Origin of the sequence: Sphingosinicella flava (assembly GCF_016025255.1) — a bacterium.
Lineage (GTDB): Bacteria > Pseudomonadota > Alphaproteobacteria > Sphingomonadales > Sphingomonadaceae > Allosphingosinicella > Allosphingosinicella flava.
The window spans coordinates 900700-956011 of the sequence record NZ_CP065592.1 but is presented as its reverse complement, the minus strand read 5'-3'; the positions used below and the strand labels follow the sequence as shown (position 1 = coordinate 956011).

Genomic DNA, 55312 nt, shown 5'->3' with positions numbered 1-55312 from the left:
GGAGGAGGAGTCCGCGTTCCTTGTCCTGCTTTCGGCCGCTGGCGGCTGGCCCGATATTGCGTTCGAAACTGTCAAGAAAGTCCTGCCCTGTCGGTGTCTTGGCGACGAAGACGTTTCGCCGGTCCGCTTCGTCGCGGACGCGCCGCAGATAGCCGAGAGCGCCCAGGGTATTCAAGGCGCGCGTGATGACGGGCTTCGATACGCCCAGCATATGTGCCAATCCGCGCACAGTGTGGGGGCCGGGCGTCAGGTAGACCAGCATCATCAAGGCCATCTGACGGTTGGTGAGATCCGGCTGTCCGGACCGGACGTAGCGGATAAGGGCTTCCATCCAGCTGATAAGACTGTTGCGCTCCGACACGGAAGTCTCCGTAATTGCAATATTTTCACGTTTCGGAAGTAAAACCAGTCAGATCGCGTTTCGTTTCGAACAGAGGACTTATTTCACCGCAAAAGGGGATTCGGCCCGTCTCAACGGGAATATCGCCCTTTCAGCAACTCCCAGGCCGCGCGCAGTCCCATGGCATCGCCGCCCTTGGGCCGCCCAGGCTTGGCCGAGGGCCGCCAGGCGAACGTGTCGAAATGCGCCCAGGGCGTATTTTCCGGCACGAACTTCTGCAGGAACAGGGCCGCGGTGACACACCCCGCCATCGGGCTGTCGGCCGCATTGTTCAAATCGGCGATGTCCGATTTCAGCATTTCGGCATAATGTTTCCAGAGCGGCATGCGCCAAGCCGGATCGGACACTTTTTCGCCCCCGTTGAGCAGATCCTCCGCCAGATCGTCGCGATTGGCGAAGAGGGCGGGGAGGTCCGGCCCCAAGGCCACGCGCGCCGCGCCGGTCAGCGTCGCGAAATCGAGGATGAGTTCGGGCTCGCCCTCCGCCGCCTTGGTGAGGGCGTCGCCGAGGATCAGCCGCCCTTCGGCGTCGGTATTGCCGATCTCTACCGTCAGCCCTTTGCGGCTTTTCAGCACGTCGCCGGGACGGAAGGCATTGCCGGACACTGCATTTTCCACTGCCGGGATCAGAAGGTGGAGCCGCACGGGCAGGCGGCTCTTCATCACGATCCGCGCCAAGGCGAGAGCATGTGCGGCGCCGCCCATATCCTTCTTCATCAGGCGCATGCCCGCCGCCGGCTTGATGTCGAGCCCGCCGCTGTCGAAGCAGACGCCCTTCCCGACGATGGCGATGCGCGGATTGGCGGGATCGCCCCACTCCAGCTCAATGAGGCGCGGCGCGCGGTCACCGCTTGCCGCCTGACCGACCGCCTGGATCATCGGATATCCCGCAACCAGGTCGTCGCCCTTGGTAATGGTGACGGGCGCGCCGCAGTCGGCCGCGATCTCCTCCACCACCTTCTGCAATTCGGCCGGGCCGAGATCCGCGGCGGGAGTATTGACCAGATCGCGCACAAGATGCGTGGCCTCCGCAACCGTCACGGTCTCCGCGATCCGCGCCGGATCGTCGGTCAGCAGCACGCGCGGTCCCTTAGCGTCGGCTTCCTTGCGATAGCGGTCGAAGCGATATTGGCCGAGCAACCAGCCGAGCACGGCCCGCCCCGGCCCGCGCCCGGCGACGCGATAAACACCTTCGGGCAAAGCGTCGGCGGCTTTGGACAGGCACCAGACGCTCGGATCGTTCGCATTGGTGACGCCGAGCGCCGCCGACCAATCCTCCGCTTTCTCGCCGGGCAGAAGGATGAATTGATAACCGTCCGCCTTGAACCCGCTCGCCGCGACGGCCTGCCGCACACGTTCCGGCTGGCCGGACAGCCATGGCTCAAACCCTTTCTTGTCGACGAGATGAAGGGAGCGGGCGGCCTGACCCTTGTCGGGCTGGATGAGGGCGGAGAGATCGGTCATGCGCTTACCTTAACCGAACTGCGGCCCGGCGAAAGAGGCCGCGCGGACGCTCAAATCTCGCGGAAATTGTCGACGATCTTGACATCGAGACCGTAATGCAGGCCGCACAGCCGCGCCGCGACCCGCGCCCGCTTGGCGACCTGATCGGCGGACAGGTTGCTGTCATAATACCAGCCGTCGACCAGCGTGCAGGCAAAGGTGCGGGCGAGGTGCGGCGAATTGCCGTAAAGATGCTCGGCCACCTGCGCCACGTAGCGGCGGCTGTGGCTTTGCTCTGCGCCGAAACGGGGAAGGAAATCCGGGTCATGCTCGGCCAGCCGCCGCAGGAAGACATAATAAGCATTTTTGAGGTTCGTCGCCGGAATGCGTTCGTTTCCGAACACCACGGCCCAATTGCCGCGCACCCGCCCCCCGATCCGCGCGGGTGAGCGCCGCCGCTTGCCCGCCGCTGTGTCGCCATCGCCTCCGCTGGCGGGCGCCGCGATGAGCAACCGGCGCAGAATGTCGTTTTCGCTCTCGCTGAAGGACAGCCTGTTCTGCTCGATCAGCCGATGCACGTCGACGTCGATTCCAATCTGCTTCGATCCGCTCATTGCCCCTCCAATCACCGCCTAAGTGAACCGGCATGCCGGCCAGCATCCAAGCTGACCCATCCAGTCCGCAACCGCCTCGCACCACCCATCATGCTAGAGAGGGAATAAGCGCCCTTATAAGGGCGCTTATTAGCGCATCCTTATAAGGATTCAAAGAAACGCTTCGGGTGGGACAGTGAGGGCGGCAGCTACAGCTACATTTTACAGTTACAGCTAAGTGGGCAGGCCCATACAGAGGAGGGCAGCGTTCTGATCGATTGTTGGCAATAACCTGGTCGGATTGCCGCGCTAAACGGCCGCGATCAGAAGACGGCGATCTCCGGATGGCCCGCGAGAGCTTCGATCAGCCCGCCTGTGTCCACCTCTGGCGGAAGCGCGGCCGCCGTCATCTCGGCGAGAGCAAGGCCGCTCTGGCACGCGGTCACGGCGACTCCTAGCGCCTGGGCCTCTTCCAGAAGCGCCGCCAGCACCGGCATTCCCGCCTTGGCATAAGCCGCATCGCCTGGAGCCGCGATGGGCGCGCGAAGGAGGGCGACGGCTTCGGCCTGGAGGAACAGACGGACCGGGCGGTCGAGCGCCGCAGCCGCAGCCGCGAGTGACAGGGCCGCGTGGAAACGCGCCGGGTCCGGCCCCGCGACGATGACGGTCAGCGGCCGCATGCCGGGCATGCCGGATCCTTCGCAATGCGCGCGCTGCGAAAGCGCATGTCGAGAGCGTCGATGCGCAGCAGCTGGCCGGACCGGCTCGCGCCGAATCCGGCGACGGCGCGGATCACCTCCAGCGCCGCCAGGCTGCCGACGACGCCGGCCATCGCGCCCAGCACGCCTTGTTCGGCGCAGCTTTGCTCGGGCAGGCCCGGCTCGCTCCCGACGAAGCAGCGGTAGCAGGCCTCACCGCTTTCCCACCCGCGATAGACGGCGATTTGCCCTTCGAATTGCGCCACGGCGGCGGACACGAGCGGGATGCGCAGCCGCGTCGCGGCATCGGCGACGATCAGCCGCGTCTCGAAAGTGTCGCAGCCGTCGAGGATTACGTCGGCATTGCCAAGCAGCCGCTCGGCATTGCGTGCGTCGATCCGCTCGATGACCGGCATGATCGCGACTTCGGGATTGAGCGCTTCGGCGAAGAGGCTTGCGGCTTCGGCCTTGGGCATGCCGATCTCCGACGTGCGATACAGGGTTTGCCGTTGCAGGTTGGACAAAGCGACCGCGTCGTCGTCGATCACGGTCAGCGTGCCGACGCCCGCCGCCGCCAGATATTGGAGGGCTGGCGAGCCGATGCCCCCGGCGCCGATCAATGCGACATGCGCATCGAGCAATTTCTTTTGGCCCGCGCCGCCAATCTCGCGCAGCACGATGTGCCGGGCGTAGCGATCGAGCTGGGCGTCGGTGAGGTTCATGGGCGTCTAGCGGCCGGTCGAGCCGAAGCCTCCGCTGCCGCGCGGCGTGTCGTCCAATTCTTCGACTTCCGCGAAATGCGCGCGTTGGACGGGGGCGGGGACGAGCTGGGCAATGCGCTCGCCGCGGATGATGTCGAACGGCTCGGCGCCAAGATTGGCGAGGATGACCTTCACTTCGCCGCGATAATCGGCGTCGATCGTGCCCGGCGTGTTGAGACAGGTGATGCCATGCTTCAGCGCCAGGCCGGAACGTGGCCGGACTTGCACTTCATAGCCTTCCGGGATGGCGATGGCGAAGCCGGTCGCGACGGCGTGGCGCGCGCCGGGCGCGAGCGTCAGGCTTTCGGCCGCGACCACGTCCATTCCCGCCGCATGCTCGGTCGCATAAGTGGGGATCGGCAGCCCCTGCCCGTGCGGCAGACGCTTCAGCGCGATGCGGATTTCAGGCGAGGGCATCGGCGATCCTTCCAGCGAGACGGCGGGCGACGTCCGCCTTGGACGCCGCGTCCCAATGTTCGACGCCGTCCTGGGTGACGAGGTGAATTTCGTTGGTGTCCCCGCCCATCACGTCGCCCGACACATCGTTGGCGACGATCCAGTCGCAGCCCTTGCGGACGCGCTTGGCCTGGGCTTCGGCGACGACATTGTCGGTCTCGGCCGCGAAGCCGACCAGGAGGCGGGGGCGGTCCGCCCGCGCTCCGAGAAGGGCGAGGATGTCCGGATTCGGCATCCAGTTGAGGTCCGGCGGTCCCGCGGATTTTTTGAGCTTGGACGGCGCCGTTTCGACTCGCCAGTCGGCCACCGCCGCCACCAGGATCGCTGCATCGGCGGGAAGGGCTTGGTCGACAGCGTGTTCCATCTGCGCCGCGGTCTGAACATCGATCCGCTGCGCGCCTGAGGGCGTTGCAAGGCTGGTCGGTCCAGAGATGAGCGTCACGCGGGCGCCCAGCGCGGTCAGCGCCTCGGCAATCGCATATCCTTGTTTGCCCGAGGACCGATTGGCGATCACCCGGACGGGATCGATCGCTTCGTGGGTTGGGCCTGCGGTGACGATGATGTGCTTTCCGGTCAGCCTGGCGTTCGTCCCGAGCGAAGGCGAGGGCCATTCGCGCCTGCGCCCCTCACCTTCACTCGGGGCGAGCGCGGATTGGATCGCTTCAAGAATGGCTGCAGGCTCAGGCAGCCGTCCCCGCCCATATTCCCCGCAGGCCATTTCGCCTTCATCGGGTTCCAGCACCGTCACTCCGTCCGCCCGGAGCCGCGCCACGTTGCGTTGGGTGGCGGGATGCAGCCACATGCGCACGTTCATCGCGGGCGCGGCCAGCACCGGTTTGTCGGTGGCGAGGAGGAGCGTCGTGGCGAGATCGTCCGCGATCCCCGCCGCCATCTTGGCCATGAGATCGGCAGTCGCGGGGCAGACGACGACAAGGTCCGCCTGCCGCGACAGCTGGATATGCCCCATTTCGACCTCGTCCTTGAGGCTCCAGAGCGAGGTGTGAACCTCCTGCTCGGACAACGCCGCCAATGTCATCGGCGTCACGAATTGCTCGCCCGCTTTGGTCAGCACGCACCGCACGCTGCCACCTTCCTTACGGATCAACCGGATGAGCTCGCATGCTTTATAGGCCGCGATCCCGCCGCCGACGATCAGGAGGATGCGCTTGCCCTGCATGGCTTCAATTTAGGAGGAACATCGCCGCCGCGCCAGCCGCCGCCGAAACGATCGCCGTCAGCAAATAGCCTCCGAACCGCGGTGGTTGCACCACGGCGATCTCGCGCAAGGGCGGCGGGGGCGGCGCCGCGCCTGGCGCCGGGTAGTAATAATCGATCCGGCGGATAAGCTCCGGCAGTCTGCGGAGCGTGCGGACGTTGCGCACCAGCTCGTCGGCGATCTTCGCTTCCGGCCCCAGCTCGCTGCGCAGCCATTCCCGCACGAACGGCTCGGCGGTTTCCCACATATTGATGTCGGGATCGAGCGCCGTCGCCACGCCCTCCACCATGACCATCGTCTTCTGGAGGAGCAGGAGGTGGGGCTGGGTCGGCATGTCGAAATCGCGGGTGATTGCGAACAGGCCGTCCAGCATCTGGCCGACGGAAATGTCCTTGACCGGCAGGCCGCGGATCGGCTCGCCGACCGCGCGGAGCGCCGTCGTGAATTCGGCCATATTGTGATGGGCGGGAACATAGCCCGCCTCGAAATGGATTTCCGCGACACGGGCATAATTGCCGGTGATGAGGCCATAGAGGATTTCGGCGAGCCACAGCCGCGCCTGCCGGTCGACGCGGCCCATGATTCCGAAATCGATCGCGCCGATATGGCCGTTCGGCTTGGCGAAGAGATTGCCCTGATGGAGATCGGCGTGGAAGAACCCTTCAGCGATCGCCTGGCGCAGGAAGGCGCGGACCAGGCGCTGCGACAGCGCCCGCGTGTCGAGGCCCGCCGCGATCAGCGCCTCGCGGTCCGACAGCTTGATGCCGTCGATCCAGTCCATCGTCATCACCCGCCGCGCGGTGCGGGTCCAATCGATGGCGGGCACGTCGAAGCCGGGCTCCGCCGCCATCCCCTCGGCCAGTTCGGATGCCGATGCCGCCTCGCGCCGCAAGTCGAGTTCGCGCGCCGTCCACTGCCGGAAATGGGCGATGACGAGACGGGGACGGAGCCGCGCGGCTTCCCCGCCCATCGCCTCGACCTGCGCTGCCGCCCATTCATAGGTGTCGAGCGCCTTGGCGAATTCCTCCTCGATGCCGGGGCGCAGCACCTTTACCGCCACTTCCCGGCCCTCCATCGTCACCGCGCGATGGACCTGCGCGATGGAGGCGGCGCCGACCGGTTCGGGATCGAATTGCGCGTAAATCTCCTCGAGCGGCCGCTCCAGCGCTTGCTCGATCGCCGCCTTGATCTGCGTGAAGGGGGCAGGGGGCAGGGCGTCCTGCAAGCGCAGCAGGTCGCGGGCAGCCGCCTCGCCGACGAGATCCGGCCGCGTCGCGAGAGCTTGACCCAGCTTGATCGCGGCCGGACCGATATTTTGGAAGGCGACGGCATATTCCGGCACCTTGGGCACCTGCGCGCCAAACCGCGCCAGGCGGGCGAGACGGCGCACCGGCGCGGGCGTGTTGGGATCGCGCTCTATACCGCGCAAGGCGCCGTGCCGCGCCAGCACCCGGCCCCATTTCAGGAGCCGCCAGATATGGGTGACGGGGGCGGTCAAATCTTCCAGCCGCTGTGAATGGCGACCAAGCCGCCGAGGATCGGCTCGACCCTGGTCTGAACGAAGCCGGCTTTGCCGATCATGCCCTTGAACGTTTCCATGTCCGGAAAGCGGCGGATCGATTCGACGAGATAGCGATAGCTCTCCTCATCGCCCGCCACCGCCTTGCCGATCTTGGGCACGAGATGGTGGGAATAGGTGTCGTAGACCGTCTTGAAGCCCGGCCAGGTGACGGTCGAAAATTCCAGGCAGAAGAAGCGCCCGCCGGTCTTCAGCACGCGATGCGCCTCCGCCAAGGCCTTGTCGATATGCGTCACGTTCCGGATGCCGAAGGCGATGGTGTAGGCGTCGAAGCTCTTGTCGGAGAAGGACAAGGTCTCGGCATTTTCCTCGGCCCACACGAGGCCGCTGATGCCGCGCTCCTTGGCGCGCTCGATGCCGACCTTCAGCATCTCGTCATTGATGTCGGCGACAGTGACGCTGGCGCCCTTAGCGGCCATGCGGAAGGCGATGTCGCCGGTGCCGCCCGCCATGTCGAGGATCGATTCGCCGGAACGCGGCTTCACCCGGCGGACGAACTGGTCCTTCCACAGCCGGTGCATGCCCCCCGACATGAAGTCGTTCATCAGGTCGTAGCGCGACGCGACGGACCGGAACACATCGCCCACCCGCCGGGTCTTTTCCCGCGGGTCGACGTCCTCATAACCGAACGAAACCTTTTCCATGGCACGAGCCTCTAGCAGGGGAAATGCCGTCTGTGCAGTGCCCCATCTTCTCGTTTGTCCCGAGCGAAGTCGAGGGGCGCTGGCACGAACTTCGGAAGCACGCCCCTCGACTTCGCTCGGGACGAACGGGTAGACCTTCATCATGCCCGAACTTCCCGAAGTCGAAACCACGGTCGCCGGACTTGTTCCCGTGCTGAAGGGTCATCGCCTCACGCGTGTCGAAACGCGCCGCGCCGACATGCGCAAGCCCTTCCCGCAAGACCTCCGCCAGCGCCTCACCGGCGCCCGCGTCACCGGCCTCGGCCGCCGCGCAAAATATGGCCTGATCGAGACGGATCGCGGCGATACGATGATCTTCCATCTCGGCATGTCCGGCCGCTGGCGGATCGATCCCGGCGCGCTCGGCCCCCACGATCATCTCTTGCTTGAAACGGAAGAGGGGCGGACGCTTGTCCTCAACGATCCCCGCCGCTTTGGTTTCGTCGACCTCTGGGCCACCGAAGATCTCGCTTCCTACGGCGCTTTCGCCCGCATGGGGCCGGAGCCGCTCGGCGACGCTTTCTCCGCCTCTTATCTGAAGGATAGGCTCGCCGGGCGGCAGGCGCCCATCAAGGCGATGTTGCTCGATCAGTCCGTGGTTGCGGGCCTTGGCAACATCTATATCTGCGAAGTGCTCAATCTCTCCGGCATTCACCCCGGCAAGCCTGCGGGGCAGGTCTCCAGGCCGCGTCTCGAAAAATTGGTCGAAGCGATCAAGGCGGTCCTTATCGCGGCGATCGAAGCGGGCGGTTCTTCCCTGCGCGATTATGCGCGGCCAAGCGGAGAGCTCGGCTATTTCTCGAAGGACTGGCGCGTTTATGGCCGGGAAGGGGAGGCGTGCGCATGCGGCGCCCCCGTCCTGCGCCGCATCGACAGCGGGCGATCCACTTTCTATTGCGGAAAATGCCAGCGCTGACCGGTTGACCCTATGCCCCTTTCCGCGTAGAGGGCGGCCCTGACCGGTGCGGACGATTCCGCGCCTTTTTCATTTTACGACAAACGAGGCAGTTAGAATGGCGAACACGCCGCAAGCGAAGAAACGTATCCGCCGCAATGATCGCCGCGCCGAAATCAACGGCGCGCGCGTCAGCCGCATCCGCACCTTCGTGAAGCAGGTCGAGCTTGCCCTCGCCGCCGGCGACAAGGATAAGGCGAAGGACGCCATTGCCAAGGTTCAGCCGGAGCTCGCCCGTGGCGTCGCCAAGGGCGTCGTCCACAAGAACACTGCCGCGCGCAAGATGTCGCGCCTTTCGAAGCGGGTTGCCGCGCTCGGCTGATCCCGTTCCATTTCAAAACAACCAAGCCCGCTGGACGACAAGTCCGGCGGGTTTTTTTGTGCCGGTTGCGAAATGACAAAAGTCCAGCATTTCCAGCGATTCGCGGGGTTCCCGCTTCGTACCGGTTCAGGAATTAGTGTCTGAAATATCTGTACTTTTTGCCGTTTCTGGGATGACCCAAGCATTTGCGTGTCAACGGATTTATTTCAGATAAATGACGTGATCGGGCCTTGATCGGAAACCGAATCCGTCCGTAGAACATCCTTCTTCCGGGGGTGCGAATCTGCTTCCCGGATGCACACAGCAAAATAGCCTCAATATCGGCGCTCCCACCGGGTGTTTCGCCGTGCGGGAAGGTTTTGACTGTTCACCAGGGGCCGTGTCGTGGCGGCGATCGAAGGGGGATGCGCGTGGGTCAGACGCCAGCCAATGCTGTAAGTTTCGCAGGGGAGGCGCTTGCCGGCGATCCGGTTGCGGCCGCGTGGGATGCGATCCGCGCGGGCCTCAAGCGCGATTGCGGCGCGCGGACCTTCGACGGCTGGCTGCGTCCGATCGCGCTCGGCGCTTTCGATGCCGATCACGCGACTTTGACGCTGGAGCTCCCGTCGCAATTCATGGCCGATTGGGTGCAGACCCATTTCGCCGAACGGTTGGCGCTCGCCTGGCGGGCGACCTTGCCGGCGGTGCGGCATATCCGCATCGCTGTGAGCGCCGGCGCGCCCCGTACCGCCGCGATGGCCGCCATTCCCTCGGCGCCGGAGCCGGAAGCGCCGGTCCAAAATGACGGCGGCTTCTACGGCGTGCCGCTCGAGCCGCGCTACCGATTCGACAGCTTCGTCGTCGGCAAGGCGAACGAAGTGGCCTTTAATGCCGCACGCACGCTTGCGACCGCCGACAATGTTGCCTTCAACCCGCTCTTCATTCATGGCGGCACGGGGCGCGGCAAGACGCACCTTCTCCACGCCATCGGCCACGAATTCCGGGCCCGCCGCCCCGGTGCGAAAATCGTCTACATGTCTGCCGAAAAGTTCATGGTGGAATTCGTCGCGGCGTTGCGCGCCAACGACACGATCCGCTTCAAGCAGCAATTGCGCTCCGCCGACCTGCTGATGATCGACGACGTGCAGTTCATCGCGGGCAAGGAATCGACGCAGGAAGAATTTTTCCACACGATGAACGAGATCATTTCGGCCGGAAGCCGACTCGTCATCTCCTCGGACCGCGCGCCGCAGGATCTGGACGGCATCGAGCCGCGCATCCTTTCGCGGCTGTCCTGGGGCCTTGTCGCCGACATCAATCAGGCGGATCTCGAGCTGCGTCTCGGCATCATTCAGAAGAAGCTGGAAACCTTGCCGGGCGTCTCCGTCCCGGACGATGTCGTCATGTTCCTTGCCAAGCGCATCAGCTCCAACGTCCGCGAGCTGGAAGGCGCTCTCAACCGTATCGCCGCTTATGCCCAGATGCAGAACCGCGCGATCGACCTCGATTTCGTCGGTGACGTGCTGGCGAGCATCCTGCGCGCCAACCAACGCCGGATTTCGATCGACGAAATCCAGGGCAAGGTGTCCGACCATTACCGCATCCGGAAGGCGGAAATGACCTCCGCCCGCCGCGCCCGCGAGGTCGCCCGTCCGCGCCAGGTCGCCATGTATCTGTCCAAGCAGCTGACGCCGCGTTCGCTCCCCGAAATCGGCCGCCGCTTCGGCGGACGCGATCATACCACCGTGATTCATGCCGTTCGTCAGATTGAAAAGCTCCGCGCCCAGGATGCGGAACTCGATGCCGACATCCGCCTGCTGACCCGCCAGCTCGAAAGCTGAGCGTCAGGCCCGCCGGTAGCGGAGGCGCACCGGCAGGGAGCCCAATATCTCTTCGGTGCGAAGTGTAGCCGGTTTGGGCGGAATGACCTTCACTGCGTCTTTAAAGTCGAGACTCCAGCAAACGTTCGACCACTCATCATGGACTTCGATTTGGAGATCGAGAGGAACGCTGCCCTCCATGACGCCGACGCCGATCAGCGTACGGGCCAGCGTCGTTCCGCTATGCCGCACCGCCGTCAGGTCCGGCAGATCGGATCCTTCCAAGTCCCTGTAAAGCGAATCTCCGTCGCGCAGATGGAAGAAATAGTGGGGCACGTCCTGGCTCCCTCCTCAGCCGGGGCCTCGTCCCTTTGCCTCATTGGTTCCCGAACGCGGCCTTGCGATAATGGCAGGGCAAGAACCCATGAAATCGCATTCGGATGCATAGAGCTTCCGAAATCGGTTCCTTTGCCGAGAATTGAATCAGAAAAGGGGCGGAAAATCCGCCCCTTTTCTGAAGGATGACGCTGCTTAACCGCGCGTCCGCTCGGTCGGAACCGTGATCCGCACCACTTCGCCGGACCGGCCCGGGAAATTGGTGAACATCGCTTCGACCAGGTTCGGGACCAGGGTCTGAAGCTGATCGGTGCGCGAGCGCGCCTTGGCTGTGCCTTCGAACAAGGGCTCTCCGCCGGCGGTCCGCTTGATGTCCATATCGAGGTAGCTGGTATAGACGGTGTAGCTATAGACTTCGCGGTCGAACGGATCGCCCCAGAACGGGTCGCGCCAGCCATAATAAAATGGGCTGCGATAGCGATGACCAAAATAACCGAAACGGGAATAATAAGGGTGACCCCAGCCCGCGCCGTAACCAAGGGATGGGCGGGTCGCGACCTGCTGGCGGCCGTTGTCGACGCCATAATCCAGTTCGACGACGAAGGTCGCCTGCGCGGGCGAGGCGGCTTCGCTGTAGCCCTGGGCGGTCAGGTGGCGGCGGACGAGGCCCGCATATTGCGAAAATTCAAGCCCGCCTCTTTTGTCGGGATCGGCCGCTTGGATGACGAAGCTCTCGCCTTGCGGCGCGGGCATCGCCTGGAAGCGCGAAACCTGGGCGGGAAAGCCGGTCGCGCAGCCGCCCAGCGTCAGAAACGCTGCGGACGCCGCGACGGCGAAGATTTTCTTGCTGAAGGACATGAACGGGCCTCTCCAAACTCTAACTGGCTGTTGCGGCACGACTTTTGCAGTCGCTCGGCTGAACCATAGCTTAAGAATAGCGCTTCGTCGCGGCGATTGCACGTGTCGCCTGCCGGCAGTCAGCGGGGCAGCCCCACCGCTTTGTAAGCGGCTGCCAGCGTCGGCGCCGACAAAGCGCGCGCCTTCACCGCTCCATCCATCAATATCCGGTCGATCTCCGCCGGACCGGCACGCAATGTTTCGAACCGCGCCCGGATCGGCCGGAGCGTCTCGACCACGAGGTCGGCGAGGCGCGGCTTGAAGGCCCCGAAACCCTGGCCGGCAAACTCGCCGAGCACCTCGTCGGGCGTGCGATTCGCCAGAACGGCGAAAATGGTGACGAGATTCGCAGCTTCCGGGCGCCCTTTCAGCCCATCCATCGTGTCGGGCAGCGGCTCGGGGTCGGTCTTCGCCTTTTTAACCTTTTGCGCGATCGTGTCGCTGTCGTCGGTCAGATTGATGCGGCTCATGTCCGAGGGGTCGGATTTCGACATCTTGGCCGTGCCGTCGCGGAGCGACATGATCCGCGCACCCGCCTTGCCGATCAGGGGTTCGGGCACGGTAAAGACTTCGACGCCGAAATCGGTGTTGAACTTGGTTGCGATGTCGCGGGTGAGCTCCAGATGCTGCTTCTGGTCTTCGCCGACCGGCACGTGAGTCGCCTGGTAAAGCAGGATGTCGGCGGCCTGAAGAACCGGATAGGAATAAAGCCCAACACTCGCATTCTCGCGATTCTTGCCGGATTTCTCCTTGAACTGCGTCATGCGATTGAGCCAGCCGATGCGCGCGGTGCAATTGAGGAGCCAGGCCATTTCGGCATGAGCGGGCACGCGGGCCTGGTCGAACAGCACGGTCTTGTTCGGATCGATGCCGCACGCGATCAACGTCGCCGCCGCCTCGCGAATGGTGCGGGCCAGAGCCCCGGGTTCGTTATAGACCGTGATGGCATGGAGATCGGCGAGGAAGATCAGGCATTCCTGCTCGTGCTGAAGCTCCGTCCAGCGCTTGATCGCCCCCAGATAATTGCCAAGGTGCGGCTCGCCGGTGGGCTGGATGCCGGAAATGATACGCATCAGCTGACCTTCTTGCGCTTCAGGAGGATGAGGATGTCGTCGCGGTTCATTGCGCCGATCGTCCAGGCGACGATGAAATAGACGATGCCGCCGACGCCGACGAGTGCCATGACGCCCAGCAGCCGCTCGATCACCGATCCGGCGAAAAAGCCCGCGAGCAGTGCGCGCGTGCCCCACAAGGCCGCGCCCATGGCAAGGCCCGCCGCGAATTGCCGCGCGATCCGGCTCCACAGCCAGCCTTCGATCCGGAAATGCCCGCGGCGGCGCAGAATGACGTAGAGGAGAATGCAGTTGATCCACGAACAGAGCGCGATGGCCGCGGCAAGGCCATAGATTCCGAAAGGCGGGATCAATGCGAAATTGAGCGCGATGTTGGCGACGAGCACCACGACCGCCGTCTTGACCGGCGTCTTGGTATCGTTGCGCGCGTAAAAACCGGGCGTGATCACCTTCACCAGCACATAAGCCGGAAGGCCCATGACGATGATCGCCAACACATTGCCGGTGATCGCGGCGTCTTCCGCCGTGAAGCGCCCGCCCTGGAACATCGCGGCGACCAGCGGCCCGGCGACGACGGCGAGGGCGAGGGCTGCGGGAATGCAGAGCAGCATCGACAGCTCCACCGCTTGGCCCTGCACGCGGGCGGCCTCATCCGGTTCTCCCTTGGCGATGAAGCGGCTGATCTGCGGCAGGATCGCCGTGCCGAGCGCGGTGCCGATCACCGACAGCGGCAGCTGATTGAGGCGATCCGAATAATTGAGGTAGGACATCGATCCTTCGGGAAGCCGCGTCGCGAAGAAAGTATCGATCAGCTGGCTGATCTGATAGACGCCCGCGCCCAGTGTCGCCGGAATGACGACGAGGAAGAATTGCTTCACGCTTGGCGTGATTTCGGGCTTGCGCAAGCGCAGCGACACGCCCGCCTTGCGCGCGCTGTTCCAAACAAGCGCGAGCTGCAGGACGCCGCCCACGGTAACGCCGATGGAGAGGGCGAGCGCGGTCCTTTCGCCGCCCGTCGGCACGATGAGCAAGGCCGCGAGCATCGCGACGTTGAGCAAGGCGGGCGCGAAGGCCGCCGCCGCGAATTTCGTCAGCGAATTCAGCACGCCGGAGAAGAGCGAAACGAGGCTGATCAGCAGCAGATAGGGGAAAGTGATCCGGGTGAGGAACACGGTCAGGTCGAACTTCGCCGGTTCATCGGCATAGCCCGATGCGATCGCCCAGACGAAAGCGGGCATGATGAGTTCGAAGACGAGCGTGAAAAGGAAGAGGGTGGGGAGGAAGACCGCCAGCACCTCTTCGGAAAATTTCTTCGCTTCCTCCAGCCCGCCCGGCCCGTGATAGCGCTGGCTGAACAGGGGCACGAAGCCCGCCGAGAAGGCGCCCTCGCCGAACAGGCGGCGGAACGTGTTGGGCAGGCGGAAGGCGACCAGGAAGGCGTCGGCCGCGCCGCTCGCCCCCATGATGCGCGACATCAGCATTTCGCGCGCGAAGCCGAACACGCGGCTGACCATGGTGAGGCCGCCAATCGTGCCGATCGCCTTGTGGAGGTTCATGCTCACCCGCCCTTAAGTCATTTCAGCGAAAGCTGGAATCCAGACGATGCTGATGACATGCACCGCTTGGACTCCAGCCTGCGCTGGAGTGACATTGCCTTAAGCCTGTCCGGTAATCTCCGGCGCTTGCGCCCCGCCGCCCGCAGCCTGGGCCTGCGCCGCCTGCTGCATGTAGAGCGCGCCGAAATCGATCGGATCGAGCATCAGCGGCGGGAAGGCGCCGTTCTGCACCGATTCCGCCACGATCTGCCGCGCGAACGGGAACAGGAGGCGCGGCGCTTCGGCGAGCAGGAAGGGCTGAAGCTGCTCTTCGGGAATGTTGCGCAGCCCGAACAGGCCCGAATAAAGAAGGTCGACGGCAAAGGCGGTGCCGTTGTCGTGCTTCGCCACCACGTCGATCTTCAGGCCGACTTCATACACATCGTCGCCCAGCTTCTGCGATCCGATGTTGAACTGCACGTCGATCTGCGGCTGGCCCTGCCATTGGTAGACGGCCGGGGCGTTCGGGTTTTCGAAGGACAAATCCTTAACATATTGGGACAGGATGGCGATTGCGGGCGAGGTATCGTTGCCGTTCACCGCCTGCTCGTTTCCGTCCGTCGCGCCTAATTCTTCGGCCATGCTTCCTTACCTTGAAAATCGTGTTGAAAGACGGCGGGCGGCACGCTTCGCCGGTCGAAGGCGCGGGTAGCAGGTGAGGGGGGTGGGCGCAACATGCGGCCGCCATTTGAAACTGGGCTCCATCCGGCCTATGTTGGCGGCAAGTTCAGAACGGAGTGCTTTTTCGTGACAGTCGAGATTGTGTTGCTGGCCATGGTGGCCGTGTTCGCGGGCCTGAGGCTCTATGCCGTGCTGGGCCGCCGGACGGGCCATGAGCAACAGCCGGTCTTGCGCCCGAAGACGATGGCCAGCGTCGACACGCCCGCCCCGGTCCAGGATCTGCCGGCCGAGCGCTTCGAAACCAATGGTCTCGCTTATGAAAAGAGTGCGGAAACCGGAATCCGCGCCTTGATCGCCGCCGATCCTTCCTTCGACGTCGCCCGCTTTCTCGAAGGCGCGCAATCCGCTTACCGCATGATCCTCGAGGCCTTCTGGACGGGCAACCGCGCCGAGCTGGACGAACTGGTGGACGGCGAGGCGCAGCAGGCGTTCGAAGAGGCCATTGCCGCGCGCGAGGCCGAGGGACTGACCCTCAACAACCGCCTCATCGCCATCGACAAGGCGGTGATCGAATCCGTCGAGCTCAGCGGCCGCACCGCTTTCGTGTCGGTCCGCTTCGACGCCGATATCGCGGCCGTCACCCGCGACCGCGACGGCAATGTCGTTGCCGGATCGCTGAGCGACGCGATCGAAACGCACGACATCTGGACGTTCCAGCGGGATCTCGGCAGCGCCGATCCGAACTGGATGCTGGTGGAAACCGACGCTGTCGCCTGAGGCTGCTGGGCCTTTTCCAATTTTCGTCAGTCGGGCTATGGCGGGGATATGAGCATCCGTCGGACCCGCAGAGCCTTTCTCGCCCTTGCTCTCTGCCTTTCGGCCTGCGTACCGGCGCCTCGCCCAGTCGAGCCCGCGCCGCCAGCGCAGGAACAGCCGCCCATTGCTGTGCCGCCCGTGCCGACCGTACCGCTCGCACCTCCGGCAGCCGCAACCGCGCTGGAGGCCGGAGTCACTCTGGGACCGCCGCTGCCCGGCATCGCACCCGACGCCGCCATGCGCGCCTGGAACGCCTTTCAGGCAAGCTGCCCGGCGCTCCTGAAGCGTGAGGATGTCAGCGGCCTGACCCGTCCGGAGGATTGGCGGGACGTTTGCACGCCCCGTCTGTTCGAAAGCCCGCAGGATATCGCCTTATTCCTGCGCGATAATTTTACATTGGTTCGCGTCGGCGAGGGCACGGCCTTCGCCACCGGCTATTACGAGCCGCAGATCGCCGGATCGCGGGTGCGGGCGCCGGGCTATGCGGTGCCGATCTATGCCAAGCCCGCCGATCTTCTCGCCGCCAATCCGCTGACGGGGGCGAAGGGAAGGGGGCGTCTCGACGAAAGCGGCGCCTATACGCTCTATCATGATCGCGCCGCGATCGAGGATGGCGTCCTCGCGGGAAAGGGGCTGGAAATCGCCTGGGCCGCCGACGCGGTCGATCTGTTCTTTCTCCAGATTCAGGGGTCGGGCCAGCTGCTGCTTCCCGGCGGCGGAGTCATGCGCATCGGCTACGCGGACCAGAATGGCCGCGAATATGTCGCGATCGGCAAGCTGATGAAGGATCGCGGGCTGCTGACCGGCCCCGTCTCCATGCAGGCGATCACCGGCTGGCTGCGCGCCAATCCGGAGGCCGGGCGCGCCCTGATGCGGGAGAATAAGAGCTATGTGTTCTTCCGCGAGCTGACCGGCCCCGGCCCGCTCGGCGCGATGGACCTTCCGGTGACCCCGCGCGTCACGGTCGCCGCCGATCCCAAATTCGTGCCGCTGGGCGCCCCCGTCCTCCTGTCGATGGACGATCCGGAGGCGAGCGGCCTGTGGGTCGCCCAGGATACCGGCGGAGCGATCAAGGGCGCGAACCGTTTCGACACCTTCTGGGGCGCGGGTCCGGAGGCAAGCGCGAAGGCGGGCGGCCTGCAGGTCAAGGGATCGGCCTGGATCCTCCTCCCGAACGTCGCCGCCGCGCGGCTCATCCAGCGTCAGGCCGATGGTCCGCAAGCTCAACGCTGAGGAACGCGCTTTGTGGGACAAGGTGGTCGCGACCGTCAGCCCCCTCCATCGGCAAGCAATGGCGGAAAAGGCCGATATCGTTCAGCCTGCTCTGCCCATCTCCAAGCCGAAGGGCGCCGCCCCGGTGGTAAAAGCACAAGGCGCTGCGACCCGGCCCGCGATCGTTCCCGCCAAGGCCGCGCCGGTCCCTGGCACCACCCTGGATGCCACTTGGGACCGACGCCTGTCGCGCGGGCTCGTCGCCCCCGATCTCACCGTCGACCTGCACGGTCACAACCTCTCCACCGCTTATGCCATGCTCGACACCCGCCTTGAACAGGCCGTTGCTTCGGGCGCCCGCCTTCTCCTGCTCGTTACCGGCAAGCCGCCGGCGGGCGAACGCTGGCCCGTCGCGCGCGGCGCGATCCGCGCGGCGGTGGGCGATTGGCTCCAGGCATCCCGCCATGCCGCCCATATCGCCGCGGTGCGGGGCGCCCATCCGCGTCATGGCGGCCTCGGCGCGCTGTACATCGTGCTGCGCCGCAAGCGCTGACCGTCTTCCGTTTCGCGGGCAATGCGGCGCTTTTCCAGGGGTTCGTCCTGTCATTGGTCCAAAATGGATGATGGGACAAAAAGGAAAGGATTATTAACCCGTTAGCCTTATTGGTGGCGAACACCTGCTCATCGCTTAAGGGAGTGACGGGGTTGGGGTTAAGAGTATCGCATTATTGGGAAAAGGCCGAGTGGCTCAGCAATCGCGCCATTTCCTTTTGCGCGGGTGTTTCGTCTTTCATTTTGACGCTCGGCGGCTTCGTCCTCCTGCGCAATCTCGATCAGCAGATCGCCGCGTCGCTCGGCATCGGCTTGTTCGCCTTGCTCATCGTGTGGGTCGCGGCGGAAAAACCCAATAGCGACCATGCCCGCGCCGTTTCGGCGTTGATCGATCGTTTGCTCGCGGTGGAGGGGGGCGATCTCTCGACGCCCGCACCCCCGGTTCTGCGCAGAGAGATGCCACGCCTCGCAAGCGCCGTGGACAGCCTCTTCGAACAGGTGCGCTCCAGCATCGATCATGCGCAGCGCATCGCCATGCACGATCCGGTCACCAATCTTCCCAACCGCCTCCATTTCAAGCGCGAGGCGGACCGCATCCTGAAGGTCCGGCAAGGGGACACCGCCGCCTTGCTCTTCATCGATCTCGACCGCTTCAAGGATGTGAACGACACGCTCGGCCATGCGCAGGGCGATGAAATACTGGTCATGGTGGCCGACCGCCTGCGCGCGGTGTCGGCGGACATCGGGAGCGCCGCCGCGCATTGGCAGCCCTTGCTCGCACGTCTCGCCGGCGACGAATTCACGATGCTGGTGCCCGCCCCGACCCAGGATGCCGCCGCGGCCACGGCCTATAAAGTCCTCAACGCCCTCACCGGCACGTTCGATCATATGGGGCAGCCCATCACCTTGGGCGCCTCGATCGGCATCGCCATGCACCCTTCGCATGGCGTCGAGCTCACCGACCTCATGAAGGCGGCGGACATGGCCATGTACCATGCCAAGGCGCTGGGCGGGGGCGAAGTGTTCACCTTCAATGCCGAGCTTGCCCTCGCCTTCGAGCAGAAATTGCGCACGGAGCGGGCGCTGCGCGAGACCGTGGCCCAGGGTCAGTCCGATCTCGTTTATCAGCCGCAAATTGACACGCGCACGGGCGGCGCCGTCGCGGCCAAGGCACGGCTGCGCTAGAAAGCACCCGCCGAAGGCCTTCGCGGCCCGGACAGTTTCATCGACGATTTCGGCGCAGGTTAGCGCATCTGTCGCGAAAGAACGTGTCGCACGTGCCGCAAGATTCCGGCTTTCGCCGGAATGACGGGTGGTGATAAGCACTAGCGCGCTAAGAAAGGAATGCCGTGTTTTCTGTGATTGTGGCCGCCGCCTTGGCCGTTTCGACGCCAAGTCCCGCATCGGATATTTTCGCCTGGCGTCAGTCGGATGCGCCTGCCTTTCAGCTGGAAAAGGCGCGGCTCGACGCCTTGCTCGCCGCAAGCATGATCGGCCCGGCCGACAGTGAAAGATTGGCGCGGATGATGGTGGCGGAAGCCAGCACCGACGCGACCGATTATGCCGCGCGCTGGGACAAGATCGCCGCCGAGCTCAAGATTGCCCGCGCAAAGCTGGCGACGATGAAGGCGGGTGGGCCTTATGCCGATGAAAGCCACTGGCTTTTGAAGGCGCGCGCCGCCACGGCCGATCCCGATGCGCGCGCTTTGTTCGAACGGGTGTTTCTCGATCAGTCCGCTTTGACCATGCGACCGGAACTCGACCCGGCGGGCAAGGCGGCCTTCCGGGCGGCATTTAAGCCCGATACGCAAGCAATCCTGCTGGACAATGTGGTGTGGCTGAAAGCCGTGCTGGGCCGGATCGGCTGGTTCGATATTTCAAAATATGGCGAGCGGGCGTCCCAGGCCGCCTGGCTTGTCGTCCAGCATGCGGATCATGATCCGGATTGGCAGAAGGCGATGCTGGAAACGCTGGCGCCGAAAGTGAAGAGCGGCGACATGCAGGGCACTTATTATGCCTATCTCGTGGACCGGGTCGCGGTGAATGCCGGCAAGCCCCAAACCTATGGCACGCAGGGCGGATGCGTTGGACCTGGGGATTGGCAGCCGAAACTTTCGGTCGCGCCCGAAGCGTTGGATCGGCGTCGTGCGGAAGTCGGGCTGGAGTCGATTGCCGCCTACCGGGAACGGCTCGTCGGCGGCTGCGCGTAGGTTCAATCCGCCGGACGCCGCCGGATCAGCACGATGGTGCGCATCGTCGCGACCGCCACACCGTCCTGGTTCAGCACGCTCACCTGGCTTTTGAACGTGCCGATATCCGGCTTGCTGCGGGACGGCGTCACGTCGACGATCTCGGTCTCCAGCCGCAGCGTGTCGCCGGGATAGACGGGCCTCAGCCAGCGCAGCTCGTCGACGCCAGGCGACCCGAGGCTCGCCATCGGGCGCTCCCTGCCATTTTCGACCAGCATCGCCATCATCATCGCGCAAGTGTGCCAGCCGCTCGCCGCGATCCTGCCGAAATAGGTCTTCGCCGCCGCTTCGTCCGAAAGGTGAAAGGGCTGAGGATCGTATTTGCGCGCGAAGTCCAGCACTTCTTCGCGCGTGACCGGATAATGCCCGAACGCCGCCTTTTGCCCGATTTCCAGATCTTCCAAATACAGCATGCCATGCTCCCTGACTGCGGCTCCGTTGCGCTTTGCAACCATTTGCCCGGGATGACAATGCGCCCCTGCCATGCGAAGAGCGGCACGGCTTTGGTCCGGGTGAGCGGAGGGATGAACATGCGTTACGGTTTGGCGGCGGGTGCGGTTCTTCTCGCGCTTTCGGGCTGCGCCACGACCGCGGTGCAGGATCGGGCAGCCGCGCCGATCGATGTGAAAATCATCGCCCTCAACGACTTCCACGGCGCGCTCGAACCGCCCGGCATCGCCATCCCCGCCACCGCCCCGGATGGCGGGGCGGTCCGCGTGCCCGCCGGTGGCGCTGCCTATCTCGCCTCGGCGGTGCAGGGCCTGAAGGCCGCCAACCCGAACCACGCCGTCGTCTCCGCGGGCGACCTTATCAGCGCCTCGCCGCTCATTTCCTCTTATTTCCTCGACGAGCCGACCATCCATGCGATGAACATGATCGGGCTCGATTTCAATGCGGTCGGCAATCACGAATTCGATCGCGGCCGAGCCGAATTGCTGCGCATGCAGCATGGCGGCTGCGACAAGAATACGGCGCTCCAGCCCTGCGCCGTCGATCCCGATTTTCCCGGCGCGCGTTTCAAATTCCTCGCCGCCAACGTGAAGACCGAAAACGGCGGCACTTTGTTTCCCTCCTATGGCATCCGCAGCTACGGAAAAGGGAAGGGGGGCGTGCAAATCGGCTTCATCGGCCTGACGCTGAAGGAAACGCCAACGCTCGTCACGCCGGCGGGCGTCGCGGGTCTCTCATTCGCGGACGAAGCCGACAGCATTAACGCTCTCATCCCCAAATTGCGGAGCGAGGGCGCGGACGCCATCGTCGTGCTGATCCACCAAGGCGTGTCGACGAAGGTCGGTTATAACGACAAGAGCTGCGGCGGCATGGACGGCGATCTGATGCCGATCCTCGCCCGCCTCGACCCGCAAGTCGATCTCGTCGTCTCCGGCCATACCCACAATGCCTATATCTGCGACTATGGCCGCATCGATCCGGCCCGCCCTTTCCTGGTCACCAGCGCGGGGCGCAGCGGCACCTTGCTCACCGACATCACTCTCTCCATCGATCCGTCGCAGGGCGACGTCGTCGCACGCCGCGCCGACAATATGATCGTGCAGGGGGAGGGCTATCAATCCGCGTCCGGTGCCGTCGCGGCCACCGGCCTCTACCCCCGTTTTCCGCGTGAACCCCGCGTCGCCGCCCTCGTCGATCGCTATGCCGCCGCCGTCGCGCCCGTCGCGCAGCGCAAGGTCGGGACGCTCGCCGGGCCTGCCTTGCGCCAGGCGAACGAAGCGGGGGAATCGGTCCTCGGTGCTCTTATCGCCGACGCCCATCTTGCCGCGACCAGCGCCCCCGAAAATGGCGGCGCGCAAATCGCCTTTTCCAACGCGGGAAGCCTGCGTGCCGACATCGTGCCCGCCGAAGACGGCAGCGTCACTTACGGCCAGCTATTCGCGGCTCAGCCCTTCGGCAACACCCTCTTCGTGAAGAGCTTCACCGGCCGTCAGATCCGCGCCCTGCTGGAACAGCAATTTAACAGCGGCACCAACACCGCCGAACGCCCGAATATGCTGCTGCCCTCACGTGGCTTCACCTATGGCTATGACCTTAGCCAGCCCGCCGGGCAGCGCATAATCGACATCCGCCTGAACGGCGCGCCTTTGGACGATGCCGTCGTCTATCGCGTCGCGATGAACAGCTTCCTCGCCACCGGCGGCGACAATTTCACGATCTTTCGCGACGGGGGCGATCCCGTCGGCGGCCCGATCGATGTCGATGCGCTCGAACGCTATATCGTGGCGTCCGGCCGCCTGGCGCCGCCCGCGGCCAACCGCATCACCCGCATCACGCCGCCCTGGAGCGGCGCGGAAAAGCCCGTCAGACGTTGAAGCGGAACAGCATCACGTCGCCGTCCTTGGTAACGTAATCCTTGCCTTCGGACCGGAGCTTACCTGCGTCCCGCGCGCCGCTTTCCCCCTTATACTGGACGTAATCCTCGTAAGCGATCGTCTCGGCGCGGATGAAGCCGCGTTCGAAATCGGAGTGGATGGCGCCCGCCGCCTGTGGCGCCTTGGCCCCTTTCTCGACAGTCCAGGCGCGCGCTTCCTTGGGCCCGGCCGTGAAGAAGGTGATGAGGTCGAGCAGATCGTACCCCGCCCGGATGATCCGCGAAAGGCCGGTTTCGGTGAGGCCCAGATCCTTCAGGAAGTCGGCGCGGTCCTCGACCGGCATGGTCGCGATTTCCGCCTCGATGGCGGCGGAGATGATCACCGCCTTGGCGCCTTCCGCCGCCGCCTTCTCGAACACGCGCGCGCTGTGCGCGTTGCCGGTCGCGGCATCGCCTTCGTCAACGTTGCAGACGTAAAGAACGGGCTTCGCCGTCAGCAATTGCGCCCGTTCCAACGCCTTCGCCTCTTCCTCGTCCGCGGGCTGCGTCAGCCGCGCCGGCTTGGACTGGCGGAGGATATCCAGCGCCTTGCCCAGAACCGCGGCCTGCACCTTGGCCTCCTTGTCGCCTTGCTGCGCCTTCTTGACGAGGTTCGGCACGCGCTTTTCCAGGCTCTCTAGGTCGGCGAGCATCAATTCCGTTTCGACCGTCTCCGCATCAGCGATCGGATCGACGCGGCCCTCGACATGGGTCACGTCGCCTTCCTCGAAGCAGCGCAGGACGTGGACGATGGCGTCCACCTCGCGGATGTTGCCGAGGAACTGGTTGCCCAGGCCCTCGCCCTTGGATGCGCCGCGCACCAGGCCGGCGATATCGACGAATTCCAGCTGCGTCTCGATGATGTTCGCCGACCCGGCGACCTTGGCGATCTCCTGCAAGCGCGGATCGGGCACGGCGACGCGGCCGACATTGGGCTCGATCGTGCAAAAGGGGTAATTGGCTGCCTGCGCCGCCGCCGTTTCGGTCAACGCGTTGAAAAGGGTCGATTTCCCGACATTGGGAAGCCCCACGATCCCGCAACGAAAGCCCATATTGTCCCGCCTTTGAACAGAGTTGCGTTCCCCTAGCCGCTCCCATGGCGCAATGCCAGCGCCGCCGTTATGGCGGCCGCCAATGCATTGGAGAGATTATGAAAAAAGTCGCCTTGGTGGTTATAGCGCAACGGATGGGAAGCCACTATGCTGCTAAAACCATTGTGGGGGTATTATGAAAAATCTCATCTTTTCTGGCGCCGTTCTTGCCGCATTTTTCGCCCAGCCGGCTGCCGCGCGGGAATGGCCCGACCTGCAGAATTGGTTCTTCTTTGAAGACTCGGATTTCTGCGAGATGGCGACAACCTATGGCGAGAAGGATGAGGTAAAGTTCAGCATCGTGATGATGACGAACGGCAAGGCGATGATCGGGGCTAGCGGTACCCAATGGTCCTTTGAAAACGACAAGCCCTACGACATTCGCTATGCAATCGACGAAGATACTGTGGGCGAAGCAAAAGTCCGGGGCTGGGTAGATGGCGACTATAAGGGCTTCATCACCGAAGCCGAGCCCGTCTTTATCGACGACATGATGAAATCCGGTTTCTTCCTGTTCAGCGCCGATGCGGCGAATGCCAAGGACAATATGGATGTCAGCGGCAGCGACCAGGCTTATGCGCAACTCAAGGCATGCGTTGCTGAATTGAAAAAGAAGGGCGGCATTGCGCAGTGAAATGCGCGCCGTGCACCAGCCATTGATGCCGTTCGCATGGTAAGGGCCGATGCACGTCCGTGCCGCCATGTCGTCATGGCAGGAAATGCACATTAGGGGGATGAATATGAAAAGAATTGCTGCTGCCATCGGCTTGACCTTGCCGGCGAATATGGGACGGGCTATTGCCGTCGCCTCGACGATCCTGGCTTCACCGGCCTGGGCCGAATTACGGACTGTGGAAACCGGGGAAGGCTTCGCCATCCGCATGCCTGGGCAGCCGGAGGCCATGCGCAACACTGTTCAAATTTCTGGCGGAGAGGTTAAGACGGCGTCCTGGACCGCGCCTACGGGTGACGGCGCGATCTATTCGGTAAGTTATGCCGACTATCCCGAAAAGATTGTGGTCGCCAACACGCCAGACCAATTCATGAATGAGGGTAGGGATGGTCTTGCCAATCAGCTGAAAGGCAAAATCGTCTCGGAAACCGCCGTCACCCTCGGCAACCATCCGGGAAAAGCCGTTGCCATTTCTTCGGATGCCGGAGAAGTCAAAGCCCGCTTTTATTGGGTCGGGACGCGCCTTTACACGTTGCTTGTCCTCTACAATGCCGCGACGGGCGCGCCGGATGCGGACGCGTTTCTCGGCTCCATAAAGCTCGCGGCAAAATAGACGCGCGTCAGGCGCGATAGTTGAAGCTGATGCTGATCCGTTCGCTTTTCGCGGCGGATGGCGTCACTTCGTGCCGCAGCCAGCTTTCCCACAGGAAAATGCTTCCCGGCCGCGGTTCGGCATAAACGAATGTCTGAAGCTCGGGCGGCGCGCCCGCGCGCCGGGGCGGGGCGGCCATCATCATCGGCAGGCGGGGGTCTTCCAGCTTCAATGCGCCGGACCCAGGCGGCACTGCGACATAGAGCGTGCCGGAAATGATGCTGTGCGGATGGATATGCCCGGAATGCGTGGCGCCCGGCTTCATCACGTTGACCCAAAGGCTGTCGAGCTTCGGCCGCTTGCCGCCCAGCTCGAACGCGCACGCCTCGGCAAAGGCGGCGGCGTGGCGGTTAAGATGACGCACAAGGTCCGCAAAACGCGGGTCGCGCGCGGGCAAGTCGTTCAGCGATGCATAAGACGTATAGCCGCGATAGCCATGCGCCTTCGACCAGCGCCGCCCCGCTTCATCCTCGCCCGCCAGCGCGAGGCACGCCTCTTCCAGCTCCGCCAGCAATTCTGGTGCGGCGAGTGTGCCTTCGTAGAAAGGCGTGGTGAAGAGCGAGCGGATGGTCACGCCAGTCGGGCTAAAGCAAATGCATGCATGCTGAAATAAAAAAGGAGGGGGCGGTGCCCCCTCCTTCATAACCCGACTAAAATCCGCTTAGAAGCGGAAGCCGAGCGTTGCGGCGACCTGATGACGTTCAAGGTCGGATTCATAATTGGAGTAACGATATTCTAGGCCGACATAGGAATTACCGCCTAGCGCAAACTGGCCGCCGAAGCCTGCCCGGACGCCATCGATATTATCAATAATTCCAAAGCCTTCGTCGCCATCATAATAGCCAACGCTCGCCCGTGCATTGGTATAGCCGAGCTTGCCATAAAGATTGAAGCTGTCGGATACGGCCGTAGTAATGCGGCTTCCCACGTAAAGGTCGCGAGCGAAGGAGATCGTGACCAATTCATCGCCATTCTTGAGGTTGAAATCGGATGAGCTATCCGAATATTCCGCGTCGACGCCGAGGGAAATATTATTACCGACCGCAAAATCGTATCCGATACCGACACCGTATAGGATGCCATCCAAATCAGCGTCGACATCGATGCCGAACTCTTGGATTTCCTTTTCCAGGCCGCTGACTTTGGGGCTATCATATCCAACAATCCCCTCGATACGGGCGCCGCTGATATCGGCAGCGAAAGCCGGCGCGGCAACGAGCGACGCCGCAATCGCGGCGGTGGCGTAAAGATACTTCATGTGTAGAACCCCTTTGTAGAATGCGCCGTGGATGACTGCCGCCTGGAGGGCGATTTCCCGGCATTATTTTCCGACCAACCTCCCGGGCATGTCGGCTTCGCTGCACTAGGGCTGTGTTACTTTCGCCAAGCTGAACATTGCTGAAGGGAAACGTTCAGCTTAGCCGTGAAAATTCAGCCACTCATTTCTGTAACCGCAAAGCCACGTCGCTCATGAAGCGGGCGTCCTCGCCCGCCGCGAGCCACCCGGCTTCCGCGGCGATGGCGCCAAGCATGCCGGCAAGATCGTCCATTTCGGCCTTGGCATAATTGCCGAGGACGTGTCCGGTCACCTTGTCCTTGTGGCCCGGATGGCCGATGCCGATGCGCACGCGGCGGAAGGGGTTGCCGATATGCTGTTCGGTGGAGCGCAGGCCATTGTGGCCCGCAGTGCCGCCACCGGTCTTCACCTTCACCTTGAACGGCGCGAGATCCAGTTCGTCGTGAAAGACCGTAACGTCGCCCACCTCGGCCTTGAAGAAGCGCATCGCCTCGCCGACCGCCTGGCCGCTCTTGTTCATGAAGGTGGCGGGCTTCAGGAGCAGGATGCGCTCCCCGCCGATCCGGCCCTGCTGGGCCCATCCCTGAAAGGCTTTCCTGGGCGGATCGAAACCGTGGACTTCGGCGATGGCGTCAATCGCCATGAAGCCCACATTGTGCCGGTGCAGCGCATATTGCGCGCCCGGATTGCCGAGGCCGACCCAGATTTGCATCGCGTCTTTCTCGAAGCCTCCGTCATTCCGGCGAAAGCCGGAATCTCCCTTCCGTTTCAAGAGAGATTCCAGCTTTCGCTGGAATGACGAGAGACGGGAAATCAGGCGTTCTCTTCGCCCGCTTCGCCGCCTTCACCGGCTTCCGCGGCGCCTTCGGCCGACTTCATGCCGGACGGGGCGACGAGCGTAGCGATGGTGAAGTCGCGGTCTTCGATCGCGGGCTTGGCGCCCTTCGGCAGCTTCACCGCCGAAATGTGGATCGAATCGCCGACATTGTAGCCGGTCAAGTCGACGACCAGGTCGTCCGGAATCTCGGCCGCGTCGCAGACGAGCTCGACTTCGTGGCGGACGATGTTGAGCACGCCGCCCTTCTTGATACCGGGCGCGGCTTCTTCATTCTCGAAGCGCACCGGCACCGCGACGGTGACGGTCGAATGCTCGCCGATGCGGTAAAAATCGACATGCAGCGGCCGGTCGGTGACCGGGTGGAACTGAACGTCCTTGGGAAGGGTGCGGCTCACCTTGCCGCCCACGTCGATCATCACGACCGTGTTCATGAAGTGGCCGGTGTTGAGAGCTTTCACCAGCACCTTTTCTTCGAGGTGGATCGAGACGGGTTCTTCCTTGTTGCCGTAGATCACGGCGGGGACGCGGCCTTCACGACGCATGGCACGGGAGGCTCCCTTGCCAGCCCGTTCGCGCGTCTCGGCCGACAGCTGAAGCTGTTCGCTCATGTGCATGCCTTTCGAAACAGATTGATAAACTCCCCGTCACGCCTCCAGGGATGACCATGACGCGGGAGCGGCGCCTATAGGGCGAAAGCGCGAGCGCCACAAGGGTGGTGCTCGCGCGGATGATCAGGCGCTTTCTGGAACGGCACCTTCGTCAGTGATTTCGATCACAAGATAAGCGAGAGCAGCCGCTGCTGCGACGCTGATCGCCACCCATAACAGCGTCCCCGTCAAATCATTGCCTTCAACATCGGACGCCGCGCGCTGGGAGTTCGAGATCGACAATGACGACGCTGGCGAAGCAGCAGCTACTGGACTTACGGCCAATGCCAATGAAAGGCCTGCGGCAAAGAATTTTTTCACGATATTCCCCCTCTTCTGCAAACGGTGCAGCCTTCAGATCATATTTCGGCGAAACAGATATTACAATCGCAAGTATAACCTTACTAAAGCGCCTTCAGGCATCTTAGTAAAATCGAAAGCGGAGCACTCACTGCACCCGCTCGACCTTCAGCCCCTTCGCTTCCAGCATGGTCTGCACCGAATCCGCACCCGCGAGATGCCCTGCGCCGACCGCAACCATCACCGTGCCCGGCTCGTCGAGCATGCCGCCGATCCGTTCCGCCCAGCGTTCGTTCCGGTCCTTCATCAGCGCCTCGCGCAGTTCCGGGGAAAGCGCCGTTTCATCGTCGAATGTCTTGGCGATCGCATCCACGTCGCCTCTGACCCAGGCATCCAGCATCTGCTTGAACTGCGCCCGCGCATTTTCGGGGTCGTCGAGCGCGCTCACCAGCACCAGCCGCTGCGCCTCTTCCGACAGGGTGTCGAAGAAGCCCATCTGCTCCTCCGCCGTCTCCAGCGCCCCGAATTTCTTGCCCTGTTCCTTATACGTGGCCTGCAGGCTCCGTTCCGCGCCAAGATTGGGGTCGAGCCCCAAATCCTTGAACGATGTGGTGAGGATGGCGAGCGCGGCGGTCCAGGTTTCCATGGAGTTCTGCATCTCGGCCGGGATGCTGGCTGTCGCCAGTGCCTTGGCGAGCGCATCCCGCTTGTCCGGCGGCACGCGCTCGGAAAGGGGAGGGAGGCCGGGCGAGAAGCCGAGTTTTCCGATCAGCTGCGCCGCAGCCATCGGATCCTCGTCGCCCGGCAATTCCAGGACCAGCGTGTCCGACGACCGGATCGCCTTTTCCAGCGTGTCCGTCCGCCAGTTCACGCCTTCCGGCAGCAGGTGGATCGTGCCGAACAGATAGACTGTCGTGTCTTCGTCGGCGAGCTTCCACAAAGCGGGCTTGGCGGCAGGCGCTTCCTGCGCGGACGATGTCGTGCAAGCGGCGAGCGCGGCGGCGGCGGTGCAGGCCGCCCAGCGGATTTTGCGGCGAAAAGAGGTCACAATCACGAATCTCTCCCTATTTCTTGACCGCACCATGCCCCATGCGCCAAAGCGTTTCGACCCCGTTGTTGCAGATGCGAAGGCGAAAAGTTGGGCGAGACCAAACCCCTCAGCTTCCAAAGGCTCATCCTCACCCTCCACGATTATTGGAGCCAGCAAGGCTGCGTGATCCTCCAGCCGTATGACATGGAGATGGGCGCGGGCACTTTCCACCCGGCGACCACCTTACGCGCCCTCGGTCCCAAGCCGTGGAAGGCCGCCTATGTCCAGCCCTCGCGCCGCCCGACCGACGGGCGCTATGGCGAAAATCCGAACCGGCTCGGCCATTATTACCAATATCAGGTGGTGCTGAAGCCCAGCCCGCCCGACCTCCAACAACTCTATCTCGGGTCGCTCGCGGCCATCGGCATCGACTTCACGAAGCACGACATCCGCTTCGTCGAGGACGATTGGGAAAGCCCCACGCTCGGCGCCTGGGGCCTCGGCTGGGAAGTCTGGTGCGATGGCATGGAAGTCACCCAATTCACCTATTTCCAGCAGGTCGGCGGCTATGATTGCAAGCCGGTGACGGGCGAGCTCACCTACGGCCTCGAACGGCTCGCCATGTATATTCAGGGCGTCGACAGCGTCTATGATCTCGCCTTCAACGACGACGGCGTCAGCTACGGCGACGTCTTCCACGAAAACGAAGTCGAGTTTTCAGGCTATCATTTCGAAGTCGCCGACACGGACAGCCTCTTCCGCCGCTTCAAGGACGCCGCCGAGGAATGCACGCGCTGCATCGAGGCGAAGCTGCCGCTCCCGGCCTATGATCAGGCGATCAAGGCCAGCCACATCTTCAACACCCTCCAGGCCCGCGGCGTCATCTCCGTCGCCGAGCGCCAGGCCTATATTGGCCGCGTCCGCGATTTGGCGAAAGGCGCCTGTGCGGCGTGGATGGACAAGAACGGGTGGGACGCGTGATAGCCCCGCCCCTCCGTCATTCCAGCGAAAGCTGGAATCTCCCTTCTCCTTGGACCGACCGATCTAAAGACAGTGAGATTCCAGCTTTCGCTGGAATGACGGAAGGGCTCGCTGGAATGACGTTTAAGCACCTTGGAATGACGAGTGGGAATGCAACGAATGCCTGATTTCCTCCTCGAACTCCTGTCCGAAGAAATCCCCGCCCGCATGCAAGCGAAGGCGGAGAAGGATCTAGCATCCCTCTTCGACGCCGAACTCATCAAATCGGGCCTGAAGGCGGAAGGCATCGAAACCTTCTCCACGCCCCGCCGCCTGACCCTGATCGCGCGGGGTCTCCCCACGGAAACCGTCGCCGTCAGCGAGGAGCTGAAGGGCCCCCGCACCAGCGCCCCGCCGCAGGCGCTCGAAGGTTTCTTGCGCAAGACTGGCCTCCGCCAAGACCAGCTCGTCGACCGCGACGGCACGTATTTCGCCGTCATCGACAAGCCCGGCCAGGCCACGAAAGACGTGCTGGCCGAAGCCATCCCTGCCATCGTCCGCGCCTTCCCCTGGCCCAAATCCATGCGCTGGGGCGCCGCCTCGCTTTCGACCGAAAGCCCGCGCTGGGTCCGCCCGCTGCAAGGCATCGTCGCCCTGCTCGGCGAGGAAATCGTCGACTTCGAAGTCGCAGGGATAAGCTCCGGCGCCGCGACGGTCGGCCACCGCTTTCACCATCCGGGCCAGATCACCATCGGTAGCGCGAACGATTATGCCGAAAAGCTCCGCGCCTGCCACGTCATCGTCGATCCCAGGGAACGCCAGCAAATCATCCGCGACGGCGCCGCGAAGGCCGCTAGGGATGCGGGCCTGATCCTCGTCGAAGACGAAGGCCTCGTCGCCGAAAATGCCGGCCTCACCGAATGGCCGGTGCCTTTGCTGGGCTCGTTCGACCCGACCTTCCTCGACGTCCCGCGCGAAGTGATCCAGCTCACCATGCGGACCAACCAGAAATATTTCGCCGCTCAAATTCCTCCCCGGGACGGGGAGGGGGACCAGCCGAAGGCTGGTGGAGGGGCTGGCACGTTGGCTCCAAACTTCATCTGCACCGCGAACATCGACGCGGCCGACGGCGGCGCCTCGATCGTCGCGGGCAACGAAAAAGTCCTCGCCGCGCGTCTCTCCGACGCGAAATTCTTCTGGGAACAGGATCTCAAAATTCCGCTGGAAAATCAGGCGGAGAAGCTCAACCAGATCGTGTTCCACGAAAAGCTCGGCACGGTCGCCGACAAGGTCGACCGCGTCGCCAAACTCGCCCGCTGGCTGGTGGAAGAGGGGATCATTAAGCCCTCTCCCCTTCAGGGGAGAGGGTTGGGAGAGGGGGAGTCCGAGACCTCTCCTCTCTCATCCAGCGCACCTGCAGACCGCCCCCTCTCTCCAACTCTCTCCCCTGAAGGGGAGAGAGAGCTTTTGGCCCAACTAGCCTACGACGCCGCCCGCCTCTGCAAGGCCGATCTCGTCACCGGCATGGTCGGCGAATTCCCCGAATTGCAGGGCCTCATCGGCGGCTACCTCGCCCGCGCCCAGGGCCATCCGGACGCCGTCGCCGACGCCATCCGCGACCATTACAAGCCGGTCGGCCAAGGCGACGAAGTCCCCACCGCCCCGGTCACGGTGGCGGTGAGCTTGGCGGACAAGCTGGATAGCTTGTCGCAGTTCTTCATCGTGAATGAAGTCCCTACTGGATCGCGAGACCCCTTCGCCCTGCGGAGAGCTGCGTTGGGTGTCCTGAGCCTATTGATCTCCAACGAAATCCGGCTGCCGCTCCGTGCTGCTCTGTTTGAGCCGCTGGTACACCGAGCTGTTAAAATTTATACAAGCGAGACACATAGTGCCGCCGATGCCATGTACGAGATCGCATCTGAGTATGCTGATCGTCAGAAACTCTTGGACCTTTATGCATCGATATTGGCAACAAAGCGGGACGCCGCTCTCGCGGACCGCGACACTTGGTTCGCGGACAAGATTTTGGGGACAATCTACTTCACGGCAGATTTTTTGGCCGACCGCCTCAAAGTCCAGCAGCGCGAAGCAGGCGTTCGCCACGACCTGATCGACGCGGTCTTCGCCCTTGGCGGTGAGGACGATCTCGTCCGCCTGCTCGCGCGGGTGAAGGCGCTGCAATCTTTCGTCGAGACGGGCGAGGGGACGGACCTTCTCGCCGGCTACAAGCGCGCGGCCAATATCCTGAAGAAGGAAGGCTGGACCGGCGCCGAGGCGCTGACCTCCACCGGCAGCCAGGGCATCCCGCAAACGGGCGAGGAAGACCCGCTCGTGCTGGTCGAGGAACCGGGCGTCGCGGACGCCATCGCCGAAATGGCGCATCATCATCCGAAAAAGCCACTTTCCTACACGCCCGAAAAGGAAGAGGCTGATCTGATCGCCGCACTCGACGCCGCCGAGCCCAAGGCCGCGGCAGCGATCGAGGCGGAGGATTTCGAAGGCGCGATGGCGGCCCTCGCCAGCCTCCGCGCGCCGGTCGACATGTTCTTTGACAAGGTCACGGTCAACGATCCCGACCCCGCGAAACGCGAGGCGAGGCTGAACCTCCTCGCCCGGATGCGCGACGCGGTGCACAGGGTCGCGGACTTCTCCAAAATAGAAGGCTGAAGTTGAGGGTCGATGAAATGTTGCCACAGCATCAGTTTCATCAACTTCTCCTCGAAGGAAAATTCATCAGTGCTCCGGCGCAGGCCGGAGCCCAGCGGCGCGGAACGATGAGGCTGGGCTCCGGCCTTCCGGAGCACGATGCGCTCCTCCATGCCCCGTGTTCCTGCGAAAGCCGGAACCCAGTGGCTCTTCCTGCGCAACTGGACCCCTGCTTTCGCAGGGGAACAATAAGGATGAACTCGCATTCTTCCGCCGCCGTCCGGCACGCCATCTTCCCGCAGGAGAATCCCTGAAATGAACCGCGCCGCAGAGAGCCGCTACGTCTATCGCTTCGGAGGCGGCGTTTCGGACGGTGGCAATGGGGACAAGAATTTGCTCGGCGGGAAGGGCGCGAACCTCGCCGAAATGGCGTCCATCGGCCTCCCCGTTCCCCCCGGTTTCACGATCAGCACGGACATGTGCGCGCATTATTATGAGAACGGGCAGAAATTCGGTTCCGGCATAGTCGACGAGGTTACGATGGGCCTCAATCACATCGAGGTCGCGACCCAGCGGGGTTTCGGCCACACGGAAGACCCTCTGCTCGTGTCGGTTCGCTCAGGCGCCCGCGTGTCGATGCCGGGCATGATGGACACGGTTCTCAACCTCGGTCTCAACGACCAAACGGTGGAGGGTCTCGCCGCCACTTCCGGCGATCCGCGCTTCGCCTGGGACAGCTACCGCCGCTTCATCCAGATGTATTCGGACGTCGTCCTCGGCCTCGATCACGGCCTCTTCGAAGAGGCGCTGGAAATCGCGAAAGAAGATAAGGGCGTCCACTTGGATACCGAACTCGATGCCGACGACCTGAAGGCGCTCGTCCAGCGATACAAAGACATTGTGGAGCAGGAACTCGGCAGACCTTTCCCGCAGGACGTTCACGAACAGCTTTGGGGTGCGGTCGGCGCGGTGTTCGGTTCCTGGCAATCGGAGCGCGCCAAGGTCTATCGCCGCCTCAACCACATTCCGGGCGACTGGGGCACGGCGGTCAACGTCCAGGCGATGGTGTTCGGCAATATGGGCGATACCTCCGCCACCGGCGTCGCCTTCACCCGCGATCCTGCGACCGGCGAGCGTGCCTTTTATGGCGAATATCTCATCAACGCCCAAGGCGAGGATGTCGTCGCGGGCATCCGCACGCCGCAATATCTTACCAAGGCGGCGCGCGAGCGGGCGGGAGCCAAGGCCGCCTCGATGGAAGAAGCGCTGCCGGAGGTTTATGGCGAACTCGCCCGCGTTTTCGATCTTCTGGAAACCCATTATCGCGACATGCAGGACATCGAATTCACCGTGGAGCGCGGCAAGCTCTGGATGCTCCAGACCCGTTCCGGCAAGCGCACGGCGAAAGCGGCCCTCAAGATCGCCATCGACATGGCGCGCGAAGGCCTGATCTCGGAAGAGGAGGCGGTCCTCCGCGTCGATCCCGCCGCGCTCGATCAGCTCCTCCATCCGACCCTCGATCCCAAGGCGGAGCGCCGGGTCATCGCCAAGGGCCTCCCTGCATCCCCCGGCGCGGCGTGCGGTATCGCGGTGTTCGATGCGGACACCGCCGAGCGCCGGGCCGGGCAGGGCGACAAGGTCATTCTCGTCCGCATCGAGACGAGCCCGGAGGACATTCACGGCATGCACGCCGCGGAGGGAATCCTGACGGCACGCGGCGGCATGACGAGCCACGCGGCGGTCGTGGCGCGCGGCATGGGCCGCCCCTGCGTCTCGGGCGCGGGCACACTCGCCATCGACTATAAGGCCAAGGCTTTGCGCGTCGGCGGCGTGGAGGTGAAGGAAGGGGACACGCTCACCATTGATGGCGCGAGCGGCGAGGTGATGCTGGGCGCGGTCCCCACCGTCCAGCCGGAGCTGGCGGGCGATTTCGGCACGCTTATGGAGTGGGCCGACAAGGTCCGCCGGTTGAAGGTCCGCACCAACGCCGAAACCCCGAACGACTGCCGCACCGCCCGCGAGTTCGGCGCGGAAGGTATCGGCCTCTGCCGCACCGAACATATGTTCTTCGACGCCGAACGGATCACCGCTGTCCGCCAGATGATCCTCGCGGAAAACGAGACCGGGCGCCGCGCGGCGCTCGCCAAATTGCTCCCCGCCCAACGCAGCAACTTCGTCGAGATTTTCGAGATCATGAAGGGCTTCCCCGTCACGATCCGCCTCCTCGATCCGCCCCTCCACGAATTCCTGCCGCACGGCGAGGACGAATATGCCGAGGTTGCCAGGGCCGCGAACGTCGGCGTCGAGCAATTGAAGCAGCGCGTCGCCGAGCTTCACGAATTCAATCCGATGCTCGGCCATCGCGGCTGCCGCCTCGGCATCACCTATCCCGAAATCTACGAGATGCAGACCCGTGCGATTTTCGAAGCGGCCGTCGAGGTCGCCAAGAGCGGCGAGGCGCCACTGCCGGAAGTGATGGTGCCGCTCGTTGCCACCAGGGCCGAACTCGCGATCATCCGCCAACTGATCGACGCCACGGCCAGGAAGGTGTTCGAAGAGCTGGGCCGTTCCATCGACTATCTCGTCGGCACGATGATCGAACTCCCCCGCGCCGCCCTCCGCGCCGGGGAAATCGCCGAGGAAGCGCAATTCTTCTCTTTCGGTACCAACGATCTCACCCAAACCACATTGGGCGTCAGCCGCGACGATGCCGCCCGCTTCCTCACGGCTTATGTCGAAAAGGGCATCTTCGCCCGCGATCCCTTCGTCAGCATCGACGAGGACGGCGTCGGCGAACTCATCCGCCTTGCCGCCGAGCGGGGCAGGGGCACCGCACCTGGCCTCAAACTCGGCATCTGCGGCGAACATGGCGGCGATCCGTCCTCTATCGCCTTCTGCGAGGGGGCGGGCCTCGATTACGTCTCGGCCTCGCCCTATCGGATCCCGATCGCCCGCCTGGCGGCGGCGCAGGCGGCGCTAAAGGCGCGTTAGAGCGGCCGCTCGTCGTCGCGCCGTAGCGGTGCCCTGGCCGCGCTGTGCCGAAGCGAGTCCATTTCCCGGGCGTCGCGGTGAAGGCGCGTATTTTCGGTCTCAAGCTCCTCGCGCCGCGCCGTTTCGGCACGGTAACGGCGCTTCCACTTGCCGCCCGCCGTCATCGACATGCCGATGAGGAGGCCGAGCAGGAAGACGAGGAGCAGGATGACCCATTCGGTGAGCGTGAAAGCGATCATGGCGTCAGTCTCCGCGCAGATTATCCGCTGAGACAATCGGCAATGCTGCCTTCCGGTTCCCCTCAATCAGCGGTTGATGAAATTGTCCGAAATCGAACAGGCCGCCGGGCCCAGGATGACGATGAACAACACCGGCAGGATGAAGAGGATGAGCGGAACCGTCATGATCGCGGGAAGCCGCGCCGCTTTCTCTTCCGCGCGCATCATCCGTTCGTTGCGGAATTCGGCGGACAGGACGCGCAACGCGCTGGCGAGCGGCGTGCCGTATTTCTCGGTCTGGATCATCGTGGTGACGACGCCGCGCACCGCCTCGAGGTCGATGCGGTTTGAAAGGTTCTCGAACGCCTGGCGCCGTTCGGTGAGGAAGCCGAGTTCGATGGAGGTGAGGCCGAATTCGTCGCCCAGCTCGGGGTAGGCCTTGCCAAGCTCCTTCGCGACGCGGGCGAAGGCGGCGTCCACGGTGAGGCCGGCCTCGGCGCAGATGACGAGCAGATCGAGCGCGTCTGGCAGGCCCTTGCGAATGGCATGGCTGCGCTTCGTGATCTTGTTCTTCAGGAACATGTCGGGCGCTTTATAGCTGCCGATCAGCGCGCCCGCGACGAAGGCATATTTCTTGAAGCCGCCCCAGTCTGGAAACCAGTCGAGAAGGTAGACGCCCACGATCACGATGCCGCCCACGACAATGGGCAAGACGAGGCGCGCGAAGATGACGACGAAGGCGAGATCCTTCGACCGGATCCCCGCCTGAAGCAGGCTCTTCTGCGCCTTTTCCACCTGTTCGTCCTGGAGCATCTTGAACGAGCTCAGGATCGACCGGACCTTGTCGGCCGCTTCGTTGTGGTTGGTGATCTTCTTTCGGCGCTTGGAGGTGGAGGCGATGATGCCCGCCTTGAGCTGCTCGCGCCGCTCGTTCAGTGCCTTCACCCGCTTTGCCATCGGATCGCGGACCGTGGTCGCGGCATAAAGAGCGACAAGCACGGCGAAAGTGGCGACCGCCGACAAAGCTGTCGCGATCATCATCACATCGACGCCGAGCAATGTGGGATTGGTGGGTGCCATTCCTAAAGCCTCAGATCTCGAAACTGACCATCTTGGCCATGATGAACACGCCGATCCCCATCCAGCCAAGACCGACGCTGCCGGCGATCATCAGCCGGGGTTCGCTGAAGAAGCCGCCCATATAGCCCGGGTTGAGCATGAAGATGATACCGAAGACGATGAACGGAAGAGCGCCGACGATGATCGCGGACGCCTTGGACTCCGACGACATCGCCTTGATCTTGAGCTTCATCTGCGCGCGCTTGCGAAGCACGTCGGACAGATTGGCGAGCGTCTCGCCGAGGTTTCCGCCCGTTTCGCGCTGGATCGCGAGCGTGATGACGAAAAATTGAAATTCGGGCGTGCCAAGCCGGTCGGCGGTTTCCTGCAAGGCCTGCTCCATCGTCCGGCCGATCTTCATCTTGTCGGAAACATTTTGGAATTCGGTGGATACCGGCGCCGGTACCTCCGACGCAACAATGCCAAGCGTTTCCGATATCGGAAGACCGGAGCGAAGGCCGCGGACCATGAGTTCGATCGCATCGGGAAATTTGGATGTGAATTGCGCGACGCGACGGTTGATCATCTTTCCCACGATGAAATGGGGAAGGCCAAGACCGGCCATGATCGCGATAAGCAGGGACAGGAAGAAAGGCGCCCCCCGCACCGTCAGAATGAAGAGCACGAACATGCCGATACCGGCGCAGGCCGTCATATATTGGCCGAGAGTCCAATTCTTGCCGGTGCGCGACAGACGCAGACGAAGCAACGCCGGATTCGGCATAAGGCTGGTGGCAAGACCGTCAATGGCGCTCGTTTTCCGCGACGCCATCAACTTCTTCATCTGCGCCTGCGTGGTGATTTCAGCCGACCGGCTGTGCCGTTCGCGCAACTCTTCCAGCCGCCGGCTCTGCACTTTGGCGGGCGATGGCCCGCTGATGGCGAAGATCAGCACGACCGCGCCGATCAACACCAAGCCGAAAATGACGACTGGAAGAATGGGCATGTCCCTTGTTCCTTAAGCGGCCTGCTTTTCCTTCGGCCGCTTGGCCATCAGGGTTTTGAGGTTTCCGAGCAATGACTTCTGGGTCGGCGCGCCGCCTTCCTCGCCATCGTCGACCGTGCTGACGGTCAACGCCAGCAGCCGGTTGAACGGCTGGGTGATCTTGGCGTTGCCTTTGGTGCGCGCGAGGGGCTGGCCGAGCTTCGCGGCCGTTGCCGCCGCCTTTTGGTCGAGCGGAATGACGACGTCGATCTTGCGTTCGATCGACTGCTCGAAATCCTTCCGGCTGATTTCCTGCGCGGCGGGCGCGGCGACGCGATTGGCGACGACCACGACCCGCGCCTGCGGCGCGTTAGCCTTGAACCAGGCCAGAATGCGGATGGCGTCGCGCGTGGCCGCGAGGGTCAATTCCACGACAACGATGGCGACATGCGCATCGTTCACCAGATGCGGATGCTGGATCAGCATCGCGCGCGGCAGATCGAGGACCGTGGTCTCGAATGCATTCTTCATCTCTTCCTGAAGCTGGAAGAAAACGGAACCGTCGGTCAGGATCGGCTGGTTGATCGGCGCTTCCGCTGAAAGGACGGAGAGCTTATCGCCCGCGCGGACCATCGCTCGCTCGATGAACAAGCCATCGATGCGACTTGGATTTTCGATCGCGTCGGTCAGGCCGCGGCCGGGTTCCAGATCGAGGGCGAGCGCGCCGGTGCCGAAATGAATGTCGAGATCGAGCAGGGCGGTCGAGCGCGCCAGCGATTCTCCCATCAGCCATGCAATAGAGGAAGCGATCGTGGAGGCCCCCACGCCGCCGCGGACGCCGGTCACGGCCACCACGACATGCGGCCGATCCTGGGTTGCATCGTTGACGCGCGGACCGGCAAGCGTGAGCTGTGCCTGGGCAAGCGTGTCCCTAACCTGATCGGCGGTGAACGGTTTCAGCAGATAATCCTGGATGCCGCTGGCGATAAGGTCGCGATAGAGCCGTACGTCGTTGACCGTTCCTGCTGCGATCACGACGGTGCCCGGCTCGCAGACTTCGGCAAGCGCGTTGATGTCGTTCAGCGGATCCGCCGATTCCGAAAGGTCGACGAACAGGATGCTTGGGCTTGCAGAAACCGACAGCGATTGGACGGCATTGCGCAGGCCACCCTTGTTGACCTTCTCCTGTTGCCAGCCCTGTTCGGTGGCGACGCTCCGCAGGATTTCGGCGGTCGCTTCGTCGGATACGAAAGCGGTGAACGGATCGCGCAGCGATCCCCGTGGAAAAGGCGCGTTCATCAATTGCCCCCCTTCGTGCTGGTCTCATCCAGGCCCCCGGCACCGGTCGGAGGCGCGGTGCGATAGGCCTTGATCGCCTTTGCCGCGGTCGCGCTATCGCCGGACGGGGCGCCGGGCTGACCCAGAACGAGATCGTTCGGATCGGCGACCATGGCCGCCAGATTGGAATTCATCGCGCAGCCGAAATTGGGCGGCGTCGAAATCTGGCCGCCGGGCGTCGCGGCGTAGCGCCAGTCGGGGCATCCCGGCACGCTTGCCGTCGTGCGGCTGACGATGACCCGAATTGAGCCGGGCTGAACGGTGCCCGCCGTGACCGGCGCGCCGTCGCTCAGCATCAGGCCGTAATCCCCCGCGACGCGCGCGACATCGGCGCGGGCTGTTTCCGCGCCATAGCCGCCATCGACATGGATGGCATCGCCATAACCCAGGCGTAGGGAGTCGAACCAGGCGGCAAGGCGATCGGCCTCCGCCTGGGGCAGGCCGGAGCCGCTTTGGGCCAAGTCAAGGACGTAATCGGTTCGTTGCACGACCGGCTGATGGATCGAATAGACGCTGCGGTTGGTCGGCAGGCCTGCCTTGTCGGCCGAACAGCCGGTCAGCAAGGATGCGGCGGTGGCGACGGCTGCCGATGCGATGATGCGGGACATAATCATATTCCTCTGAAAAGCCGTACCGCTCAATTGAAGCTGAAGCCGGGTTGCACCGCCGCGCCCGGTGCGGTGGCGGGAGCAGCTGCAGGAGCAACGGTTTGCGGCGCCGTCATGATGGGAACCGGCCGCTGGGCGCCGGACTGGCCTGTCGTCTGGAGATCCAGAAGCACGCGTTGCGGATCGTTGGGCGTGGTGAGCCCATCGGTCGGCAGGGCAATCTGGCGCCCCGAGACGGGCTTCACGAGATAGGGCGTGACGATGATCACCAGCTCGGTTTCCGCCCGTCGGAAATTATTCGAGCGGAACAGCGCGCCGAGGATCGGCAGGTCACCCAGCCAGGGCGCTTTTTGGATCGAATTCGTGTTCGTGTTGCGCAGCAAGCCGCCGATCATGAAGCTCTGGCCCGAGCCCAGCTCTACCGTGGTTTCAGCGCGGCGGGTTGTGATCGCGGGCACTTCATAGCCGTTCAGGTCGATGCTGTTTTCGTTCGACAGCTCGGACACTTCCGGGCGGACGCGCATCGATATCCGTCCATTGTCGAGAACGGTCGGAGTGAAGGCGAGGCCGACGCCGTACGATTTATATTCGATGGTGATGACGCCTAATGTTTGGGAAATCGGAATGGGAAATTCGCCGCCCGCGAGGAAGCTGGCCGTTTCGCCGGACAAGGCTGTGAGGCTGGGCTCCGCCAAAGTGGTAACGAGACCGTCATTTTCCGCAAGGTCGATGGTAGCACGAAGGTCGAGGCCGAGCAGATTACCGCCTATCCCGATCGTCGATCCGTTGGGAATTTGGCTGAAACTGCCAAGATCGTCGGCAATCGCGCCGTCCCGCCCCTGCGAAATCCCGAAAAGAAAGCCGCTGGTCGAATCGGAGCTCAACAGGTTGACGCCGATATTTTTCACCAGGCTGCGACTGACTTCGGCGATCTTGACCTGGAGCATCACCTGGAGCGGCGTCGCGGTCTTGAGGCGGCTGATGACCTTCGTGCCGTCACCGACAAATGCCTGGACCAGATCCACCGCTTCCGCGCCGTCATTGGGTCCGGCGACCGTGCCCGTGAGAAGCACGACGCCGTTCATCGGCGTGGCCTGGATTTGCGCTTCGGGCATGGCCGTCTGCAACAGGCTGCCGATCGAATCGATATTGGTTCCGACCCGGACGTTCGCGGAATAGACGACGCGGCCCGCCGCGTTCGTGGCGTAGACGGTGGTTTCCCCCGCTGCCTTGCCGAAAATGTAGAGCTGGTTCGACGAACGGACCTGGACGTCGGCAATGCCGTCATTGGCGACGAAAAGGTCCGTCATCGCGCCGTCGAGGCGCACCATGCGGCCGGTTCCGACCGACAGGGTGACATCGTTCGCCGGGCGTTCGGCGGTCGGTTGGGCCAATGACGGCGTGGGCAGGGCGGTAAGGCCCGTCGCCAGCATCGCCGCACAAAGCAGGCGCAGACGCGCTCCGCGCATGATCTTGCTCTTCGTCATACTCACCTTACCCCCACCGCTACTTCGGTGACATTGTTGCCCCTCGCCACCCGCACGATCGGACCGCTCGAACGCGGTGCCGGAGCGCCGCCGGTCGCGGGCGCAGGCGCTGCGCTGCTGGACGGCGTCGAAGCCGTCTTCGCCGGAACGCTGCTGCGCTGGTAGCGCGAGACGTCCGAGCCCACCGTGAAGGTCGTGTTATTGTCCGACGGCCGGCTCTGCACGGCGAGGATCATCTTGCGCTCCGCCTTGGCATCGCCGTCCGCGGGCACGTCCACTTCGCCCGCGGCGATGGCGCGTTCCAATTCGGCGGTATTGTCGGCGATCGAGCGCAAGGACAGCGACAGCGATCCGATGGTTTGTGCCACCGCGATCTTTTCGGCGATCTTCGGCGTCGTCTCGAGCGTCACATTGGATACAGTGCGCGGCGTCGCGACGCCATTTTCGTCCTGAACGTTGGTGGCTTGATCGACGGCGAGAACGCGGACGTTGCTCAGCACGGTCTCGGCGACCTTGAGGGGCGGACCCTCGCCGCCGCCCGGGACTTCCTGTGTCAGCACGATGTCGACGCGGTCGCCAGGAAAAACGAAGCCGGCGACGCCGCTCGTCGCGGAAACGGAGACGGTAACGGCGCGCATGCCCGGTCCGAGTGCCGCGGCAAGGAAGCCGCGTTCGCCAGGCTTCACGAGCGCGCCCTGGGTCAGCGGTTGGCCCGCGGTGATTTCCGTCCGGACGACGGTGCCGAGCAGGCTTGCCGGATCGGCGCCGTTTTCCTTTGTGAAATAAGCCGGTTGCACCAAGCCCTTGGGCCAGGGTTGGAAGCGCAGCGATTCGGCGTCGATGATCGTGCCGACCGGCAGATGCTTGGTGGCGACCAGCACTTCCGGGCCGGCTTGCACCATCGGTGTCGCCTGGGCTTGCGGCGCGCTGGCACCGGTAAACATGTTTTTGGCCATGACGGCGGTGATCGCGGCTACGACCAGCGCCCCCACCAAAAGCACGACTTTCCTCACATCCATGACGCTAACGCCTCCACACCGAACGCCGGTTCAAGAGGCCATTCATCAACTAAAGTGGTTAAGAAACCGTTCGCCAACCACCCAAATGCCCGCAAAAGCGATCGCGACGCCATAAGGGATTTCCAGACGCTTCCGCGACTTGGTCAGATGATGGCCCGCGACCATGACGAGCGTCAGGACGCCGCCCGCCAAAGACATGACCAGCAGCATCGTCAATGTCGCGCCCGGGGCGAGCCACAATGAGACGGCCGCGACCATCTTCACGTCCCCGCCGCCCATTGCGCCCAAGGCGAACACAATCGCGAAGAGAATGAAGACGAGCAGGGCGATGCCGGCCTGGACGGCCATTGCCGGCCAGAAGGAGAGGCCGAGCGACAGCCAATAAGGGATTGCGGCAAGGGCGATCGCCGCATTGAGCCCGTTCGGAATGGTTCGGCTGCGCAAGTCCCAGATCGCGGCGGCGATCAGCATGGCGATCAAAAGACCGAGCAGAAGATAAGAGATGTGCCCCATAAGCGCGTCATGCCCTAGACGAGCCCGCTTTCAAAACCGTAACTGATCCTATGCAGGTTACGCCGATCGACAGGCGCGCTCACCCGGAAGGCGCACGATTCTCGTCATGGACGGCGCCTGACGGCTGGCGGCTTCGGGTCATGGACTGGCCGCCTCCGAGAGACGTTCCAGTGCGCGGAAGCCTGCTTTTCCTCGGCGGGCGCGGGGACTTCATAGAGAAATATCTCGAGGCGATGCATCATTGGCACATGCGGGGCTGGCATATCACCAGTTTCGACTGGCGCGGGCAGGGCGCGTCCCGGAAAGATGGCGGCCCCAGCCCGGATGCGGGTTTCGATCCGCTGCTCCACGATCTTGCCGTTTTTTCGCAAGAATGGATCGCCGCGCATCCCGGGCCGCACGTTGCGGTCGGCCATTCGATGGGCGGCCATTTGCTGCTTCGCGCGCTCGCTGAAGCAAGTCCACCTTTCGCGGCAGCCGTGCTGGTCGCGCCGATGATCGGCATCAATACAGGGCTCCTGCCCGGCTGGTTGAGCGCGCGGCTTGCGCGATTTTTCCAGAAAATAGGACGCGGGTCGTTTCCGGTGGCGCGCGATTACCAAGCGGCGATCGAGGGCAAAGCGGCGCGGCAGAATCGATTGACCTCCAGCGCCGATCGTTATGCCGATGAAAAATGGTGGCATGGAAGGCAGCCGGGCTACGACCTTGGCATTCCCACCTGGGATTGGGTGGCGGCCGCCTATCGCTCCATGGCGGCATCGACGCCTGGCGCATTGAAAGCGGTCCGTATCCCCCTGCTCATTCTGGCGACCGACCGGGACAGGCTGGTCGACACCCGCGCCATTCGCGAAGCGGCGCGATTGCTCCCCAATGCCGAGCTTGCCTTGTTCGATTCGGCGCATGAAATCCTGCGGGAGGACGACCCGGTCAGGCTCGCTGCCATGCATCGCATCGACGCTTTTCTGGACCGGCACGCGGCGTCATGACGCATTATGACGTCGCGATCGTCGGGGCGGGCATTGCGGGCGCGAGCCTTGCCGCCGAAATCGCGCCTCACTGTTCGGTTCTGCTGCTCGAAGCGGAGGCGCAGCCCGGATATCACGCCACCGGCCGGTCCGCTGCCTTTTGGTCCGAAACCTATGGCGGTCCGCTCATCCAGCCGCTGACGACTGCATCGGGACCGTTTCTGGAGTCGCCGCCCAAGGCTTTTCACGACGGCTCCTTCCTTCACCCGCGCGGATGCCTCATCATTGCGGACGAGAATGGGCATGAGGCGCTCGCGGGAATCGAAAGGACGTTCGGCGGCGGCCCCGTGAAATTGAACAGGCAAGGCCGTGCGGCGCTCCAATGCGCGATCCCGGGCCTCCGCCGCGCTTGGGATGCCGGCCTCGCGGAGCCGGACTGCCGGGACATCGACGTGGCTGCGCTTCACAATGCCTATTTGCGGGCAGCGCGCCGCAGCGAAGCAAGATTGGCGGCCGGCGCGCGGTTGACGGGGGCGGAACGGCGGGGAGGCGCGTGGCATCTCGAATGGCGCGACGGCACGGCGCGAGCGAGCATTCTCGTCAATGCCGCCGGGGCCTGGGCGGATGAGGTTGCCGCCATGGCAGGCGTGAGACAGGTCGGCCTCCAGCCCTATCGCCGGACAATGATCCAGCTGCGCGTCGATCCCCCGGCGCCTTCGGCCCTCCCGCTCGTCATGGACGCCCGGGAGCGTTTCTATTTCAAGCCGGAAGCAGGCGGGCGGCTGTGGCTCAGCCCGCATGATGAAACGCCGTGCCCGCCCTGCGATTCGGCGCCCGAGGAGATGGATGTCGCCCGCGCTATCGAGAGCCTCGCGAACGTCGTCGATTGGCGGATCGAGGCGGTGGAGCGGAAATGGGCGGGCCTCCGCACCTTCGCGCCGGACCGCTTGCCGGTCTACGGCTTTGCCGATCCGGGCTTCTTCTGGTTTGCCGGGCAGGGAGGGTTCGGAATCCAGACCGCGCCCGCGGCCGCGAAACTGGGGGCATCCCTGCTCCTCCGCACCCCACCCGAGGCGATGGTCGCCGGCATCGACCCCGCGCCTTACGCGGCTCAACGCTTCATGAATTGAAGCGCGGCGTCGCAGGCGAGCTTGTCGGCGCGTTCGTTTTCCGGGTGCCCGGCATGGCCCTTCACCCATTCCCAACGGATTTGATGCGGCGCGCAGGCGTTCAGAAGCTCCTGCCACAATTCGGCGTTCTTCACCGGCTTCTTGTCCGCCGTTTTCCAGCCGTTCCGGCGCCAGCCGTGAATCCATTTCGTGATGCCGTCGCGGACATAGACGCTGTCCGTACTGACCGTCACTGTGCAGGGCCGCTTCAGCGCTTCCAATGCCTTGATCGCGGCCATCAATTCCATGCGGTTGTTCGTGCTGAGAGCCTCGCCGCCGCTCAATTCCTTTTCGCGGCTGCCGGATCGAATCACGGCGCCCCAGCCGCCGGGCCCCGGATTGCCCTTGCATGCGCCGTCCGTGAAGATTTCGACTTCGGTCACAAGATTGGGAATCAGGCCGCGCGAAGAGCGGCGGGGAGCTTGAACGTCATATTCTCGACCGCGGTTTGGACGATTTCTTCCGTCACGTCGAAATGCTGCGCGATCCGGTCCACGACCTCACGGACCAGCACCTCCGGCGCGGATGCGCCTGCCGTGATGCCCAGCGTGCGGGCGCCGTCAAGCCATGCGAAGTCGATGTCGGACGCCCGGGCGATCAGGCGGCCGGGCGTGCCTTCCCGCTCCGCCACTTCGAGCAGACGGACGGAATTGGAGCTGTTCGCCGCGCCGATCACCAGGACGAAATCGCACCGTCCTGCCATCGTCTTGACCGCTGCCTGGCGGTTAGAGGTGGCGTAGCAAATATCCTCGCCCTTCGGAGCGCGGATGTTGGGGAAGCGGCGTTGCAGGGTTGCGACAATGTCCGCGGTGTCGTCGACTGAAAGGGTCGTCTGGGTCAGGAAGCCGAGATTGTCAGGATCGGCTGGGGCATAGGTTTCCGCGTCGGCGAGGGTCTGGATCAAGGTCATCTGCCCGTCCGGCACCTGGCCGAATGTGCCAATGACCTCGGGGTGCCCGGCATGGCCGATGAAAAGAATGTGCTTGCCCGCTTCCACCAGCCGCTCAGCCTGGCGATGAACCTTGGAAACGAGCGGACAGGTGGCGTCGAGATAGTCGAGGCCGCGCTCCTCCGCCTTGGCCGGCACGGCCTTCGGCACGCCATGGGCGGAAAAGACGACGGGCACGCCATCGGGCACTTCGTCCAGTTCCTTGACGAAAATGGCGCCTTTTTCCTTCAGGGTATCGACCACATATTTGTTGTGGACGATTTCGTGGCGCACATAAACCGGCGCTCCGTAGCGTTCGAGAGCCAGCTCGACGATGCGGATGGCACGGTCGACGCCGGCACAAAAGCCGCGTGGCGCGGCGATGAGGAGCGTCAGGGGCGGCTTCGATGCAGACATGAGGGGTGCTTTACGCCTTTGCTTGCAGGCTTGAAAGCCGCTTCCTATGATCGCCCGCAATCGGGCAGCGTTTCGTGCCCTTGCAGGTAAGGATAACAGCTTCGTGATCAAGGCCAGGTTCGCCGCTTCCGCCCTTCTTTCCCTCGCGCTGCTCGGCTGCGCCTCGGATGGCCTCATCACCGAAACGGGCGGGGTGCTCGTTACCCGCAGCGCCTGTACGGCGGTCGCGATCCCGGCAGGAACGGGGGATGTCACCTTGTTCAGCCCGGAAAATGCGCGGACGGCGGATGCCATCGACATCGTGGCGACGATGACCAAGCTCACGTCGACCTGCGATGAAACAGGCGACTACGTCATCACCACCGCCAATTTCGAAGTGCAGGCGCAGCGCCGCAATACCCAAGGCGCGCGGGAGGTCGTGCTGCCTTATTTCGCGACGGTCGTGCATGCCGGGTCCAACGTCGTGTCGAAGAGCGTCAATCGCGTCGGCCTTCGCTTCGCGGATGGCGAGGCGCGGGCCAGTACGACTGGGCAGGCGACGTCGCGCGTGCTCCGCTCCGCCGCTACCCTTCCCGAAGAGATTCGCCGCGAAGTAACGCGCGAGCGAAAGGCGGGCGAGGCGGATGCGGCGGTCGATCCGCTCTCCAACCCCAATGTCCGCGCTGCGGTGCAGCGGGCGAGCTTCGAATTGCTGGTCGGCTTCCAGCTGACGCCGGAACAGCTCGCCTATAACGCCACCAAATAAGGTGCGTTGACTCTGGCTCTCCCTGCGGCCAGAGCTTAGCCGTCGCCGGGTTGACCGCCCGGAGACTCGCGCGGGAGAGCGCGGCGGACCAAAATCCGCCGCCGCCGAAGGAGCAACCACCCCGGAATCTCTCAGGTCTCAAGGACCGCGCGGGTTTTAGACACTCTGGAAAGCGGATGGGCTTCGGCGCATCCCACCGAAGGGGTAAGCCGCCGCAAGGCGCGTGAAAGCTCTCAGGTCTCGGGACAGAGGGGGTATGGATTGGGAACGCGCTTGTGTGAGCCGTGCCGCCATGCCGCCTTTGGAGACGATGATGAGCGAAGACAAAACGTTACCGCTGGACGCATGGCACCGCGCGAAAGGCGCGCGGATGGTGCCGTTCGCGGGCTACCGGATGCCGATCCAGTATGAAGGCATCATGGCCGAGCATAAGTGGACGCGGGACAGCGCCGGGCTGTTCGACGTCAGCCACATGGGCCAGCTGATCGTCACCGGTCCCAATCTCGACAAGGCGCTGGAAAGCGTGCTGCCCGCCGACCTCGGCCTGCTGAAGGACGGACGGTTGCGCTATTCGCTGCTGCTGACCGAAGAGGGCGGCATCATCGACGATCTGATGGCGACGCGGCGCGGCGAGCATTTCTACCTGGTGGTGAACGGCGCCACGAAGGAAGGCGACATCGCGCATCTGGAGCGCAAGCTGCCGGGGCTCGTCATCGATCATATGAAGGAGCAGGCGTTGCTGGCTCTGCAAGGCCCGAAGGCGGTGGACGCTCTGGAGCGTGTCGTGCCGGGTGTCGCGGAGCTGACCTTCATGACCGGCGGCATGTTCGAGATCGACGGCGTTCCGGCCTGGATCAGCCGTTCCGGCTATACCGGCGAGGACGGGTTCGAGATTTCGGTGCAGGCGAAGGATGTCGAGACGGTCGCGGACCTGCTCGCGGCCCAACCGGAAGTGAAGCCGATCGGCCTTGGCGCGCGCGATTCGCTGCGGCTGGAGGCGGGCTTGCCGCTTTATGGGCACGATCTCGACACCAATACGACGCCGGTCGAGGCGGACCTCACCTTCGCGCTGTCGAAGCGGCGCCGCGAAGAGGGGGGCTTTCCCGGCTGGCACCGCATCGCATCGGAGCTTCAGAACGGCGCCATCGTGAAGCGCGTCGGCCTGATCGTCGACGGGCGCCAGCCTGTTCGCGAAGGCGCGATCGTGGTGGATCCGGACGGAAATGAGGTCGGCCGTGTCACCAGCGGGGGCTTTTCCCCGACGCTCGAAGTACCAATCGCCATGGCCTATGTGCCCGTCGCCTATGCCGAGGCGGGCGTGACCATCACGCTCGCCCAGCGCGGCAAGATTTTCCAGGCACGGGTCGTCCCGATGCCCTTCGTTCCGCACAAATATCACCGCAAGGGAGCCGGTAAATGAGCCTCTATTTCACCAAGGAACATGAGTGGATCAAAGTCGAGGGCGACGTTGCCACGGTCGGCATCACCGATTTCGCGCAATCGCAGCTTGGCGACATCGTGTTCGTCGAAGTGCCGCAGCCCGGCACGCAAGTGAGCCAGGGCGGCGATGCGGCCGTCGTTGAGTCCGTCAAGGCGGCTTCGGACGTCTACGCGCCGGTTTCGGGCGAAGTCGTCGAGGGCAATGCGGCGCTCGAGGCCGATCCGTCGCTGGTGAATAGCGCGCCGGAGGGCGAGGGCTGGTTCTTCAAGCTGAAGCTGGCGGATGACGGCCAGCTCGAAGGGCTGATGGATGCCGAGCAGTATAAGGCTTTCGTCGATAGCCAGTAATTTTTAGCCCCTTCCCTTGATGGGGAGGGGGTTGGGGAGGGGTGATGCTTCCGGAAGGAACGCGCTCTACGTCGTAGATCACCCCCACCCAACCCTCCCCCATCAAGGGGGAGGGCTCTTGAGGAAGACCCAACCCCTTGATGGGGGAGGGGCTTATGAGGACGAGACAATGCGTTACCTTCCCCTTGCCGATACCGACCGTCAGGAGATGCTGCGGACGATCGGCGCGAAATCGATCGACGATCTGTTCGTGGACGTGCCGGAGGCGGCGCGGCTTTCGGGCAAGATCGAGGGGCTGGCCGATCATGCCAGCGAGATGAGCGTCGAGCGGCAGATGACGGCGATGGCGCGCCGAAACATGGTCGCGGGAGAGGTGCCCTTCTTCCTCGGCGCTGGCGCCTATAAGCATCATGTGCCCGCCAGCGTCGATCACATCATCCAGCGCGGCGAGTTCCTGACGAGCTACACGCCCTACCAGCCGGAAATCGCACAGGGGACGTTGCAGGTTCTCTTCGAATTCCAGACGCAGGTCGCGCGCCTTTATGGCTGCGACGTCGCCAACGCCTCCATGTATGACGGCTCGACCGCCTGCTGGGAGGCGATCACCATGGCGCGGCGGGTGACCAAGCGCGGCAAGACGATCCTGTCGGGCGGCCTTCATCCCCATTATGTGTCGCTGGCGCAGACGATGGCGCGCTTCACCGGCGACCAGCTCGACGTGGCCCTGCCGGAGTTGGCGGCGGAGACGGACGCGGAGCGGCTGCTCGCCTCCATTGATGGCGAAACGAGCTGCGTCGTCGTGCAATATCCCGACATTCTTGGCCGCATCGCGGACCTGACGCCGATTGCCGAGAAGGCGCATGCCAATGGCGCTTTGCTGATCGCGGTGGTGACGGAGCCGGTCGCGCTCGGCGCGATCGAGGCGCCCGGCCATATGGGCGCGGATATCGTGGTGGGCGAGGGCCAGTCGATCGGCGTCGGCCTCAATTTCGGCGGGCCCTATGTCGGTCTGTTCGCCTGCCAGGAAAAGTTCGTCCGCCAGATGCCGGGGCGCCTGTGCGGCGAGACGGTGGATGCGGAAGGCAAGCGCGGCTTCGTGCTGACGCTCTCGACCCGCGAGCAGCATATTCGCCGCGAAAAGGCGACATCGAATATCTGCACCAATTCAGGGCTTTGCGCGCTTGCCTTTTCAATCCACATGACCTTGCTCGGCGAGAAGGGTCTGCGGGAACTCGCGGCATTGAATCATGCGCGCGCGGTTCAAGCAGCGGACCGGCTGGCGCAGGTGCCGGGCGTGGAGATCATCAACGACAGCTTCTTCAACGAATTCACGCTGAAGCTGCCCAAGGAAGCGCGGCCTGCCGTGCGGGCACTGGCGGAAAAAGGCGTGCTGGGCGGCGTGTCGCTCGGCCGCCTCTATCCGGAGGCGGAGGCGCTGCAGAACGGACTGATCGTGGCCGTGACCGAAGTGGTGACGGACGAGGATATCGAAGCGCTGGCGACGGCGCTTGAGGAGGTGTTGGCGTGACGTTTCGGGCTCGCAAGATCGAAAGCCTCCCTCTTGATGGGGGAGGTTTGGTGGGGGTGATGTGCGGTGTAGAGCTGTACTCTTCCCCAGCATCACCCCTCCCCAACCCCTCCCCATCGAGGGGAGGGGCTTATTTAATCGAGGAGCTCGAAGCATGAGCATCAACGCGAGCGGGTGGAAGCCCGAAATGGGATCGGGCGAGGGAGTGAAGGCGGAGACCTTCACCGGCAATCGGGCGCTGATGCTGGAAGAGCCTTTGATCTTCGAAATGGACGAGCAGGGCGGCTGCGGCGTCGACATCGCGCCGGCGCCCAAGGTGGCGAGCCGCCTCGGCGGTCTCGAACGCAAGCGCGACATCGGCATTCCAGGGCTCTCCGAGCCGCAGACGGTGCGCCACTATACGCGCCTTAGCCGCCAGAATTATGCGATCGACCTCGGCCTCTTCCCGCTGGGTTCGTGCACGATGAAGCACAACCCGCGTCTCAACGAAAAGATGGCGCGGCTTCCCGGTTTCGCGGACATTCACCCGCTGCAGCCGATCGACACGGTGCAGGGCGCGCTGAAGGTGGTCGCCGACCTTGGCGAATGGCTGGTGAAGCTGACCGGCATGCATTCGGTGGCGATGAGCCCGAAGGCGGGCGCGCATGGCGAGCTGTGCGGCCTTCTCGCCATCCGTTCGGCGCTCGAGGCGCGGGGCGATGCCCGCGAGGTGATCCTGGTGCCGGAAAGCGCGCACGGGACCAATCCGGCGACGGCGGCCTTCTGCGGCTATCGCGTCGAGAATATCCCGGCGACGGAACGCGGGCGCGTGGACCTCGCGGCCTTGAAGGCGCGGCTGGGGCCGGACGTCGCGGGCGTGATGATCACCAATCCGAACACGTGCGGGCTGTTCGAGCCGGACATGATCGAGATTTCCAAGGCCGTGCATGAAGTGGGCGGCCTGGTTTATTGCGACGGCGCCAATTTCAACGCCATCGTCGGGCGCGTCCGTCCCGGCGACCTTGGCATCGACGCCATGCACATCAACCTGCACAAAACCTTCTCGACGCCCCATGGCGGCGGCGGGCCGGGATCGGGGCCGGTGGTGTTCTCTGAGGCTCTGACGCCGTTCGCGCCTTTGCCGTTTGTCGAGAAGCAGGGCGACCGCTATGTCCTCATCGAAGAGGAGACGGCGGAAGAGCATCACGGCCAGACGTTCGGCCGGATGACCGCCTTCCACGGCCAGATGGGTATGTTCACCAGGGCGCTCACCTATATCCTCAGCCACGGCGCCGACGGCCTCAGGCAAGTGTCGGAAGATGCGGTGCTCAACGCCAACTACATTCTGCGCAGTCTCGACGACGTGCTTGACGCGCCGTTCGGGGCGAGCGGGCCATGCATGCACGAGGCCTTGTTCAGCGACAAGGGTTTCGCCGAGGGCGTGTCTACCCTCGATGTGGCGAAGGGCCTGATCGACGAGGGCTTCCACCCGATGACCATGTATTTCCCGCTGGTCGTTCACGGCGCGATGCTGATCGAACCGACCGAGACGGAGTCGAAGGCGACGCTAGATCAGTTCATCGGCGCGCTGCGGAGCGTGGCGGAGCGGGCCAAGGCGGGCGACCCGGCGCTGAAGGCCGCGCCCCTCCATGCGCCCCGGCGGCGGCTCGACGAGACGCTGGCGGCAAGGAAGCCGGTGCTGGCATGGAAGGAACCGGTGCAGGGAATGGCGGCGGAGTAATCCGCCGCTTAACCCGGCCGAGGAAGAAAACTCAGGCTTCCGCCCTGCCCTTTAGATGGTTGCGGAGCCAGCGCCAGATTCCCGTAGCGCCGACCAGGATGAGAACCAAGAATTTCTTCCCGAACGCGAGCAAGAGGGCGAGGAGTCCAAGTTTCTTGGCGGCCGCCACGCCGACGCCGGCGGCCACGAGCCCCGCGATCCCGAAATCGGCTTTCGCGTCCGTCGCCGGATTGAAATCCGCATAGCGATTGCCTGGCGTGAATTCGGCGGACCGCCCGAATTTGCCCGCAGCCTCGCGTGTTTCGGCGAGGTGGGACATGCTGGAGAGCATGTTCATGCTGAGCACCCCCTTCCGTCCCAGCAGCCGGACATCATAGTTCAGCGAATGATCCGCCTGATCGCCGAAGCGGATGTTTTGCGCCCAGATGAGGGAATGGGTCTGGGGATCGTAGGTGGGCGCCTGGGCCCAGCCGACGATATGCTGTTCCGCATACCCGCCCCGTGCCCGCTCGGCGTTGATTTCCGGCTCCGCGGCGCGAATATTCTCGATGATTTCATCATAGTCCGAGGTTTTCGCATCTTCATCGGAAACGTAGCCGGTTTCCTCGAACGTAATGACGGCGCCCCAGCTGTCGTCGAAAACCGTCTTTCCGGCAGGCAGCACGAGGCCGAGAACGCCTTCAGCCACATCGGGAGGATTGCCCCAGACATCGGTGAGAACGCGTTTGGCCTCATCGGCGGGCAGGAAATAATAATTGCTGCCAAGGTGGAGCACGGCATTTGCGCCGGCGATCGCAACGTCGCCTGTGGCAGGGTGAAGGCTGCGGAGGAAGCTCTCCTCCGCCCCGCTGTTTGACGGCGTGGCGATTGCCCCGGCAGACAGAAGCAATGTGGCCGCGATGGCGGCAAAAGCCGATTTGAGCATTGTCTTTTCCCCCTTATTCGCAGGATGACGCATGTTTCCCCAATCCGCCAGCAGAAAAGGCCAGCAAGACATGAACGGAGCCGAGCAGGAAAAATCAGCGCCTTACACGTCCGGGGACATGCGCGAACTGCGCCGTTCGACGCCGCATGCCGCGCGCAACACCGGCCCGATCATCGACGTGCTGAAGGATGTGTTGCCCGGCGAAGGCATGGTGCTGGAGGTCGCAAGCGGGACGGGGGAGCATGCCTTGGCCTTCGCGCGGGCCTTTCCGCATCTCTTCTTCCAGCCAACCGATGCCGATCCGGTGGCGCTCCGGTCCGTCGAGGCCTGGCGGTCGGGGGAGGGCGGGCCGAACCTGCTCGCGCCCGTGCCGCTGGACGCGACGACGCCCGATCGATGGCCGGTCGACCGGGCCGATGCGATCCTGTGCATCAACATGGTTCATATCAGCCCGTGGGCAGCGACGCTGGGGCTGCTGGAAGGTGCCGGGCGTTCGCTGCCGCCGGGGGGCCCGCTCTATCTCTATGGCGCTTATTTGAGGCCGGAGTGGAGCCCGCGCCGTCGAACCTGGCGTTCGACGAGTCATTGAAGAGCCGCAATCCGGATTGGGGCATTCGCGACCTGGAAACGGTCGTGGCGGCGGCGGAGCGGGTAGGGCTTGTTTTGGACCGGGTGGTCGAAATGCCGGCCAACAATCTGTCCGTCATCTTCCGCAAGGGCTGATCGCGCCGGGAAACAAACGGTCATTGCCATAGCGCAATGAACCGGGCGCGTCATTGCCCTAAGCCTTTCTTCCACAGGAAATCGGAGAAAGCATCGTGCAAGGCTGGATCGTTGCGACGGCAGCTTTGGCGCTCGTCGCGCCGCTAACGGGGGCGATAATGGACAAGGCGTCTGACGATCCTTCCGCGCCCGGGCATGCCCGCAAGGCGCGGGCCTTGGCGCCGGACGATGGCAAACCTTTCGCGCAAGGTGCCGTCAAGGATGAAGCGTTGATTGCCCTTCATGTCAGCAAGGGCCTAAATGGCAACCAAGTGCTGGCCAGCCCTCCAGCAATCCGAAGCGCTGCAGGCTATTTCAGCGCTCCCAATCATAGTGCCGACAACAGCCATGTCGCGGGTTTCGGCTTCGTCAGCCAGAACTGGAATACGGGCCAGGATGCCCAGACCCAGGGCGCCACCAACATGTCCGCGCAATATGGCACGGCGACCGGCAGCTTCAGCAGCGGATCGCCATCGCCGTGATGATCAAATGGCGTCCCCTCAGCTGATCCTGCCGCGATCGCCGCGTGAGAGGGTCTTCGCCATCGCATGGCCGGTGCGCGATGCCTTGATCAGCCGGGCCGTTTCGATGGGAGTCGCGAAGGAAGTGCCCGTCGCCGTGGCGGCGGCGCCATTGGCAAGCGCCGTGGGCACGTCGACGCCGCGCTGCCAGCGATAGACGTAGCGCGCCTGTTCGGCGGTGGGACGGTTCGTACCCTCCCAGGGAAGACCGGCGGCGTCGAGTGCGCCGACCAGCACCGCGGCGGGAAAGGCCGCCTTGGCCGAGCGGAGGTTGCCGGGATGGTCGAGCCCATCATTGCCCGCCGCCAGCACCACGGGAATGTCGCGGCGGGCTGCGCGGCGAATGGCCCGCACGATTTTCGGGTCGTCGGACAGCGACAGCGAAACGTTGATCGCGTCCACGCCGAGATCCGTGGCGAGCCGGATGGCGCGGGCGATCAGGGCGGGATCGGCCTGGCAGGGCGGCGTGCCCCGCGCGGGGCAGCCCTGTGCATCGTCGATACGGATCGACACGATGCCGACATTGTGGCCGGTTTCGCGCGCGAGGATGGTCGCGACCATCGTGCCGTGATCGTAAAGCGGTGCATACGGCGTCCGGGGCCGATCCGTGCCGAGATCATATTCGGTGACGATCAGCGGCTGCAATTCGCGCGTCGCCGCAACGCCGCTGTCGATGATCGCAACGACGGGACGTTCGCTCGCATCGCGGGCAGCGGCGCCCGAAAGCGGCAACAGGCATGACAGCAACGCGACAAGAAACGAAAAGCGCATGATTCTCCCCCCGGAGACAGGCGGGCCACGACGGGAGGAGAGGCAAGGTCGCGGTCCTTTTGCCCATCCGCGACATGTTCATCTGGATCCACGCCCCCCGGCGA

The 55312-nt window shown here is 63.9% G+C and carries 57 protein-coding genes, 1 pseudogene and 1 riboswitch (2 of these 59 running past the window's edge); of the genes and pseudogenes, 23 read left to right on the top strand and 35 right to left on the bottom strand.

Going from position 1 to position 55312, the window contains the following annotated elements; translation table 11 throughout:
• Positions 1 to 75, bottom strand: partial view of an SH3 domain-containing protein gene (locus IC614_RS04985; protein WP_200972799.1) — the 5' portion only. Its footprint begins 309 nt before the window's first position; only the first 75 of its 384 coding nucleotides appear in the window; its start codon is at positions 73 to 75; its stop codon lies beyond the left edge, outside the window.
• Positions 1 to 331: the 5' portion of a MarR family winged helix-turn-helix transcriptional regulator gene (locus IC614_RS04980; protein ID WP_200973102.1), read on the bottom strand. 11 nt of this gene lie to the left of the window's left edge; 331 of the gene's 342 nt are visible here — the first part of the coding sequence; it begins with the start codon at positions 329 to 331; its stop codon lies off the left edge, out of view. Before IC614_RS04980 ends, IC614_RS04985 begins: the two co-directional genes overlap by 86 nt.
• 140 nt (positions 332 to 471) lie before the next feature.
• Positions 472 to 1863, bottom strand: coding sequence for a leucyl aminopeptidase family protein (locus IC614_RS04975; RefSeq protein ID WP_200972798.1), 1392 nt, complete (start codon positions 1861 to 1863; stop codon positions 472 to 474).
• A 50-nt stretch (positions 1864 to 1913) separates the two neighbouring features.
• The gene (locus IC614_RS04970) at positions 1914 to 2456 is read right to left on the bottom strand and encodes a hypothetical protein (RefSeq protein WP_200972797.1); all 543 of its coding nucleotides are present in this window, start codon (positions 2454 to 2456) and stop codon (positions 1914 to 1916) included.
• A gap of 302 nt (positions 2457 to 2758) precedes the next feature.
• Complete coding sequence (locus IC614_RS04965; protein ID WP_404829145.1) at positions 2759 to 3124, bottom strand: DsrE family protein; 366 nt, start codon at positions 3122 to 3124, stop codon at positions 2759 to 2761.
• Complete coding sequence (locus IC614_RS04960) at positions 3103 to 3855, bottom strand: HesA/MoeB/ThiF family protein (RefSeq protein WP_200972796.1); 753 nt, start codon at positions 3853 to 3855, stop codon at positions 3103 to 3105. Before IC614_RS04960 ends, IC614_RS04965 begins: the two co-directional genes overlap by 22 nt.
• Positions 3856 to 3861: 6 nt before the next feature.
• Positions 3862 to 4311 carry a dUTP diphosphatase gene (dut, locus tag IC614_RS04955; protein WP_200972795.1) on the bottom strand — a complete coding sequence of 150 codons (450 nt, stop codon included), beginning with the start codon at positions 4309 to 4311 and terminating at the stop codon, positions 3862 to 3864.
• Entirely contained in the window at positions 4298 to 5527 is a 1230-nt protein-coding gene (gene coaBC / locus IC614_RS04950; protein WP_200972794.1) for a bifunctional phosphopantothenoylcysteine decarboxylase/phosphopantothenate--cysteine ligase CoaBC, read from the bottom strand. Before coaBC ends, dut begins: the two co-directional genes overlap by 14 nt.
• 4 nt (positions 5528 to 5531) lie before the next feature.
• On the bottom strand, positions 5532 to 7064 hold the full coding sequence (gene ubiB / locus IC614_RS04945) for a 2-polyprenylphenol 6-hydroxylase (protein WP_200972793.1): 1533 nt from the start codon (positions 7062 to 7064) through the stop codon (positions 5532 to 5534).
• Positions 7061 to 7789 (bottom strand): class I SAM-dependent methyltransferase, encoded by a 729-nt coding sequence (locus IC614_RS04940; RefSeq protein WP_200972792.1) that lies wholly within the window; start codon positions 7787 to 7789, stop codon positions 7061 to 7063. Before IC614_RS04940 ends, ubiB begins: the two co-directional genes overlap by 4 nt.
• 142 nt (positions 7790 to 7931) lie before the next feature.
• Here IC614_RS04940 and mutM point away from each other — a divergent pair, with 142 nt between their 5' ends.
• The 3 genes from mutM to dnaA all read left to right on the top strand — a co-directional run bounded on the left by mutM (position 7932) and on the right by dnaA (position 10925).
• Entirely contained in the window at positions 7932 to 8744 is an 813-nt protein-coding gene (gene mutM / locus IC614_RS04935; RefSeq protein WP_200972791.1) for a bifunctional DNA-formamidopyrimidine glycosylase/DNA-(apurinic or apyrimidinic site) lyase, read from the top strand.
• Positions 8745 to 8841: 97 nt separating this feature from the next.
• Entirely contained in the window at positions 8842 to 9105 is a 264-nt protein-coding gene (rpsT, locus tag IC614_RS04930) for a 30S ribosomal protein S20 (RefSeq protein WP_200972790.1), read from the top strand.
• A gap of 404 nt (positions 9106 to 9509) precedes the next feature.
• Positions 9510 to 10925: a chromosomal replication initiator protein DnaA gene (gene dnaA, locus IC614_RS04925; protein ID WP_200972789.1), complete on the top strand. Its 1416-nt coding sequence runs from the start codon at positions 9510 to 9512 to the stop codon at positions 10923 to 10925.
• Positions 10926 to 10928: 3 nt separating this feature from the next.
• Here the strand turns inward: dnaA and IC614_RS04920 are convergent, their stop codons facing one another.
• From IC614_RS04920 to secB, 5 genes are all read right to left on the bottom strand, one after another.
• Positions 10929 to 11240 (bottom strand): DUF6894 family protein, encoded by a 312-nt coding sequence (locus IC614_RS04920; RefSeq protein WP_200972788.1) that lies wholly within the window; start codon positions 11238 to 11240, stop codon positions 10929 to 10931.
• Positions 11241 to 11435: 195 nt separating this feature from the next.
• Positions 11436 to 12098 (bottom strand): DUF4136 domain-containing protein, encoded by a 663-nt coding sequence (locus IC614_RS04915; RefSeq protein ID WP_200972787.1) that lies wholly within the window; start codon positions 12096 to 12098, stop codon positions 11436 to 11438.
• 119 nt (positions 12099 to 12217) lie between these two features.
• Positions 12218 to 13210, bottom strand: a complete 993-nt coding sequence (gene trpS / locus IC614_RS04910; protein WP_200972786.1) for a tryptophan--tRNA ligase — start codon at positions 13208 to 13210, stop codon at positions 12218 to 12220.
• Complete coding sequence (gene murJ, locus IC614_RS04905) at positions 13210 to 14766, bottom strand: murein biosynthesis integral membrane protein MurJ (protein ID WP_200972785.1); 1557 nt, start codon at positions 14764 to 14766, stop codon at positions 13210 to 13212. The genes trpS and murJ overlap by 1 nt, the downstream gene beginning before the upstream one ends.
• Positions 14767 to 14865: 99 nt before the next feature.
• Complete coding sequence (gene secB / locus IC614_RS04900) at positions 14866 to 15387, bottom strand: protein-export chaperone SecB (protein WP_200972784.1); 522 nt, start codon at positions 15385 to 15387, stop codon at positions 14866 to 14868.
• A gap of 165 nt (positions 15388 to 15552) precedes the next feature.
• Between secB and IC614_RS04895 the strand changes: the two genes are divergently transcribed.
• From IC614_RS04895 to IC614_RS04875, 5 genes are all read left to right on the top strand, one after another.
• Entirely contained in the window at positions 15553 to 16203 is a 651-nt protein-coding gene (locus IC614_RS04895; RefSeq protein ID WP_226372734.1) for a Tim44/TimA family putative adaptor protein, read from the top strand.
• A 48-nt stretch (positions 16204 to 16251) separates the two neighbouring features.
• Positions 16252 to 17475, top strand: a complete 1224-nt coding sequence (gene mltA, locus IC614_RS04890; protein ID WP_200972782.1) for a murein transglycosylase A — start codon at positions 16252 to 16254, stop codon at positions 17473 to 17475.
• Complete coding sequence (locus IC614_RS04885; RefSeq protein ID WP_200972781.1) at positions 17453 to 18007, top strand: Smr/MutS family protein; 555 nt, start codon at positions 17453 to 17455, stop codon at positions 18005 to 18007. The genes mltA and IC614_RS04885 overlap by 23 nt, the downstream gene beginning before the upstream one ends.
• Before the next feature lie 143 nt (positions 18008 to 18150).
• Positions 18151 to 19191, top strand: coding sequence for a GGDEF domain-containing protein (locus IC614_RS04880; RefSeq protein WP_200972780.1), 1041 nt, complete (start codon positions 18151 to 18153; stop codon positions 19189 to 19191).
• 164 nt (positions 19192 to 19355) lie between these two features.
• A complete protein-coding gene (locus IC614_RS04875; protein WP_200972779.1) occupies positions 19356 to 20216 on the top strand; it encodes a DUF6624 domain-containing protein in 861 nt (286 codons plus the stop codon).
• A gap of 2 nt (positions 20217 to 20218) precedes the next feature.
• Here the strand turns inward: IC614_RS04875 and IC614_RS04870 are convergent, their stop codons facing one another.
• Entirely contained in the window at positions 20219 to 20668 is a 450-nt protein-coding gene (locus IC614_RS04870) for a MaoC family dehydratase (protein ID WP_200972778.1), read from the bottom strand.
• Between the two features lie 117 nt (positions 20669 to 20785).
• Here IC614_RS04870 and IC614_RS04865 point away from each other — a divergent pair, with 117 nt between their 5' ends.
• A complete protein-coding gene (locus IC614_RS04865; RefSeq protein ID WP_200972777.1) occupies positions 20786 to 22579 on the top strand; it encodes a bifunctional metallophosphatase/5'-nucleotidase in 1794 nt (597 codons plus the stop codon).
• Here IC614_RS04865 and ychF read toward each other — a convergent pair.
• Positions 22569 to 23669, bottom strand: coding sequence for a redox-regulated ATPase YchF (gene ychF, locus IC614_RS04860; RefSeq protein WP_200972776.1), 1101 nt, complete (start codon positions 23667 to 23669; stop codon positions 22569 to 22571). The genes IC614_RS04865 and ychF overlap by 11 nt on opposite strands.
• A 175-nt stretch (positions 23670 to 23844) precedes the next feature.
• Between ychF and IC614_RS04855 the strand changes: the two genes are divergently transcribed.
• Together IC614_RS04855 and IC614_RS04850 are read left to right on the top strand one after the other, a co-directional pair.
• Positions 23845 to 24342, top strand: coding sequence for a hypothetical protein (locus IC614_RS04855; RefSeq protein WP_200972775.1), 498 nt, complete (start codon positions 23845 to 23847; stop codon positions 24340 to 24342).
• 49 nt (positions 24343 to 24391) lie between these two features.
• Positions 24392 to 24994, top strand: a complete 603-nt coding sequence (locus tag IC614_RS04850; protein ID WP_200972774.1) for a hypothetical protein — start codon at positions 24392 to 24394, stop codon at positions 24992 to 24994.
• Between the two features lie 7 nt (positions 24995 to 25001).
• Here the strand turns inward: IC614_RS04850 and IC614_RS04845 are convergent, their stop codons facing one another.
• The 6 genes from IC614_RS04845 to IC614_RS04820 all read right to left on the bottom strand — a co-directional run bounded on the left by IC614_RS04845 (position 25002) and on the right by IC614_RS04820 (position 29169).
• Positions 25002 to 25607, bottom strand: coding sequence for a TIGR02466 family protein (locus IC614_RS04845; protein ID WP_200972773.1), 606 nt, complete (start codon positions 25605 to 25607; stop codon positions 25002 to 25004).
• Between the two features lie 87 nt (positions 25608 to 25694).
• On the bottom strand, positions 25695 to 26291 hold the full coding sequence (locus IC614_RS04840; protein WP_200972772.1) for an outer membrane protein: 597 nt from the start codon (positions 26289 to 26291) through the stop codon (positions 25695 to 25697).
• Between the two features lie 181 nt (positions 26292 to 26472).
• Positions 26473 to 27042, bottom strand: coding sequence for an aminoacyl-tRNA hydrolase (gene pth / locus IC614_RS04835; RefSeq protein ID WP_200972771.1), 570 nt, complete (start codon positions 27040 to 27042; stop codon positions 26473 to 26475).
• A 101-nt stretch (positions 27043 to 27143) separates the two neighbouring features.
• Positions 27144 to 27776 (bottom strand): 50S ribosomal protein L25/general stress protein Ctc, encoded by a 633-nt coding sequence (locus tag IC614_RS04830; RefSeq protein WP_200972770.1) that lies wholly within the window; start codon positions 27774 to 27776, stop codon positions 27144 to 27146.
• A 123-nt stretch (positions 27777 to 27899) separates the two neighbouring features.
• The gene (locus IC614_RS04825) at positions 27900 to 28136 is read right to left on the bottom strand and encodes a hypothetical protein (protein WP_226372733.1); all 237 of its coding nucleotides are present in this window, start codon (positions 28134 to 28136) and stop codon (positions 27900 to 27902) included.
• A gap of 127 nt (positions 28137 to 28263) precedes the next feature.
• On the bottom strand, positions 28264 to 29169 hold the full coding sequence (locus tag IC614_RS04820) for a TraB/GumN family protein (RefSeq protein WP_226372732.1): 906 nt from the start codon (positions 29167 to 29169) through the stop codon (positions 28264 to 28266).
• 84 nt (positions 29170 to 29253) lie between these two features.
• On the opposite strand from IC614_RS04820, the gene IC614_RS04815 reads away from it, so the two are divergent.
• From IC614_RS04815 to ppdK, 3 genes are all read left to right on the top strand, one after another.
• Complete coding sequence (locus IC614_RS04815) at positions 29254 to 30126, top strand: glycine--tRNA ligase subunit alpha (protein WP_200972768.1); 873 nt, start codon at positions 29254 to 29256, stop codon at positions 30124 to 30126.
• A 159-nt stretch (positions 30127 to 30285) separates the two neighbouring features.
• Positions 30286 to 32772, top strand: a complete 2487-nt coding sequence (gene glyS, locus IC614_RS04810) for a glycine--tRNA ligase subunit beta (protein WP_200972767.1) — start codon at positions 30286 to 30288, stop codon at positions 32770 to 32772.
• A gap of 294 nt (positions 32773 to 33066) precedes the next feature.
• Positions 33067 to 35742, top strand: coding sequence for a pyruvate, phosphate dikinase (gene ppdK, locus IC614_RS04805; RefSeq protein WP_200972766.1), 2676 nt, complete (start codon positions 33067 to 33069; stop codon positions 35740 to 35742).
• Here ppdK and IC614_RS04800 read toward each other — a convergent pair.
• The 8 genes from IC614_RS04800 to IC614_RS04765 form a co-directional block, all read right to left on the bottom strand.
• A complete protein-coding gene (locus IC614_RS04800) occupies positions 35739 to 35981 on the bottom strand; it encodes a hypothetical protein (RefSeq protein ID WP_200972765.1) in 243 nt (80 codons plus the stop codon). The two genes, ppdK and IC614_RS04800, sit on opposite strands and share 4 nt — an antisense overlap.
• A 66-nt stretch (positions 35982 to 36047) precedes the next feature.
• Positions 36048 to 37040: a type II secretion system F family protein gene (locus tag IC614_RS04795; protein WP_200972764.1), complete on the bottom strand. Its 993-nt coding sequence runs from the start codon at positions 37038 to 37040 to the stop codon at positions 36048 to 36050.
• Between the two features lie 10 nt (positions 37041 to 37050).
• A complete protein-coding gene (locus IC614_RS04790) occupies positions 37051 to 38025 on the bottom strand; it encodes a type II secretion system F family protein (RefSeq protein WP_200972763.1) in 975 nt (324 codons plus the stop codon).
• A 12-nt stretch (positions 38026 to 38037) separates the two neighbouring features.
• Positions 38038 to 39303 carry a pilus assembly protein CpaE gene (locus tag IC614_RS04785; protein ID WP_200972762.1) on the bottom strand — a complete coding sequence of 422 codons (1266 nt, stop codon included), beginning with the start codon at positions 39301 to 39303 and terminating at the stop codon, positions 38038 to 38040.
• On the bottom strand, positions 39303 to 39950 hold the full coding sequence (locus IC614_RS04780) for a CpaD family pilus assembly protein (RefSeq protein WP_226372731.1): 648 nt from the start codon (positions 39948 to 39950) through the stop codon (positions 39303 to 39305). Before IC614_RS04780 ends, IC614_RS04785 begins: the two co-directional genes overlap by 1 nt.
• A gap of 29 nt (positions 39951 to 39979) precedes the next feature.
• The gene (locus IC614_RS04775; protein ID WP_226372730.1) at positions 39980 to 41437 is read right to left on the bottom strand and encodes a type II and III secretion system protein family protein; all 1458 of its coding nucleotides are present in this window, start codon (positions 41435 to 41437) and stop codon (positions 39980 to 39982) included.
• A 2-nt stretch (positions 41438 to 41439) separates the two neighbouring features.
• A complete protein-coding gene (cpaB, locus tag IC614_RS04770) occupies positions 41440 to 42456 on the bottom strand; it encodes a Flp pilus assembly protein CpaB (RefSeq protein ID WP_200972760.1) in 1017 nt (338 codons plus the stop codon).
• Between the two features lie 45 nt (positions 42457 to 42501).
• Positions 42502 to 42969: an A24 family peptidase gene (locus IC614_RS04765; RefSeq protein ID WP_200972759.1), complete on the bottom strand. Its 468-nt coding sequence runs from the start codon at positions 42967 to 42969 to the stop codon at positions 42502 to 42504.
• Between the two features lie 170 nt (positions 42970 to 43139).
• Between IC614_RS04765 and IC614_RS04760 the strand changes: the two genes are divergently transcribed.
• Together IC614_RS04760 and IC614_RS04755 are read left to right on the top strand one after the other, a co-directional pair.
• Positions 43140 to 43955 (top strand): alpha/beta fold hydrolase, encoded by an 816-nt coding sequence (locus IC614_RS04760; protein WP_226372729.1) that lies wholly within the window; start codon positions 43140 to 43142, stop codon positions 43953 to 43955.
• Entirely contained in the window at positions 43952 to 45064 is a 1113-nt protein-coding gene (locus IC614_RS04755) for an NAD(P)/FAD-dependent oxidoreductase (RefSeq protein WP_200972757.1), read from the top strand. Before IC614_RS04760 ends, IC614_RS04755 begins: the two co-directional genes overlap by 4 nt.
• Here IC614_RS04755 and rnhA read toward each other — a convergent pair.
• Positions 45046 to 45486: a ribonuclease HI gene (gene rnhA / locus IC614_RS04750; protein WP_200972756.1), complete on the bottom strand. Its 441-nt coding sequence runs from the start codon at positions 45484 to 45486 to the stop codon at positions 45046 to 45048. The genes IC614_RS04755 and rnhA overlap by 19 nt on opposite strands.
• A gap of 11 nt (positions 45487 to 45497) precedes the next feature.
• Positions 45498 to 46448 (bottom strand): 4-hydroxy-3-methylbut-2-enyl diphosphate reductase, encoded by a 951-nt coding sequence (gene ispH / locus IC614_RS04745; RefSeq protein WP_200972755.1) that lies wholly within the window; start codon positions 46446 to 46448, stop codon positions 45498 to 45500.
• A 46-nt stretch (positions 46449 to 46494) separates the two neighbouring features.
• Between ispH and IC614_RS04740 the strand changes: the two genes are divergently transcribed.
• The 5 genes from IC614_RS04740 (at position 46495) to gcvPB (ending at position 52229) form a co-directional block, all read left to right on the top strand.
• Complete coding sequence (locus IC614_RS04740) at positions 46495 to 47193, top strand: hypothetical protein (protein WP_226372728.1); 699 nt, start codon at positions 46495 to 46497, stop codon at positions 47191 to 47193.
• A 61-nt stretch (positions 47194 to 47254) separates the two neighbouring features.
• A riboswitch (glycine riboswitch) is annotated at positions 47255 to 47351 on the top strand.
• 152 nt (positions 47352 to 47503) lie between these two features.
• Positions 47504 to 48613, top strand: a complete 1110-nt coding sequence (gcvT, locus tag IC614_RS04735; RefSeq protein WP_404829144.1) for a glycine cleavage system aminomethyltransferase GcvT — start codon at positions 47504 to 47506, stop codon at positions 48611 to 48613.
• Positions 48610 to 48981: a glycine cleavage system protein GcvH gene (gene gcvH / locus IC614_RS04730; protein WP_200972754.1), complete on the top strand. Its 372-nt coding sequence runs from the start codon at positions 48610 to 48612 to the stop codon at positions 48979 to 48981. Before gcvT ends, gcvH begins: the two co-directional genes overlap by 4 nt.
• Before the next feature lie 169 nt (positions 48982 to 49150).
• The gene (gene gcvPA / locus IC614_RS04725; RefSeq protein ID WP_200972753.1) at positions 49151 to 50509 is read left to right on the top strand and encodes an aminomethyl-transferring glycine dehydrogenase subunit GcvPA; all 1359 of its coding nucleotides are present in this window, start codon (positions 49151 to 49153) and stop codon (positions 50507 to 50509) included.
• Positions 50510 to 50663: 154 nt separating this feature from the next.
• On the top strand, positions 50664 to 52229 hold the full coding sequence (gene gcvPB / locus IC614_RS04720) for an aminomethyl-transferring glycine dehydrogenase subunit GcvPB (protein ID WP_200972752.1): 1566 nt from the start codon (positions 50664 to 50666) through the stop codon (positions 52227 to 52229).
• Between the two features lie 31 nt (positions 52230 to 52260).
• Here gcvPB and IC614_RS04715 read toward each other — a convergent pair whose 3' ends face one another.
• Positions 52261 to 53154, bottom strand: a complete 894-nt coding sequence (locus IC614_RS04715) for a DUF2167 domain-containing protein (protein WP_200972751.1) — start codon at positions 53152 to 53154, stop codon at positions 52261 to 52263.
• Between the two features lie 118 nt (positions 53155 to 53272).
• Here IC614_RS04715 and IC614_RS04710 point away from each other — a divergent pair.
• Both IC614_RS04710 and IC614_RS04705 read left to right on the top strand, forming a co-directional pair.
• Positions 53273 to 53877: pseudogene (locus IC614_RS04710) on the top strand (DUF938 domain-containing protein).
• A 158-nt stretch (positions 53878 to 54035) separates the two neighbouring features.
• On the top strand, positions 54036 to 54398 hold the full coding sequence (locus IC614_RS04705) for a hypothetical protein (protein WP_200972750.1): 363 nt from the start codon (positions 54036 to 54038) through the stop codon (positions 54396 to 54398).
• 18 nt (positions 54399 to 54416) lie between these two features.
• Here the strand turns inward: IC614_RS04705 and IC614_RS04700 are convergent, their stop codons facing one another.
• Complete coding sequence (locus IC614_RS04700) at positions 54417 to 55208, bottom strand: S8/S53 family peptidase (RefSeq protein ID WP_200972749.1); 792 nt, start codon at positions 55206 to 55208, stop codon at positions 54417 to 54419.
• Between the last annotated feature and the right edge of the window lie 104 nt (positions 55209 to 55312).

Bases quoted from the DNA above. Each gene is read 5' to 3' on its own strand.
- IC614_RS04975 (WP_200972798.1), bottom strand. From the start codon at position 1,863: ATGACCGATCTCTCCGCCCTCATCCAGCCCGACAAGGGTCAGGCCGCC.
- IC614_RS04970 (WP_200972797.1), bottom strand. From the start codon at position 2,456: ATGAGCGGATCGAAGCAGATTGGAATCGACGTCGACGTGCATCGGCTG.
- IC614_RS04965 (WP_404829145.1), bottom strand. From the start codon at position 3,124: ATGCCCGGCATGCGGCCGCTGACCGTCATCGTCGCGGGGCCGGACCCG.
- IC614_RS04960 (WP_200972796.1), bottom strand. From the start codon at position 3,855: ATGAACCTCACCGACGCCCAGCTCGATCGCTACGCCCGGCACATCGTG.
- dut (WP_200972795.1), bottom strand. From the start codon at position 4,311: ATGCCCTCGCCTGAAATCCGCATCGCGCTGAAGCGTCTGCCGCACGGG.
- coaBC (WP_200972794.1), bottom strand. From the start codon at position 5,527: ATGCAGGGCAAGCGCATCCTCCTGATCGTCGGCGGCGGGATCGCGGCC.
- IC614_RS04940 (WP_200972792.1), bottom strand. From the start codon at position 7,789: ATGGAAAAGGTTTCGTTCGGTTATGAGGACGTCGACCCGCGGGAAAAG.
- mutM (WP_200972791.1), top strand. From the start codon at position 7,932: ATGCCCGAACTTCCCGAAGTCGAAACCACGGTCGCCGGACTTGTTCCC.
- rpsT (WP_200972790.1), top strand. From the start codon at position 8,842: ATGGCGAACACGCCGCAAGCGAAGAAACGTATCCGCCGCAATGATCGC.
- dnaA (WP_200972789.1), top strand. From the start codon at position 9,510: ATGCGCGTGGGTCAGACGCCAGCCAATGCTGTAAGTTTCGCAGGGGAG.
- IC614_RS04915 (WP_200972787.1), bottom strand. From the start codon at position 12,098: ATGTCCTTCAGCAAGAAAATCTTCGCCGTCGCGGCGTCCGCAGCGTTT.
- trpS (WP_200972786.1), bottom strand. From the start codon at position 13,210: ATGCGTATCATTTCCGGCATCCAGCCCACCGGCGAGCCGCACCTTGGC.
- murJ (WP_200972785.1), bottom strand. From the start codon at position 14,766: ATGAACCTCCACAAGGCGATCGGCACGATTGGCGGCCTCACCATGGTC.
- secB (WP_200972784.1), bottom strand. From the start codon at position 15,387: ATGGCCGAAGAATTAGGCGCGACGGACGGAAACGAGCAGGCGGTGAAC.
- mltA (WP_200972782.1), top strand. From the start codon at position 16,252: ATGAGCATCCGTCGGACCCGCAGAGCCTTTCTCGCCCTTGCTCTCTGC.
- IC614_RS04885 (WP_200972781.1), top strand. From the start codon at position 17,453: ATGGTCCGCAAGCTCAACGCTGAGGAACGCGCTTTGTGGGACAAGGTG.
- IC614_RS04870 (WP_200972778.1), bottom strand. From the start codon at position 20,668: ATGCTGTATTTGGAAGATCTGGAAATCGGGCAAAAGGCGGCGTTCGGG.
- IC614_RS04865 (WP_200972777.1), top strand. From the start codon at position 20,786: ATGCGTTACGGTTTGGCGGCGGGTGCGGTTCTTCTCGCGCTTTCGGGC.
- ychF (WP_200972776.1), bottom strand. From the start codon at position 23,669: ATGGGCTTTCGTTGCGGGATCGTGGGGCTTCCCAATGTCGGGAAATCG.
- IC614_RS04855 (WP_200972775.1), top strand. From the start codon at position 23,845: ATGAAAAATCTCATCTTTTCTGGCGCCGTTCTTGCCGCATTTTTCGCC.
- IC614_RS04850 (WP_200972774.1), top strand. From the start codon at position 24,392: ATGCACGTCCGTGCCGCCATGTCGTCATGGCAGGAAATGCACATTAGG.
- IC614_RS04840 (WP_200972772.1), bottom strand. From the start codon at position 26,291: ATGAAGTATCTTTACGCCACCGCCGCGATTGCGGCGTCGCTCGTTGCC.
- pth (WP_200972771.1), bottom strand. From the start codon at position 27,042: ATGCAAATCTGGGTCGGCCTCGGCAATCCGGGCGCGCAATATGCGCTG.
- IC614_RS04830 (WP_200972770.1), bottom strand. From the start codon at position 27,776: ATGAGCGAACAGCTTCAGCTGTCGGCCGAGACGCGCGAACGGGCTGGC.
- glyS (WP_200972767.1), top strand. From the start codon at position 30,286: ATGCCTGATTTCCTCCTCGAACTCCTGTCCGAAGAAATCCCCGCCCGC.
- ppdK (WP_200972766.1), top strand. From the start codon at position 33,067: ATGAACCGCGCCGCAGAGAGCCGCTACGTCTATCGCTTCGGAGGCGGC.
- IC614_RS04800 (WP_200972765.1), bottom strand. From the start codon at position 35,981: ATGATCGCTTTCACGCTCACCGAATGGGTCATCCTGCTCCTCGTCTTC.
- IC614_RS04795 (WP_200972764.1), bottom strand. From the start codon at position 37,040: ATGGCACCCACCAATCCCACATTGCTCGGCGTCGATGTGATGATGATC.
- IC614_RS04790 (WP_200972763.1), bottom strand. From the start codon at position 38,025: ATGCCCATTCTTCCAGTCGTCATTTTCGGCTTGGTGTTGATCGGCGCG.
- IC614_RS04785 (WP_200972762.1), bottom strand. From the start codon at position 39,303: ATGAACGCGCCTTTTCCACGGGGATCGCTGCGCGATCCGTTCACCGCT.
- IC614_RS04780 (WP_226372731.1), bottom strand. From the start codon at position 39,950: ATGTCCCGCATCATCGCATCGGCAGCCGTCGCCACCGCCGCATCCTTG.
- IC614_RS04775 (WP_226372730.1), bottom strand. From the start codon at position 41,437: ATGACGAAGAGCAAGATCATGCGCGGAGCGCGTCTGCGCCTGCTTTGT.
- cpaB (WP_200972760.1), bottom strand. From the start codon at position 42,456: ATGGATGTGAGGAAAGTCGTGCTTTTGGTGGGGGCGCTGGTCGTAGCC.
- IC614_RS04765 (WP_200972759.1), bottom strand. From the start codon at position 42,969: ATGGGGCACATCTCTTATCTTCTGCTCGGTCTTTTGATCGCCATGCTG.
- IC614_RS04755 (WP_200972757.1), top strand. From the start codon at position 43,952: ATGACGCATTATGACGTCGCGATCGTCGGGGCGGGCATTGCGGGCGCG.
- ispH (WP_200972755.1), bottom strand. From the start codon at position 46,448: ATGTCTGCATCGAAGCCGCCCCTGACGCTCCTCATCGCCGCGCCACGC.
- IC614_RS04740 (WP_226372728.1), top strand. From the start codon at position 46,495: ATGATCGCCCGCAATCGGGCAGCGTTTCGTGCCCTTGCAGGTAAGGAT.
- gcvT (WP_404829144.1), top strand. From the start codon at position 47,504: ATGATGAGCGAAGACAAAACGTTACCGCTGGACGCATGGCACCGCGCG.
- gcvH (WP_200972754.1), top strand. From the start codon at position 48,610: ATGAGCCTCTATTTCACCAAGGAACATGAGTGGATCAAAGTCGAGGGC.
- gcvPA (WP_200972753.1), top strand. From the start codon at position 49,151: ATGCGTTACCTTCCCCTTGCCGATACCGACCGTCAGGAGATGCTGCGG.
- gcvPB (WP_200972752.1), top strand. From the start codon at position 50,664: ATGAGCATCAACGCGAGCGGGTGGAAGCCCGAAATGGGATCGGGCGAG.
- IC614_RS04715 (WP_200972751.1), bottom strand. From the start codon at position 53,154: ATGCTCAAATCGGCTTTTGCCGCCATCGCGGCCACATTGCTTCTGTCT.
- IC614_RS04705 (WP_200972750.1), top strand. From the start codon at position 54,036: ATGGACAAGGCGTCTGACGATCCTTCCGCGCCCGGGCATGCCCGCAAG.
- IC614_RS04700 (WP_200972749.1), bottom strand. From the start codon at position 55,208: ATGCGCTTTTCGTTTCTTGTCGCGTTGCTGTCATGCCTGTTGCCGCTT.